Source organism: Pseudomonas sp. EA_65y_Pfl1_P113, assembly GCF_963970525.1.
Taxonomy (GTDB): Bacteria; Pseudomonadota; Gammaproteobacteria; order Pseudomonadales; family Pseudomonadaceae; genus Aquipseudomonas; species Aquipseudomonas tritici.
The window spans coordinates 1-55,772 of sequence record NZ_CAXAQM010000027.1; the positions used below are offsets into that span (position 1 = coordinate 1).

The 55,772-nt window shown below is 61.0% G+C and carries 53 protein-coding genes and 2 pseudogenes (1 of these 55 running past the window's edge); 25 read left to right on the forward strand and 30 right to left on the reverse strand.

Annotated elements, in window-relative coordinates:
• On the reverse strand, nucleotides 1–297 hold a 297-nt coding region (locus AACY52_RS21150; protein WP_339560756.1), incomplete at its 3' end, for a transposase.
• Nucleotides 298–513: 216 nt separating this feature from the next.
• Here AACY52_RS21150 and AACY52_RS21155 point away from each other — a divergent pair.
• The gene (locus AACY52_RS21155) at nucleotides 514–2,664 is read left to right on the forward strand and encodes a lipase family protein (protein WP_339436200.1); all 2,151 of its coding nucleotides are present in this window, start codon (nucleotides 514–516) and stop codon (nucleotides 2,662–2,664) included.
• Between the two features lie 9 nt (nucleotides 2,665–2,673).
• On the opposite strand, the gene codA is transcribed toward AACY52_RS21155, so the two are convergent.
• The 7 genes from codA to AACY52_RS21190 form a co-directional block, all read right to left on the reverse strand.
• Entirely contained in the window at nucleotides 2,674–3,909 is a 1,236-nt protein-coding gene (codA, locus tag AACY52_RS21160; RefSeq protein WP_339560757.1) for a cytosine deaminase, read from the reverse strand.
• 27 nt (nucleotides 3,910–3,936) lie between these two features.
• A complete protein-coding gene (locus AACY52_RS21165) occupies nucleotides 3,937–5,142 on the reverse strand; it encodes a PucR family transcriptional regulator (RefSeq protein WP_339436202.1) in 1,206 nt (401 codons plus the stop codon).
• Nucleotides 5,139–6,407, reverse strand: coding sequence for a cytosine permease (codB, locus tag AACY52_RS21170; protein ID WP_339420000.1), 1,269 nt, complete (start codon nucleotides 6,405–6,407; stop codon nucleotides 5,139–5,141). Before codB ends, AACY52_RS21165 begins: the two co-directional genes overlap by 4 nt.
• Before the next feature lie 191 nt (nucleotides 6,408–6,598).
• Nucleotides 6,599–7,222, reverse strand: coding sequence for an NUDIX hydrolase (locus AACY52_RS21175; protein ID WP_339420002.1), 624 nt, complete (start codon nucleotides 7,220–7,222; stop codon nucleotides 6,599–6,601).
• 3 nt (nucleotides 7,223–7,225) lie between these two features.
• A complete protein-coding gene (locus AACY52_RS21180; protein WP_339420004.1) occupies nucleotides 7,226–7,672 on the reverse strand; it encodes a GNAT family N-acetyltransferase in 447 nt (148 codons plus the stop codon).
• 92 nt (nucleotides 7,673–7,764) lie between these two features.
• The gene (gene queD / locus AACY52_RS21185) at nucleotides 7,765–8,121 is read right to left on the reverse strand and encodes a 6-carboxytetrahydropterin synthase QueD (protein WP_019692825.1); all 357 of its coding nucleotides are present in this window, start codon (nucleotides 8,119–8,121) and stop codon (nucleotides 7,765–7,767) included.
• Nucleotides 8,122–8,196: 75 nt separating this feature from the next.
• Nucleotides 8,197–9,276 carry a patatin-like phospholipase family protein gene (locus AACY52_RS21190; RefSeq protein ID WP_339420009.1) on the reverse strand — a complete coding sequence of 360 codons (1,080 nt, stop codon included), beginning with the start codon at nucleotides 9,274–9,276 and terminating at the stop codon, nucleotides 8,197–8,199.
• Between the two features lie 158 nt (nucleotides 9,277–9,434).
• Here AACY52_RS21190 and AACY52_RS21195 point away from each other — a divergent pair, with 158 nt between their 5' ends.
• Genes AACY52_RS21195 through AACY52_RS21210 form a run of 4 tightly spaced genes read left to right on the forward strand, consistent with a single transcriptional unit; the run spans nucleotide 9,435 to nucleotide 12,029 of the window.
• On the forward strand, nucleotides 9,435–9,737 hold the full coding sequence (locus tag AACY52_RS21195) for a PepSY domain-containing protein (protein WP_339436203.1): 303 nt from the start codon (nucleotides 9,435–9,437) through the stop codon (nucleotides 9,735–9,737).
• Entirely contained in the window at nucleotides 9,737–10,048 is a 312-nt protein-coding gene (locus AACY52_RS21200) for a PepSY domain-containing protein (protein WP_339420011.1), read from the forward strand. Before AACY52_RS21195 ends, AACY52_RS21200 begins: the two co-directional genes overlap by 1 nt.
• On the forward strand, nucleotides 10,048–10,716 hold the full coding sequence (locus AACY52_RS21205; RefSeq protein ID WP_049709086.1) for a response regulator transcription factor: 669 nt from the start codon (nucleotides 10,048–10,050) through the stop codon (nucleotides 10,714–10,716). Before AACY52_RS21200 ends, AACY52_RS21205 begins: the two co-directional genes overlap by 1 nt.
• Complete coding sequence (locus tag AACY52_RS21210; protein ID WP_339428147.1) at nucleotides 10,713–12,029, forward strand: sensor histidine kinase; 1,317 nt, start codon at nucleotides 10,713–10,715, stop codon at nucleotides 12,027–12,029. The genes AACY52_RS21205 and AACY52_RS21210 overlap by 4 nt, the downstream gene beginning before the upstream one ends.
• 139 nt (nucleotides 12,030–12,168) lie before the next feature.
• Here AACY52_RS21210 and AACY52_RS32305 read toward each other — a convergent pair whose 3' ends face one another.
• A complete protein-coding gene (locus tag AACY52_RS32305; RefSeq protein WP_370468043.1) occupies nucleotides 12,169–12,924 on the reverse strand; it encodes a methyl-accepting chemotaxis protein in 756 nt (251 codons plus the stop codon).
• A gap of 102 nt (nucleotides 12,925–13,026) precedes the next feature.
• Nucleotides 13,027–14,316, reverse strand: a pseudogene (locus AACY52_RS32310) (HAMP domain-containing protein); the annotation flags it as partial.
• Nucleotides 14,317–14,340: 24 nt separating this feature from the next.
• On the opposite strand from AACY52_RS32310, the gene AACY52_RS21220 reads away from it, so the two are divergent.
• The 4 genes and pseudogenes from AACY52_RS21220 (at nucleotide 14,341) to AACY52_RS32320 (ending at nucleotide 17,627) form a co-directional block, all read left to right on the forward strand.
• Nucleotides 14,341–14,544, forward strand: coding sequence for a hypothetical protein (locus AACY52_RS21220; RefSeq protein WP_339531096.1), 204 nt, complete (start codon nucleotides 14,341–14,343; stop codon nucleotides 14,542–14,544).
• Between the two features lie 10 nt (nucleotides 14,545–14,554).
• A complete protein-coding gene (locus AACY52_RS21225; RefSeq protein ID WP_339560767.1) occupies nucleotides 14,555–15,874 on the forward strand; it encodes a Na+/H+ antiporter NhaC family protein in 1,320 nt (439 codons plus the stop codon).
• A gap of 73 nt (nucleotides 15,875–15,947) precedes the next feature.
• Nucleotides 15,948–16,769 (forward strand): annotated as a pseudogene (locus AACY52_RS32315) (cache domain-containing protein); the annotation flags it as partial.
• A 102-nt stretch (nucleotides 16,770–16,871) separates the two neighbouring features.
• Nucleotides 16,872–17,627, forward strand: a complete 756-nt coding sequence (locus AACY52_RS32320; protein ID WP_370467857.1) for a methyl-accepting chemotaxis protein — start codon at nucleotides 16,872–16,874, stop codon at nucleotides 17,625–17,627.
• 59 nt (nucleotides 17,628–17,686) lie between these two features.
• On the opposite strand, the gene yegQ is transcribed toward AACY52_RS32320, so the two are convergent.
• Nucleotides 17,687–19,009 carry a tRNA 5-hydroxyuridine modification protein YegQ gene (gene yegQ / locus AACY52_RS21235; RefSeq protein WP_339420022.1) on the reverse strand — a complete coding sequence of 441 codons (1,323 nt, stop codon included), beginning with the start codon at nucleotides 19,007–19,009 and terminating at the stop codon, nucleotides 17,687–17,689.
• A gap of 236 nt (nucleotides 19,010–19,245) precedes the next feature.
• Between yegQ and AACY52_RS21240 the strand changes: the two genes are divergently transcribed.
• Complete coding sequence (locus AACY52_RS21240; protein ID WP_339420024.1) at nucleotides 19,246–20,313, forward strand: AI-2E family transporter; 1,068 nt, start codon at nucleotides 19,246–19,248, stop codon at nucleotides 20,311–20,313.
• A gap of 285 nt (nucleotides 20,314–20,598) precedes the next feature.
• On the opposite strand, the gene AACY52_RS21245 is transcribed toward AACY52_RS21240, so the two are convergent.
• Entirely contained in the window at nucleotides 20,599–20,793 is a 195-nt protein-coding gene (locus AACY52_RS21245) for a hypothetical protein (protein ID WP_010211349.1), read from the reverse strand.
• Between the two features lie 224 nt (nucleotides 20,794–21,017).
• Entirely contained in the window at nucleotides 21,018–21,392 is a 375-nt protein-coding gene (locus AACY52_RS21250; RefSeq protein WP_339560759.1) for a hypothetical protein, read from the reverse strand.
• A gap of 155 nt (nucleotides 21,393–21,547) precedes the next feature.
• Between AACY52_RS21250 and AACY52_RS21255 the strand changes: the two genes are divergently transcribed.
• From AACY52_RS21255 to AACY52_RS21265, 3 genes are all read left to right on the forward strand, one after another.
• Nucleotides 21,548–22,366, forward strand: coding sequence for a shikimate 5-dehydrogenase (locus AACY52_RS21255; protein ID WP_339420026.1), 819 nt, complete (start codon nucleotides 21,548–21,550; stop codon nucleotides 22,364–22,366).
• A 95-nt stretch (nucleotides 22,367–22,461) separates the two neighbouring features.
• Nucleotides 22,462–23,607 carry a nitric oxide-sensing protein NosP gene (nosP, locus tag AACY52_RS21260; protein WP_339420028.1) on the forward strand — a complete coding sequence of 382 codons (1,146 nt, stop codon included), beginning with the start codon at nucleotides 22,462–22,464 and terminating at the stop codon, nucleotides 23,605–23,607.
• Entirely contained in the window at nucleotides 23,549–25,492 is a 1,944-nt protein-coding gene (locus tag AACY52_RS21265) for a NahK/ErcS family hybrid sensor histidine kinase/response regulator (protein WP_370468040.1), read from the forward strand. Before nosP ends, AACY52_RS21265 begins: the two co-directional genes overlap by 59 nt.
• A gap of 44 nt (nucleotides 25,493–25,536) precedes the next feature.
• On the opposite strand, the gene AACY52_RS21270 is transcribed toward AACY52_RS21265, so the two are convergent.
• Complete coding sequence (locus tag AACY52_RS21270) at nucleotides 25,537–26,202, reverse strand: response regulator transcription factor (protein ID WP_049709073.1); 666 nt, start codon at nucleotides 26,200–26,202, stop codon at nucleotides 25,537–25,539.
• A 27-nt stretch (nucleotides 26,203–26,229) separates the two neighbouring features.
• Complete coding sequence (locus AACY52_RS21275) at nucleotides 26,230–26,769, reverse strand: PQQ-dependent catabolism-associated CXXCW motif protein (protein WP_339428152.1); 540 nt, start codon at nucleotides 26,767–26,769, stop codon at nucleotides 26,230–26,232.
• A gap of 155 nt (nucleotides 26,770–26,924) precedes the next feature.
• Here AACY52_RS21275 and AACY52_RS21280 point away from each other — a divergent pair, with 155 nt between their 5' ends.
• Nucleotides 26,925–27,551 carry a response regulator transcription factor gene (locus tag AACY52_RS21280; protein WP_339560760.1) on the forward strand — a complete coding sequence of 209 codons (627 nt, stop codon included), beginning with the start codon at nucleotides 26,925–26,927 and terminating at the stop codon, nucleotides 27,549–27,551.
• 110 nt (nucleotides 27,552–27,661) lie between these two features.
• Here AACY52_RS21280 and AACY52_RS21285 read toward each other — a convergent pair whose 3' ends face one another.
• Nucleotides 27,662–28,312 carry a pentapeptide repeat-containing protein gene (locus tag AACY52_RS21285; protein ID WP_339560761.1) on the reverse strand — a complete coding sequence of 217 codons (651 nt, stop codon included), beginning with the start codon at nucleotides 28,310–28,312 and terminating at the stop codon, nucleotides 27,662–27,664.
• A 166-nt stretch (nucleotides 28,313–28,478) separates the two neighbouring features.
• Entirely contained in the window at nucleotides 28,479–30,371 is a 1,893-nt protein-coding gene (exaA, locus tag AACY52_RS21290) for a quinoprotein ethanol dehydrogenase (protein WP_339560762.1), read from the reverse strand.
• Nucleotides 30,372–30,626: 255 nt separating this feature from the next.
• On the opposite strand from exaA, the gene pedF reads away from it, so the two are divergent.
• The 8 genes from pedF (at nucleotide 30,627) to AACY52_RS21330 (ending at nucleotide 38,706) form a co-directional block, all read left to right on the forward strand.
• The gene (pedF, locus tag AACY52_RS21295) at nucleotides 30,627–31,088 is read left to right on the forward strand and encodes a cytochrome c-550 PedF (RefSeq protein ID WP_339436208.1); all 462 of its coding nucleotides are present in this window, start codon (nucleotides 30,627–30,629) and stop codon (nucleotides 31,086–31,088) included.
• A gap of 3 nt (nucleotides 31,089–31,091) precedes the next feature.
• Nucleotides 31,092–31,835, forward strand: coding sequence for a quinoprotein dehydrogenase-associated SoxYZ-like carrier (locus AACY52_RS21300; protein WP_339560763.1), 744 nt, complete (start codon nucleotides 31,092–31,094; stop codon nucleotides 31,833–31,835).
• On the forward strand, nucleotides 31,832–32,764 hold the full coding sequence (locus AACY52_RS21305) for a quinoprotein relay system zinc metallohydrolase 1 (protein WP_339560764.1): 933 nt from the start codon (nucleotides 31,832–31,834) through the stop codon (nucleotides 32,762–32,764). The genes AACY52_RS21300 and AACY52_RS21305 overlap by 4 nt, the downstream gene beginning before the upstream one ends.
• 29 nt (nucleotides 32,765–32,793) lie before the next feature.
• The gene (locus AACY52_RS21310; RefSeq protein WP_339428158.1) at nucleotides 32,794–34,314 is read left to right on the forward strand and encodes an aldehyde dehydrogenase family protein; all 1,521 of its coding nucleotides are present in this window, start codon (nucleotides 32,794–32,796) and stop codon (nucleotides 34,312–34,314) included.
• 146 nt (nucleotides 34,315–34,460) lie between these two features.
• Nucleotides 34,461–34,532 (forward strand): pyrroloquinoline quinone precursor peptide PqqA, encoded by a 72-nt coding sequence (gene pqqA, locus AACY52_RS21315; RefSeq protein ID WP_010209364.1) that lies wholly within the window; start codon nucleotides 34,461–34,463, stop codon nucleotides 34,530–34,532.
• Between the two features lie 128 nt (nucleotides 34,533–34,660).
• Complete coding sequence (ercA, locus tag AACY52_RS21320; protein WP_339428159.1) at nucleotides 34,661–35,824, forward strand: alcohol dehydrogenase-like regulatory protein ErcA; 1,164 nt, start codon at nucleotides 34,661–34,663, stop codon at nucleotides 35,822–35,824.
• On the forward strand, nucleotides 35,808–37,178 hold the full coding sequence (locus AACY52_RS21325; RefSeq protein WP_339428160.1) for a hybrid sensor histidine kinase/response regulator: 1,371 nt from the start codon (nucleotides 35,808–35,810) through the stop codon (nucleotides 37,176–37,178). Before ercA ends, AACY52_RS21325 begins: the two co-directional genes overlap by 17 nt.
• 64 nt (nucleotides 37,179–37,242) lie before the next feature.
• Nucleotides 37,243–38,706, forward strand: a complete 1,464-nt coding sequence (locus tag AACY52_RS21330) for a DASS family sodium-coupled anion symporter (RefSeq protein ID WP_339420048.1) — start codon at nucleotides 37,243–37,245, stop codon at nucleotides 38,704–38,706.
• Nucleotides 38,707–38,792: 86 nt separating this feature from the next.
• Here the strand turns inward: AACY52_RS21330 and AACY52_RS21335 are convergent, their stop codons facing one another.
• From AACY52_RS21335 to copC, 9 genes are all read right to left on the reverse strand, one after another.
• Nucleotides 38,793–39,698: an aldose 1-epimerase gene (locus tag AACY52_RS21335; protein WP_339560765.1), complete on the reverse strand. Its 906-nt coding sequence runs from the start codon at nucleotides 39,696–39,698 to the stop codon at nucleotides 38,793–38,795.
• A 98-nt stretch (nucleotides 39,699–39,796) separates the two neighbouring features.
• Complete coding sequence (locus AACY52_RS21340; protein WP_339420052.1) at nucleotides 39,797–41,077, reverse strand: TRAP transporter large permease; 1,281 nt, start codon at nucleotides 41,075–41,077, stop codon at nucleotides 39,797–39,799.
• A gap of 1 nt (nucleotide 41,078) precedes the next feature.
• Complete coding sequence (locus AACY52_RS21345) at nucleotides 41,079–41,606, reverse strand: TRAP transporter small permease (RefSeq protein WP_339428163.1); 528 nt, start codon at nucleotides 41,604–41,606, stop codon at nucleotides 41,079–41,081.
• A gap of 63 nt (nucleotides 41,607–41,669) precedes the next feature.
• The gene (locus AACY52_RS21350; RefSeq protein ID WP_339428164.1) at nucleotides 41,670–42,632 is read right to left on the reverse strand and encodes a TRAP transporter substrate-binding protein; all 963 of its coding nucleotides are present in this window, start codon (nucleotides 42,630–42,632) and stop codon (nucleotides 41,670–41,672) included.
• A gap of 51 nt (nucleotides 42,633–42,683) precedes the next feature.
• Nucleotides 42,684–43,559, reverse strand: a complete 876-nt coding sequence (locus AACY52_RS21355) for an SMP-30/gluconolactonase/LRE family protein (protein WP_339428165.1) — start codon at nucleotides 43,557–43,559, stop codon at nucleotides 42,684–42,686.
• A gap of 29 nt (nucleotides 43,560–43,588) precedes the next feature.
• On the reverse strand, nucleotides 43,589–44,413 hold the full coding sequence (locus AACY52_RS21360; protein WP_339428166.1) for an NAD(P)-dependent oxidoreductase: 825 nt from the start codon (nucleotides 44,411–44,413) through the stop codon (nucleotides 43,589–43,591).
• Between the two features lie 141 nt (nucleotides 44,414–44,554).
• Entirely contained in the window at nucleotides 44,555–45,817 is a 1,263-nt protein-coding gene (locus tag AACY52_RS21365) for an OprD family porin (protein ID WP_339420059.1), read from the reverse strand.
• Between the two features lie 183 nt (nucleotides 45,818–46,000).
• Nucleotides 46,001–46,858, reverse strand: a complete 858-nt coding sequence (copD, locus tag AACY52_RS21370) for a copper homeostasis membrane protein CopD (RefSeq protein WP_339497300.1) — start codon at nucleotides 46,856–46,858, stop codon at nucleotides 46,001–46,003.
• Nucleotides 46,859–46,861: 3 nt separating this feature from the next.
• Nucleotides 46,862–47,227, reverse strand: a complete 366-nt coding sequence (gene copC, locus AACY52_RS21375) for a copper homeostasis periplasmic binding protein CopC (protein WP_339420062.1) — start codon at nucleotides 47,225–47,227, stop codon at nucleotides 46,862–46,864.
• A 116-nt stretch (nucleotides 47,228–47,343) separates the two neighbouring features.
• Between copC and AACY52_RS21380 the strand changes: the two genes are divergently transcribed.
• Nucleotides 47,344–47,964 carry a TetR/AcrR family transcriptional regulator gene (locus AACY52_RS21380; protein ID WP_049709047.1) on the forward strand — a complete coding sequence of 207 codons (621 nt, stop codon included), beginning with the start codon at nucleotides 47,344–47,346 and terminating at the stop codon, nucleotides 47,962–47,964.
• Nucleotides 47,965–48,085: 121 nt separating this feature from the next.
• On the opposite strand, the gene preA is transcribed toward AACY52_RS21380, so the two are convergent.
• From preA to hydA, 3 genes are all read right to left on the reverse strand, one after another.
• A complete protein-coding gene (preA, locus tag AACY52_RS21385) occupies nucleotides 48,086–49,360 on the reverse strand; it encodes an NAD-dependent dihydropyrimidine dehydrogenase subunit PreA (protein ID WP_339420064.1) in 1,275 nt (424 codons plus the stop codon).
• Nucleotides 49,360–50,727 (reverse strand): NAD(P)-dependent oxidoreductase, encoded by a 1,368-nt coding sequence (locus AACY52_RS21390; protein WP_339420066.1) that lies wholly within the window; start codon nucleotides 50,725–50,727, stop codon nucleotides 49,360–49,362. The genes preA and AACY52_RS21390 overlap by 1 nt, the downstream gene beginning before the upstream one ends.
• 78 nt (nucleotides 50,728–50,805) lie before the next feature.
• The gene (hydA, locus tag AACY52_RS21395) at nucleotides 50,806–52,245 is read right to left on the reverse strand and encodes a dihydropyrimidinase (RefSeq protein ID WP_339420068.1); all 1,440 of its coding nucleotides are present in this window, start codon (nucleotides 52,243–52,245) and stop codon (nucleotides 50,806–50,808) included.
• A 591-nt stretch (nucleotides 52,246–52,836) separates the two neighbouring features.
• Between hydA and AACY52_RS21400 the strand changes: the two genes are divergently transcribed.
• Both AACY52_RS21400 and AACY52_RS21405 read left to right on the forward strand, forming a co-directional pair.
• Complete coding sequence (locus tag AACY52_RS21400; protein WP_339420070.1) at nucleotides 52,837–54,324, forward strand: NCS1 family nucleobase:cation symporter-1; 1,488 nt, start codon at nucleotides 52,837–52,839, stop codon at nucleotides 54,322–54,324.
• 144 nt (nucleotides 54,325–54,468) lie between these two features.
• Nucleotides 54,469–55,752, forward strand: coding sequence for a Zn-dependent hydrolase (locus AACY52_RS21405; RefSeq protein ID WP_339420072.1), 1,284 nt, complete (start codon nucleotides 54,469–54,471; stop codon nucleotides 55,750–55,752).
• An 11-nt stretch (nucleotides 55,753–55,763) separates the two neighbouring features.
• Here the strand turns inward: AACY52_RS21405 and AACY52_RS21410 are convergent, their stop codons facing one another.
• On the reverse strand, nucleotides 55,764–55,772 hold the 3' portion of the coding sequence (locus tag AACY52_RS21410; RefSeq protein WP_339438929.1) for an Lrp/AsnC family transcriptional regulator. Its footprint extends 489 nt past the window's final position; the window shows 9 of its 498 coding nt (coding positions 490–498); its start codon lies beyond the right edge, outside the window; its stop codon occupies nucleotides 55,764–55,766.

Genomic DNA, 55,772 nt, shown 5'->3' on the forward strand with positions numbered 1-55,772 from the left:
CTCGAGATCTTCCGACATCAAGAGCGCGGTAGCCTTTTTTAAGATCGATTTTTCCCGCTCAAGGCGAGCAATTCGGGCTTCCAGCTCTTGGATTTTCTGCTGCTCCGGGGTCAGCGCTTTGCTCTGCGGGGTGACGCCCGTGCGTTCTTGCTGCACCTGGTCGACCCATCGGCGCAAAGCCGACTCGCCGACACCAAGCGAGCGGCTGGCCTCAATGAAGCTGTAATCCTGCTTGATAACGAGGTCGGCAGCCTCGCGTTTGAATTCAGGGGAAAAGGTACGGCGTTGTTTGGTCATCTGACACCTCGTTCTGGCGAGCATTCTCGCCTAAATGGGTGTCCGGTTTCATTAGACCACTACAGTTCCAGGCGGCTGGAAGCGTTGTAAAGGTGAGAGCTTTGAAGATTTGTTTGCGTTTTGTAATGGCAATATCACCGATTTTAAGCCTGTAAAAATTCCGGATGGTCGCGTATGTGACGTCTATCCATCGTGTAAGTAATAAGGGACAAGCTCATGAAGCTAGATGCACGGAAGCGATCTTTTTTCAGTGATAGCAAACCGGCCTGTTCATTGCGAGGGCATTGGGTGAGCTTTTGCCTGGTCGATGAACTGGGCGTTGGAGCGGCATACGGTGGTTTGCCTTACACCGTCCACGATAGTGCAGGGCAGCAGTACAAAGGCAGGCTGAATGGAGAAGGGTTTGCCAAATTACAAGATATTTACTGTGGACCTGTGGTGCTTGTTTTTGACGACCTGTATTCCGGAACAGAGCAGCCGTATAAATGGCTGATGTTACGCCCTACTTACAAGCTCCCTATCACCGAACTCCAAATTCGCGCTGAACAGACTCGATTTGCAGTCTCTGATGGTCGGCGTACGGAAGGTAACTCAGCTCGACAAAATGCCAACCGTTTCTATCAAGTTGAAGTCCGCGATTTGGTCAGCCATGTCGCTCACTTGCCACCGATTGCTCCGAGGACTCATCAGCCCCAACGACACGCACTGAAAATGATGGCGGATCTGGGGTTTGGGCCGTCTCAATCGACCTTGGCGGGAGTCGTATTATTTCCCAATAACCACACCGTTCTTGAGGTTCGACCACTGCGTGCATTCCGTCCGATGCTTTCAACCGATGACAGCTTCTGCGCCTTGAACCTGTATCAGTTAGCGTTGATGGCTACCTTGAGTTATTGCAAATTCGGCCAAGAGCCACCTCAAAAGCCTCAAGACGAAGTTCGCTTCCCTTTTGATCCCAGCGTCGGTCATTTTTTCGCTGAGAAACTCTCGGGTTGTCACGACGCCTGGCGCGTCGATGCAGAGCAGGACCAGCGTTTTTACCCGCTCTACGAAGAGGTCCCGTACTCTCGACGTTTCGAGATTCTACCCTTCGATCCTGTGTTGTATCCCCAGAACCGACCAGAACTGGAGGAGAAGCAAGAGCACCCTGCGAGTTTGCATTTTTTTGATGACGAAGAGTTAGGTACCGACACGCAAGCATTTATCAGCCACCACGAAGATGTGATCCTGATCGCGGTGCGTGGTACCGCCAGTGCTGCTGATGGGCTACGGGATGCAAACGCCCATCAGGTAGCTTTCGTTGACGGTGCTGGTAAGGCACACGAAGGTTTTTACCAGGCTTACCAGGCGATGCGCGATTTTGTATTGCGATACCTTGGTCGGTTCCACACCAACCAACGAATAATCATCTGCGGCCACAGCCTGGGCGGCGCGATCGCTTTGCTTTTGGCAGAAGGCCTGCGGCGAGCACCGGATGCCAACTACAACATCCTCCTCTACACCTACGGCGCCCCCCGCGCCGCCGATGCCGAATTCACCGCGGGCGCCTCCACCCTGGTCCACCACCGTATCGTCAACCACAACGACCCCGTCCCCAGTGTCCCAGCTCCGTGGATGAATACCACCGCCAAACTCTGGGTCCCTGGCGCCGTCACTCTCTTCAGTGCCCCTGCACCGGGCGGCCTGCTGTTCGCCGCCGGTCTGGTTCGTTTCGGTGGGAACCCTTATCAGCACCATGGCGAACAACAACACTTCATGCCGGTCATGCTCGCGGATGGCACGCGTTCTTCGGTGCTTTGGAAGCCCGGTTGTGAATCCATTCAAGAGGCGGGTTGCAACCGAGCATTGCAACTGCATGGCGACATGCCCGACCGCGATAACCTGCTGAAACAGCTGCTCCAAGCCAACCAACACTTCATGACCGCCAGCTATATCCCGGCTGCCTGGGCGACGTTGCGTCGCTGGCAACAAACCCAGGAAAGCGACGGCCCATTGGTCACGCCAAGAGAGTTTGAATTACTTGATCATGCACTCGAGGACATGCGCCAGCAGTTGCGAAACAAACGCAGGGAACTGGCCCGGCTAAGACCTGCCAACGACCGTGGCTATGAACACAACGAAGCCTTGAACGCCGAGATCGATCGCTTGCACACCAGCCGCGAGCGCCTTGCCACCCTGCGCTGGCGCCGTCTGGACGCCCGTGATGTCTACGGCAGTCAGGCCCACAGTGCCCATTTGCAACCCAGCCTCAAGCGCTGGTTCAGCCACCGTGAAAACCGTGAACCGGCCCAGGTCGCCAGTATCCCTCCCGCCACGCAAACCGAATGGGGGAGGACGCAAACGCTGGATATCGACTCGATCGTATGACCGAGACGTTTACATAAACTCCACCTGCGCTGGCTGACGCTTCATCAACACTTTGCCATTGCGGATCGAGTACAGCGGCAAGCCCTGGCTGCGGATGACCTCGTAGTCGCTGTCCGCCGAAAGGATTAACAGGTTGGCTGGCCGCCCAGGCTCCAGGCCGTAGCGGTCACCCAGGGCCATGGCCTTGGCGCTGTTGTCAGTGACCAGGTCGAGGGCGTTTTGCAGGTTGCGGTAGCCGAGCATGTGGCAGATGTGCAAACCGGCTTCGAGCACCCGCAGGATGTTGCCGTTGCCCAGGGGGTACCAGGGGTCGACGATGGAGTCCTGGCCGAAGCACACGTTCATGCCGGCTTCCAGCAGTTCGTTGACCCGGGTGACGCCGCGGCGTTTCGGGAAGGTGTCGAAGCGGCCTTGCAGGTGAATGCTTTCGGTGGGGCAGGAGACGAAACTGATACCCGAGTGCCCGAGCAAGCGAAAGAGTTTGGCGCAATAGGCATTGTCGTAGGAGCCCATGGCCGTGGTGTGGCTGGCGGTGACGCGGGCCCCCATGTCGCGGCTGCGGGCTTCTTCGGCCAGCACTTCGAGAAAGCGCGAGTGCGGGTCGTCGGTTTCGTCGCAGTGCACGTCCACCAGGCAGCCGGTACGTTCGGCCAGGTCCATCAGGAACTTCACCGAACTCACGCCTTGGTCGCGGGTGTATTCAAAGTGCGGGATACCTCCGATCACGTCGGCGCCCAGGCGAATGGCTTCTTCCATCAGCTCGCGGCCGTTGTGGTACGACTCGATGCCTTCCTGGGGGAACGCGACGATCTGCAGGTCGATCAGGTGCGTGCTTTCTTCACGCACTTGCAGCATGGCCTTGAGTGCTGTGAGGTCCGGGTCGGTGACGTCGACGTGGGTACGCACATGCTGGATACCGTGGGCGGCGAGGGTCTGGATGGTCTTTTTGGCGCGGGCCTTGGTGTCTTCCTCGGTGATGGTGGCTTTGCGTTCGCCCCAGCATTCGATGCCTTCGAACAGTGTGCCGCTCATGTTCCAACGCGGCTCGCCTGCGGTCAGGGTGGCGTCGAGATGGATATGCGGTTCGACAAAGGGTGGCGTCACCAGGTTGCCGGCGGCGTCCAGGGCGTCGGCCGCCGCACTCGGTGCCCCCGATTGTGGGGTGATGCTGGCGATCCGGCCATGTTCCAGGTGCAGATCATGCAGGCCTTCACGGTTGCGCAGGCGGGCGTTGATGATGTGCATGGGCAAGTTCCTCTTGGCTAAAAACAGTCAGGCAGACAGCCGCCAGATCATCAGCGCAATGCCGATGTCCAGGCGATCATAAGCATTATCCAGCGTCAGCCCGCACAGGGCTTCGATGCGCTGGACGCGGTGTGTCAGGGTGTTGCGGTGCACGGCCAGGCGCTGGGCAGCGGCCACAAGGTTACCATTCTCGTGAAACCAGGCTTCCAGAGTGGGCATGAGGCTGGGGCCATGGTGCAGGTCGTGGCGCAGCAAGGGGCCGAGGCGTTCATTCAGGAATTGGTCGAGCAGGGCGCGATCACGCACGCCGCTTAGCAGCTTGAGCACGCCCAACTCGTCGTACACGCACAGCCCGGCGCGTTCGCTGAAACGCCGCGCAGCCGCGAGTGCCTGGCGGGCTTCCTCCTGCGCCTGGGCCAGGCGTGCGGGTGGGTGAGCGGCGGCGCTGAGGCCAATAAACAATTTAAGCGGCGACAGGCGCAGATTCAGTGGGTTGAGCCAGTTGGTCAATTGTTGGCGGTTGGCCAACGCTGCGGCAGCGTCCTGTGCCGGCAGCAGCAACGTCCATTGCCCGGCTCGACCCTGAACCGGCAAACCGGCCGAGAACTGACGCAAGCGGCGGCTGATGGCGTCGTGTTGTCGGGCCAGTTGCGCCTCCACAGAAGCCGCATCACCCTGGACAAACAGCGATTCACTGCCTGCCAGTTGCAGTTGCACCACCTGCCAATGCCCGGCCAGCGGCATGCCCAACTGCGTGGCCCGGTGCAGCAAGAGATCCAGGGATTGGTAGTCGCCGGTCAGCAAGCGTTCCAGTACGTCATGCCGCGAGCGCCCCAACTGCTCGGACTGGATCAGCGCCGAACCGATGGCTTGGGTCACCAATACCATTTTCAGCGAGTAGGGCTGTTCGACCAGCGGCATGCCGGCGGCTTCGGCAGCGTCGAGTAAGCGCTGGGGGATCGCCTGGATATAGGACGGCCCGGTCAGAACCACCAACCCAGCCACTTGACGCTCGCAGGCTTCCTCCAGCAGTTGCAGCAGGTTGGCTTCGTCACGCGGGTGATTGATCCCAGTGACGAATACCAGTTCGCCGCCCAGCACCCATTCGGCGATCCCGCTGTTTTCCGCCACATAAGGCCAGCGCACGCCGTTATCCAGACCCGCCTCGCCCGCGCGCAGGCGCATGGATTCCAAACCTGGCAGGGCGAGCACATCGGCAAGGGTCAGGCTCATGCTTGAGCGTCAGCCACCGGCGCTCGCACCCGTAGTACGGCGGTGAGCGCGATGTAGGTCAACGACGCGGCGACGATGCCCACCAATGGCGCGACCCAGGGCGAGCTGAATGCCAGCACTGTGCCCACGGCATACGCGACCAGTCCTGGCCAGTTGAACGCCGGCAGGCGGGCGTCGGCCAGGCGTGGATAGTGGCCGCGATAGCGATAGAAAAAGTCCGCCATGATCACCCCACCAATCGGCGGGATCACCGTACCCAGCACAATCAAGTAGGGCACCAGCAGGTCGTACATGCCGAGTAACGCCAGCAGGGTGCCGATCACCGCACCGGCCAGGGTCACGGTCTTGCGCCGCTTGGTGCGCAGCAAGTTACAGCCGGCAACGGCGAAGTTGTAGATGGTGTTGTCCTGGGTACTCCAGATATTGAGTAGCAACATGACCATCGCCGCCATGGCAAAGCCTTGCAGCAATAACACTTCGACTACGTCTGGTTGCTGGTAGACGATGGCACCGTAGGCGCCGATCAGCACCATCAAGCCGTTGCCGATAAAGAAACCGATCAGGCTCGCCAGCACCGCCACCTTGGCCGAACGCGAAAACCGCGTCCAGTTGGTGGCCTGGGTCGCGCCGCTGACAAAGGTGCCGAACACCAGGGTAATCGCCGTGGACAAGTCCAGCTCAGCGGTCGGTACCACTGCCAGCAGTCCGTCCAGCCCACCGACTTTCACTGTGGCTACCCACATCGACATAAACAGCAGAATGCCCATGGCTGGCACCGCGATGTAGGACAGAATTTCCAGCCCACGATAACCAATGTAGGCCGTGGCGCAGAACACCAGACCAAACAACACCATCAACGCAAGCACACTGCCCTGGCTCAGTTCGAAATACTTGCCAAGCACTACGGCAGCAGTGGCAGTACCCCAGGCATACCAGCCGATTTGAGTGAAGCCGAGGATCAAGTCGCTGAGTTTGCTGCCCACTTCGCCAAAGCAGAAGCGCCCCATTAACACTGAATTCAGCCCGCTCTTGAAGGCGATGTAACCCAGGCCTGCGGCGTACATACCCAACAAAAGGTTACCCAGGGCCACCACGCCGAGCATGTCGACGAAACTGAACGCCACCCCCAGCTTGCCGCCGGCAAACATGGTCGCGGTAAAAAAGGTAAAGCCCAGCAGCACCATGGCGGTCGATGCCAGGCCCTTGCGCGCATGCATGGGGACTTCGCTGAGGGGGTAGTCGTTGCCCGGTTCTTGCTGCGTCATGTGCCTTGCTCCCTGAGTGAGTGACGCAGCGCTGTTGCACCGTGCGTGCCAATCCGGCAGCAGTGACGAGCGCACGGTGGGCGCTGTGCACTGTGCACAGTTTTTATAGCGAAAGAGGGCGCAAGCACAGCAATGAATGGTCGCAGTGCCCAGTCGGGCACGAAAGCGGTGCAGCAGTGATACAAAGTGGATCAGTCAAACAGCGTCTGGGTCGTCTCGCCGCGATGGAAGGCAAAGGCGGCCTCCAGATCACTTTCGATGGTGCGCCCACGGGACAGCGGCGGTAGTGCATCGAGGCGGAAAAAGCCCACGTCAGTGGTTTCGAATCCGGCCATCGGTGTCGACTGATCCAGCGATTCACACAGGAAGTACAGCTTGTAGAAGTCCCGCACATCCGGTCGATACAAGCCTTTGGCCTTGTGCGTCACGCTGTACAGCGCCCTGGCGGTTACCGTAAGCCCCGCTTCCTCGCGAATCTCTTTGACGATGTTTTCGGCTGCCGACAAGCCGATATCCGCATACCCACCCGGCAACGCCCAGCAACCATCGGTCAACTCCCGCACCAACAAAATCCGGTCGCCTTCGATAACCGCACCGCGCACGTCAATCATTGGCGTCGAATAACGCTGGGCAAAATCTGTGACCAGTCCGCAGATACGTTCCAACGGGACATTGCCCAATTGCGCCAGCATGCTGTGGGCAATCTCGGCAATTTCTTCCAGGCGCTCGCGCTCGAAATCATCAGTGCAAAAGTGCAGCCCCGTGGACGCCAGCGCCTGTAAGCGTTTGGCTTGGGCCAGCCAAATGTTTTCCATGGGTTACTCCTGGAGAGGCTTGGTCATGTATATGCGCCGCAGGCCGTGTTCCTCGGCGCGATGGGTTTCAAGATAGCCGCGGCGATGGTAGAGCGCGATGTTCTCGGTCATGGCTTCATTGGTATAGAGGCGGACCACAGCGAAACCTGCGTCGATCGCCTGCTGTTCGGCAAAGTCCAACAGCAACCGCCCGAAACCCAGGCCCTGTGCCTCAGGGGCGACGGCCAGGTTATCCAGCAACAGCGCGCCGTCGGCCTCCAGCAGGACAATAAAGCCCTGGACTCGCCGTGCGTTTTCCAGCACGTGCACGCCGCCGGCTTCCACCCGTTGGCGATAATCCTCGAGCATCGGCCCGGGTTTACGGCCGATTCGTGCGATATACGGCGAGTAAGCTGCCTGGACGATGGCCTCGATGGCTACAACATCATGGACAGTGGCGGGGCGCATCATAGCCGCGTGCTCCTAGTGGCAGCGAAGCCACGACTGTAAGGGAGGCAGGCACAAAAAAACCACCGCGTGGGTGGTTTTTTCATATCGCAGGCTTACTCGCCGTGATAAATGCAGCCGCTGGTGCAGGTCTCGTGGATGCGAATCGCACTGAGCTCAGGCAGCAAGGGTTTCAGCTCATTCCAGATCCACTTGGCGAGCACTTCGCTGGTCGGGTTTTCCAGGCCAGGGATGTCATTCAGGTAGTTGTGGTCGAGGCGTTCGTAGAGCGGCTTGAAAATCGCCTTGATCTCCGAGAAGTCGCGAATCCAGCCGGTATGGGGATCCAGGTCGCCGCTCAGGTGGATCGCCACCTTGAACGAATGCCCATGCAGGCGCCCGCATTTATGGCCTTCCGGTACGTGGGGCAGGCGGTGGGCGGATTCGAATGTAAATTCCTTGAAGATTTCCACAGTGTTTTCAGCTCGGTCGATGTCTGGCAGGCGGCGAGTTTAACAGCTTGATCCCTTGTCGCGCATACCGCTTGGTCATAGCGCCAGCAAGTGCTCGCCCAATTTGCCGTTATCCGCCAGCTCAAGAAACTCATCCCCCAACCGCCGGCTTTCGCTCATCGCGGTCTGCCAATATGTGTTGCGGCTCGGGTCGTCGCCCATAAAGCGCTTGAAGTCGCTGCGGTCCGGCAGTTTGCCGTGGGGCAGGTGGGCGAGGTAGTCCTTGGACGGCGCCAGAAGCAATACATCCTGCAAACCCTGCGGATTGCTGCGCCGCCATGGCAGGCCTTTGTCGAACCAGCCGGGAATGACCCGGTCAGTAAAGTGCGGGTACAGCACAATGTCATCGCCGTGATAAGGCAGGTCGAGGTGGTAGTCGAGCAGGCCGCCGTCGCGGTAGGTGCCGGCGCCCGCGCCGGGCAGGTCGCGTACGCCTTGCATCACCATGGGGATCGAGCCCGACGCCAGCAGCGCCTGGCGCAGGTTGCCCACTTCCAGGTCGAGGAAGCGTGACGGAAAATCCTTCAAAGGATGCACCGGCGGCGCCTGGCGCGGGTCGTGGATGATCAGCCGTTCGAAGTGGCGCGACAGCCGTGCGCGGCCACGCAAATTATCGGCAATCACCGACGACAAGCCCAGCCCGAGGCGCCCACGGTGATCATCGGCAAGCAGGCCGTGGCTCTTGACCACCATGATGTTGAGGCGATAGTGGGGTGTTTCCAACACCTGCGCATCGCGGCCGGCCAGCAGGTCGTCGAGCATGCGCTGGCAGCTCTGGCTGACCGCGGCCATGGTCACGCCTTTGGCAAAGCGTTGTTCGTTATATAGGCGCCCGAGGTCCAGCAGACCTTGCACCGGGTCCGGCAGGCACGCACTGGCAAACCGCCAGGAGCCGATGGAAGCGCCGATCAGCGCGCGTTCCCGTGGTGCACGCGGCAACCAATCGCCAAACAGCGCCAGGTCCAGGCCTTGGATACCCAGCGCCTTGGGGCCGCCGGCCGCGCCAGGCAGGATGCCGACGTCGGCAGGCGCCAGGCCTTGTTCGCGAATGCGCGCAAAGGCGCGTTTACCGGCCTTTAGGGTCAGGGCGGGAAACTTGATGTGAATCGCTGTCATACCGGTCTCTGTGGAAGCGAGCAGGGTTGTATAGGAAATCTCGCACAATAATTGGGGAAGAGGGATGTCGGAAATTGCCATGGTGGCAATTCAGTTTCAATTAAGTTGCTACAGGTACGGTGGCCGACGTAGGAAAAATCTTGAAACGGAGACTCCCAATGATGCGCCTTACAGTGCTGGTCGCCGCCGGTATCATTGCCTTCACGGCGATCCAGGCCCAAGCCGTGGACCCCGACAAACCACTGAAAGTGCCTGCCACTGTTACAATTATCGCCTTTGATCAGTTGGAAGCCACGGCCCTGGCCTTGCACCCGGGTTCAACACTGCTGGATACCGACCTGGACGAGGAATACGGCAAGTATCTTTACCAAGTTGAACTGGAGGATACCGATGGCATCGAGTGGGAGGTTGAATTGGACGCGCTCACCGGGCAGGTTCTCAAGAATCATCAGGAAACGTAATGAAGGTAAATTTATACGGCGGCAGTCGAATGGCGTTGCTGCTCCTGGCTTTTTGCTCAAGCCTGGCAGCCCGCGATCTTGATCAGGACGAGGCCTTGGTCCTGCGCCAGAACGGCGTGATCCTGTCGCTGGAGCAGTTGCTGGACCAGGCCATGGCGCGTCATCCGGGTTCGCGCCTGCTGGAGGCCGAGCTTGAGAAAAAGCACGGTAAATATGCCTATGAAGTGGAACTGGTCACCGCCGAAGGCGTGGTGCGTGAGATCAAGTTGGATGCATCCACGGGTGCGCTGATCAAAGACGAGGAAGACTGATGCGCCTGCTTTTGGTGGAAGACAACGTACCTCTGGCCGATGAACTGTTGGCCGGCTTGCAACGCCAGGGCTATGCCGTCGATTGGCTGGCTGATGGCCGCGATGCGGTGTACCAGGGACGCAGCGAACCCTATGACCTGATCATCCTCGACCTTGGCCTGCCCGGTTTGCCTGGGCTTGAAGTACTGGCGCAATGGCGGGCCGCCGCGCTGGCCATCCCGGTACTGATTCTCACGGCGCGTGATTCCTGGGCCGAGCGCATCGAAGGGCTCAAGGCTGGCGCCGACGACTACCTGAGTAAACCGTTCCATCCCGAGGAACTGCACCTTCGCATCCAGGCGCTGCTGCGCCGCTCCCATGGGCAGGCCAATCAGCCCACCCTGCAAGCGGCTGGCCTGCACTTGGATGAAGGGCGCCAGTGCGTGCTGCGCGATGGCGCAGAGATCCAGCTGACCGCCGCCGAATTCCGCCTGTTGCGCTACTTCATGCTGCATCCCGAGCAAATCCTGTCGAAAAGCCACTTGGCCGAGCATTTGTATGATGGCGAAACCGAGCGCGACTCCAATGTGCTGGAAGTCCACGTTAACCACCTACGGCGCAAGTTGGGGCGCAGCGTGATCGAAACCCGGCGCGGCCAGGGTTACCGGTTTGGCGCCAGCGCCGAATGAGGTCGATCCAGCGGCGCCTGAGCCTGGGCCTGGTCAGCGTGATGGTGATTGTCGGCGTTGCGTTGGCGCAAACCAGTCTTTGGTTGTTTGAAACGGGCTTGCAGCGCTACCTGGAAGCGGGGCTGCGCGACGACAGTGAGAGCCTGCTGGTCGCGCTGGTACGCGGCCCAGATGGCTTGCAACTGCATGAGAAACGCTTGTCGCCAGCGTACCAACGACCGTTTTCCGGGCACTATTTCCGGATTGATTTCGCCGATACGCACTGGCGCTCCCGCTCGTTGTGGGACCAGGAGCTGCCGCAACTGCCCGAGGCCGGCCTCAAGGGCAACCTGCAACTGGGGCCGGAAGGTCAGCAACTGTTGGTGTTGCGCGAGGACTACAAACGCTTCGGGCAGTCGATTTCCATCAGCGTGGCCCAGGACTACACGCCGGTGCGGGAAAGCTTTCGCCTGATGCGTCAGATCGGTCTGGTGCTGGGGCTGGCGGCGCTGCTGCTGGTGTTGGTCCTGCAACGGCTCACCGTGCGTCGCGCCTTGCGCCCCTTGGAAACCGCGCGTAACCAGATTGCTCAACTGCAACAGGGCCAGCGTTCGCAACTCGACACCCAGGTGCCGCTGGAGCTGGAGCCGCTGGTGGCGCAGATCAACCACTTGCTGGCCCACACCGAAGACAGCCTCAAGCGTTCGCGCAATGCCTTGGGCAACCTCGGACACGCCCTCAAGACCCCGCTGGCGGTACTCTTGAGCGCGGCGTCAAGCGAAGCGCTGATGAAGGATCACCCTGAACTGAGCAAGCTGCTGCGTGATCACTTGGAACAAGTGCAGCAACGCCTCAACCGTGAACTCAACCGTGCGCGCCTGGCCGGTGAAACCTTGCCGGGTGCGTTGTTCGACTGTGAAAAGGAATTGCCGGGCCTGCTCGCCACCTTGAACATGATCCACGGTGAGCACCTGGACCTGAGCTATCACGCCGCGCCCGGGCTGCAACTGCCCTGGGACCGTGAAGACCTGCTGGAGCTGCTGGGCAATCTGTTGGATAACGCCTGCAAATGGGCGGATGCCGAGGTGCGCCTGACCGTCACAGAGACTGCGCACAGCTACGTGCTGGCGGTGGAGGACGACGGCCCCGGCATACCCGAAACCCTGCGCGATCAGGTCTTCAGCCGCGGCGCACGGCTGGATGAGCAGACTGATGGGCATGGCCTGGGGTTGGGTATCGTGCGGGATATCGTCGAGGTGTGGGGAGGGGTGTTGCAGTTGCAGGAAAGTGCGTTGGGCGGTTTGAAAGTACTGATTGAGTTGCCCAAGCGTTAGTCCTGACACAGCACAATCAAAATGTGGGAGCGGCGGTGCGACGATTCGACTTGCTCGCGAATGCAGTGTGTCAGTCTCTGAATATGTCGACTGATGTACCGGATTCGCGAGCAAGCCCCACATTGGATCTATTACACCGTCAGACCCGGAACTGATCCATCAACCCCTGCTGCTGATTCGCCAGGCTATTCAACGCCTGGCTCACCCGCGCCGATTCATTCGCCTGTTCCGACAGCGATTCGGTCACATCGCGAATCGTCGCCACATTGCTGTTGATTTCCTCGGCCACCGCGCTTTGCTCTTCGGCAGCGCTGGCGATTTGCAGGTTCATGTCGCTGATCACCGTGACGGCCTCGCCGATCTGGCGAAGGGCGGTCACCGCCTCGCCAACTTGTTCGACGCTGCCCTGGGCCTGGCGATAGCTATTGTCCATGGCGCTGACGACCTCTTCGGTGCCGCCTTGCAACTGCTCGATGACCAGGCGGGTTTCCTCGACGGACTCCTGGGTGCGCCGCGCCAGGTTGCGCACTTCATCTGCCACCACCACAAAGCCACGTCCAGCCTCACCGGCGCGGGCCGCTTCGATGGCGGCGTTGAGCGCCAACAGGTTAGTCTGTTCGGCAATACCACGAATCACTTCCAGCACCGAACCGATTTTTTCGCTATTGGCAGCCAGGCCTTCGACCTGGTTCATGGCCGTGCTCATATCCGCCGCCAACTCCCCGATATTGCGGGTCGTGCGGTCGATTACTGTGAGGCCGTCGCGGGTCGCCTGGTCGGCATCGCGTGCAGCTTGGGCCGCCTGCGCAGCGCTGCGCGCCACATCCTGGGCGGTGGCGCTCATTTCGTGGGAAGCAGTGGCCACTTGGTCGACCTGACGATACTGCTGTTCCATGCCGGCGCTGGTTTGCGTGGCAATTGCGGCGGACTGGTCGGCGGTGCCACGGGCGTCCTGCACCGAACGCTTCACCTCGGCGATGATCGGTTGCAGCTTGTCCAGGAAACGGTTGAACCAGCCGGCCAGTTGGCCCAGCTCGTCCTGCTTGTCGTAGGCCAGGCGTCGGGTCAGGTCGCCTTCGCCGCTGGCAATGTCTTCGAGCATCTGCGCTACGCCGAGGATCGGCCGGGTCACGCTGCGTGCCATCAGCCACACCAGGATCAGGCCGACCACTGCCGCCAGCAGGCCCAGGCCCAGTTCCAGCAGGGTGCCGCGCGTGTTATCGGCGTCCAGTTGCGCCTTGAGCGCTTCGGCCGGGCCTACCAGGACTTTCTCCGGCACATCCAGCAACACGCCCCACGGCTTGCCATCCGGGATCGGCGCGAACGGCGCCAGCACCTTGAGTTGGTGGTCGCTACGCAGGCTGCGGATGTGGGTGCTGCCAGACAGGGCGCTGATCAATTGTGCGCCATTGGCGCTGTCGACCTGGTCCAGGCGCTGACTGAGCTTGCTGGCGTCCTGGCTGTGGCCGGCGAGCAAACCTGTAGGGCTGAGGATGCTGACGTGGGTCTGGCCGTCATACAGCTTGTGGCTGGCCTGTTGGCTCACGGCCTGCAGGCTGTTGAGGTTGATGTCGACCGATAACGAGGCGATGACTTTGCCATTGACCATCAACGGAAAAACGATGCTGGTCATCAGCACGTTTTGCCCGTCGATCACATAAAAGTAGGGTTCGATCACGCACGGCTTGAGGGTGGTGCGCGGGCAGGTGAACCAGGCGTTGGCCTTTTCACCGCTGGGGCCGACGCTGGCGTCGGACATGTCGCTTTCCGGCAAGGCCATTGAGGTCAGCTTGCCGGGTGTCGGCTGCGACCAGTACAGGGCGAAGCGGCCTTTGTCGTTACTGCCCAGTTCGGCTTGGCCTGCGAACAACTCATCCTTGCCATCCAGGGCATTGGCTTCGAACACCAGGGACAAACCGAGCAAGTCCGGGTTGGCCTGCAACGCGGCCCTGACCTGGCGGGTCAGGTCTTCGCGGGTGTCGAAGGCGTCGAGAAAGCGTTTTTCCGCCTGTTCGCGCAAGAACAGCACCTGACGAGAAAAACCATGGCCGTACTGATAGGCGTCCATGAACTGCTGCCGAATACCCAGCGCCTGCACTTCGCCTTGGGCTTCGATGCGCGCCTGGGCGGCTTCATCCAGCATCTGCATGCTGGACGCCTTGACCTGCTGCGAACTCTGCTCCATGCGATACAGCGACAGACCCACCAGCAGGGTCACGATTCCCAGCAGGCACAGGCCGGCGAGCAGGGTGATTTTCCATTGAATGGAGAGCTGCCTAAGCGACATCGGTACATCCTTACCTGAAAACACATGAGCCCGGTTATCGGCCGATTTCAAACTTTCTTAATTCAAACGATCAATTTAAACCTGAAAGCGGCGCCGCTTTTTGACATGCGCGCCCACCTGCGGCAAAGTGCGCGCCCTCTAATAAGACCTCCTTCAAGCCTGTACGTCGGCTGCCGCCCGATGGCCGCCCGGGCGCAGGCATGCCTGTTGTTTACGTTTTTTGCTTGAGGTAACCATGATTAACGCAGTTATTGCCGCGGTCGGCACCATGCTGGTGCTCAGCCTGTCCCGCGTGCATGTGGTCATCGCCATCATCGTTGGCGCACTGGTGGGCGGCCTTACCGGTGGGCTGGGCATCGACGCCACGCTCACGGCCTTCAATGGCGGTTTGGGCGGTGGTGCCACCGTGGCCTTGTCCTACGCCTTGCTCGGCGCTTTTGCGGTGGCGATTGCCAAGTCTGGCCTGGCTCATGCCCTGGCCGACAAGGCGCTGCTGCGGGTGGACCGCCAGGAAGCCAGCGGTGGCAGTCACGTCAAATGGCTATTGATCGGCCTGCTGTGGGGGGGGGCGATTGCCTCGCAGAACATCCTGCCGATCCACATTGCGTTTATCCCGTTGCTGGTGCCGCCGCTGTTGTATGTGCTGACCAAGCTGCAACTGGACCGCCGCCTGATCGCCTGCGTGATGACCTTCGGCCTGATCACGCCCTACATGTTCCTGCCGGTGGGCTTTGGCAATATCTTCCTCAACCAGATCTTGCTGGCCAACGTGGCCAAGAGCGGCGTGGACATCAGCCAGGTCAGCGTCACCCACGCCATGAGCTTGCCGGCCCTGGGCATGGTGGTCGGCCTGCTGGTGGCGGTGTTTATCAGCTACCGCAAAAAGCGTGTGTACAACCTGGAAAAAATCGAGCGCGTCGAGCAGGTGGCGGTGCAGTACAACCCGTTGACCCTGCTGGTGGCTGGGGTGGCGATTGCTTCGGCGTTCATCATTCAATTGTGGCTGGACTCGATGATCATCGGCGCGCTGGCCGGGTTCCTGATCTTCTCGGTGTCGGGCATCGTGCGCTGGCGCGATACCGATGACCTGTTCACCGAAGGCATGAAGATGATGGCGATGATCGGCTTCATCATGATTGCCGCGTCGGGGTTTGCCGAAGTGCTCAAAGCCACCGGCGATGTGCGCGCGCTGGTGGAAACGTCCGCGGCGTTCATCGGCCATAGCCGTGGCGTGGGGGCATTGCTGATGTTGCTGGTCGGGCTGCTGGTGACCATGGGCATCGGTTCGTCGTTCTCCACCGTGCCGATCCTGGCCGCGATCTTTGTGCCGCTGTGTGTGCAACTGGGCTTCAGCCCGGTCGCCATTGTGTGCATCGTCGGCACGGCGGGTGCCTTGGGTGACGCCGGCTCACCGGCCTCTGACTCCACCCTCGGCCCGACCTCCGGCCTGAATATCGACGGCCAGCACCACCATATCTGGGACACTGTGGTGCCGACGTTCCTGCACTACAACCTGCCATTGCTGGCGTTTGGCTGGCTGGCGGCGATGACCCTCTGACGGCGCGCTCACTACAGAATCCGCGCAATTGGCCGATAGCCTCTCAAGTCGTGACTAATAAGAGAGAAAAGCCATGCGTCTGAGCCTCAAGGCCAAAGTTCTGTCCCTCGCCGTAGTGCCGGTGTTGCTGTTTGCGGTGGTCATCAGCCTGACCACCGTGTGGATCCTGCAAGGACAGGCGCGCAACGAGGTGGATGAAACCCGCCAGCGCCTGCTCAACGACGCCAAGGCTACCCTGCAAAGTTATGTAGAAGTGGCCATGAGCACCGTCAAGCCGCTCTACGACGCCGCCGCCCCGGGCGATACCGCCGCGCGCGCAGAGGTGGTCAAGTTGCTGTCCAACACCAGCTACGGCAAGGACGGCTACTTCTTCGGCTATGACTCCGAGACCATCCGCCTGTTCAAGGGCAACAGCCCAGACGGCGTGGGCAAGAGCTTCAAGGACAACCGCGACCCCAACGGCGTCTACGTCAACCGCGACCTGGTCAAGGTCGGCAAGGACGGCACCCACTACCTGCAATACAGCTCGACCCAACCGGGGCAGACCGAACTCGTGCCCAAAATGGGCTACACCGAATACCTGCCTAAATGGGACATGGTCATCGGTACCTCCGTCAACCTGGACGGCATCGAAGCCCAGGTCGCGGTGGTCGAGGCCAAGGTGCAAAAACGCATGGAAGGCGTGTTGCTGAGCATCCTCGGCGTGGCTGTGGTGGTGCTGCTGGTGATCGCTGCCGTCGGCATGGTGCTGGCCAATACCATCCTGCGTCCGCTGACCTTGATGAAAGCCAACCTCGACGATATCGCTGCCGGCGAAGGCGACTTGACCCGCCGCCTGGCCATCACCAGCCAGGACGAGCTGGGCGATCTTGCCGGCGCGTTCAACCGCTTTGTCGACAAGATCCACGGCCTGGTGCGCCAGATCACCGAGATGACCACCCAACTCACTGGTCTGGTCAGCCAGGTCTCCGACCAGGCCCAGCGCTCCGAACAGGCCATGGAGCGCCAGCGCCACGAGACCGACCAGGTGGCGACTGCGATCAATCAGATGTCGTCCGCTGCGCAAGAAGTGGCGCGCAGTGCCCAGGGCGCCTCGGTGGCTGCCCAGCAAACCGACGCCGAAGGCCAGGCCGCCAAGCGCGTGGTGGACGGCAGCATCGCGCAGATCCATGCGCTGGTGAACGACATCCGTAGCAGCGGTGTGTCCCTCGACAGCTTGCAGCAAGACGTGTCCTCTATCGTCAGTGTCCTCAGCGTGATCCGCTCCATCGCCGAACAGACCAACCTGCTGGCGCTCAACGCGGCGATCGAAGCGGCACGGGCAGGGGAGGCCGGGCGTGGTTTTGCCGTGGTCGCCGATGAAGTGCGTGCCCTGGCCAGCCGCACCCAGACCAGCACCCAGGAAATCCAGGGCATGATCGACCGCCTGCAAAAAGGCACCGAAGCCGCCGTGGAGGCCATGCGCCGTTCCAGCGATGCCGGGGATGGCACCTCGGCCCAGGCCAACGAAGCTGGCGCGTCGCTGGACACCATTGCCCAGTTGATCGGCACCATCAATTCGATGAACGCCCAGATCGCCAGCGCCGCCGAAGAGCAGACCGCGGTCGCCGAAGAGATCAACCGCAGCGTGCATCAGATTGCCGTGGCGGTGGACAGCGTGGCCGACGAGACCCAGCTGGGCGCGCAGACCTCACGTAGCCTGGCGGAGCTGGGTCAACGGTTGGGGCAATTGGTCGGTCAGTTCAGGATCTGAAGCCGCCATAGCAAGCTGAAACCACCCATGCTCGGCGGTGTTAAGAAGCGATCCAGCGGCTACAAGACATCACGCATCAGCAAGCCAAAGCGCACATCCATCTCCGCCGGGACAGGTACATACACCGTGTGCCCATCTCCCGGCGCGACCTCAACAGCCTCGCCCCGGCTGTTGTGCATCCTCTCCAGATCAAAGTGAAAATTGCCGGCCGGTGTCATCAATTCCAGGTGATTGCCCACCGCAAAGCGGTTCTTCACCTTGACCTCGGCCAACTCGCCCCAACGCTCGCCGGTCAGCTCTCCGACGAATTGCTGACGCTGCGACACCGAGCTGCCGCTCTGGTAGTTCTGGTACTCATCGTGCACATGGCGGCGCAGGAAACCCTCGGTGTAGCCGCGCTGGGCCAGGGATTCGAGGTCGGTCATCAGGCTGCGGTCGAAGGCGCGACCGGCCACCGCATCATCGATTGCGCGGCGATACACCTGGGTGGTGCGCGCGCAGTAGAAATGGGATTTGGTGCGGCCTTCGATCTTCAGCGAATGCACGCCCATGTGCGTCAGGCGCTCCACGTGCTGCACCGCGCGCAGGTCCTTGGCGTTCATGATGTAGGTGCCGTGCTCGTCTTCGAAGGCGGGCATGTGCTCATCGGGGCGGTTGGCCTCTTGCAGCAGGAACACCTGGTCGGTCGGTGTGCCAATGCCCAGGGTCGGTTCCGGTTGAAACACTTGGACGATATCGCCCGTGGCGTTCTCCACTGCTGGCGTGGCCTGGTATTTCCAGCGGCACGCGTTGGTGCAGGTGCCCTGGTTAGCATCACGCTTGTTCATATAACCCGAGAGCAGGCAGCGTCCGGAATAGGCCATGCACAAGGCACCGTGCACGAACACTTCCAGTTCCATGGCCGGTACTTGCTGGCGGATCTCGCCGATCTCTTCCAGGGACAGCTCCCGCGACAGGATCACCCGGCAGATCCCTTGCTGCTGCCAGAACTCCACGCTGGCCCAGTTCACGGTGTTGGCCTGCACAGACAGATGGATCGGCATCGACGGGAAGTGCCGGCGCACCAGCATGATCAACCCGGGGTCGGACATGATCAGCGCATCCGGGCCCATGGCGATCACCGGGGCCAGGTCCTTGAGGAAGGTCTTCAACTTGGCGTTGTGCGGCGCGATGTTCACCACCACGTAGAAACGTTTGCCCAGCCCGTGGGCTTCCTTGATGCCGAGGGCCAGGTTGGCGTGGTCGAACTCGTTGTTGCGCACTCGCAGGCTGTAGCGCGGCTGGCCGGCGTAGACCGCATCGGCGCCGTAGGCGAAGGCGTAGCGCATGTTTTTCAGGGTGCCGGCAGGGGCGAGCAGTTCGGGGGCGAGGATGGGAGGCATGGGCACGGGTCGCAAAAGGTCGCGAAGGTAGCCGAGCGGCCACGACGGTTTATTGATCCAGGTCGTTGTTTGGGCTTTTTGTATCGCTGTGTATCGACAGGCGCTGTTGAAGGAGGCCAAAGCCGTTGAGTGAGGCGGTCTATGCTTGTTCGATAACCTAGGGCACTCCCAGGTTTCGCTGCGGACTAAGCAACAGGGCCTACACGAGGCCACTGCTTTTCTGACATGGACCGGACATGAATCAAACCAACCTGCAATTCAAAACCCTGCTGTTGTTGCTGGTCCTGGTGACCATTGCCTTTATCTGGATATTGCTGCCGTTTTACGGCGCGGTATTCTGGGCGGTGATCCTTGGCATTATCTTTGCCCCGATGCAGCGCCGCCTGCAGCAGCGCTTTGGCTGGAACCGCAACCTTACGTCCCTGGCCACCTTGAGTGCCTGCTTGATAGTTGCGATCCTGCCGGTGATCATCACCAGCTCCTTGCTGGTGCAAGAGGGCGCGACGCTCTATAAAAACGTTGAAAGCGGTAAGTTGGACGTGGCGGGGTATATCGAGCAGTTCAAAAACGTGCTGCCGCCGTATTTCCAGCACCTGCTCGACCGTTTTGGCATGGGCAACCTGGAAGGCTTGCGCGAGAAGATCGTCAAGAGCGCGATGCAGGGCAGCCAGTTCTTTGCGACCCAGGCGTTCAGCTTCGGCCAGGGCACGTTTGATTTCCTGGTGAGTTTTTTCACCATGCTGTATTTGCTGTATTTCCTGCTGCGCGACGGCCCGGACCTGGTGCGCAAGGTGCGCACGGCGGTGCCGCTGGCCGAACCGCAGAAGCGCCGGTTGCAGCTCAAGTTCAATCGGGTGGTGCGTGCCACGGTCAAGGGCAATGTGCTGGTGGCCGTGACCCAGGGTGCGCTGGGCGGGTTGATCTTCTGGTTCCTCGATATCCCGAGTGCGTTGCTCTGGGCGGTATTGATGGCGTTTCTGTCGTTGTTGCCGGCGGTGGGCGCGGGGATTGTGTGGGGGCCGGTGGCCGCTTACTTCCTGTTGAGCGGCTCGATCTGGCAGGGCGTGGTGCTGGCGCTGTTTGGCGTGTTTGTGATTGGTTTGGTGGACAACGTGCTGCGTCCGATCCTGGTGGGCAAGGACACCAAAATGCCGGACTACCTGATCCTGATCTCCACCCTGGGCGGTCTGTCGGTGTTTGGCTTGAACGGCTTTGTGATCGGGCCGCTGGTGGCGGCGCTGTTCATGTCCAGTTGGGCGTTGTTTGTGGAAAGCAAGCCGCGGGTCAAGTTGCCGTTGCCTTAGGGGCAGCTGTAAGTTTCAAGCTTTTAGCCTCAAGCTTGCAGCTTGAGGCTTGCAACTGCTTCTCCACTGCTCCTGAAAGGCCCCCTGATGGCTTCGCCATCGCGTACTAGGTACCAGCAGGCGAGCAAGCCCAGCTCCCGAAGAGGGGCGGGGACGGCGCTGCCGATGACGGACATGATCTGAACAGTGGGCATAAGGACCTCCAATCGCTATGGAGGTCACCTTACGGGGCTGGGCGGCGTAGGAAAAATCAACCGTCTCGATAGTCGACATCAACGCGAGGCGTCAGTCCACCACCTGATCAAGCATGTTCACCACTTCCTGCTCACTGAGCAAACCCTTGCGCACCAGGTTTTCTGCCAGCAGTGCGAGGAATTTGGCGCTGCGGTGGCCTTCCAGGTGCTTGAGCTCGGTGAGGGCGCTGTACACCTTGCTGGACGTGCAGAGGCCAGCGGTGCGGTGTGGGTTTTGCGTGGGCATGGTCAGTCGTCCTTGTTGTTATTGGGTGGACAGGCTCGATAGTGGGAGTGTGTCGTGACACAAACATGACAGCGTGAGGCCCGGTCGAGCAAGTAGACATTGGTGTTGATGATGTGCGAATACGCGACGGGCATTGTCCTCGGAACGACCTTTGCAGGATGAATCCGGACTTTTCAGACAAAAAAAGGCCTCGCAACCTGCGAGGCCCGTTTCAGCGTGATCGATTACCAGCCGCGGCCGTAGTAGCCGTGGGGGCGGCCGTAGCCGCCGCGCGGTGGGCCGTAATAACCACGCGGTGGACCGTAATACACCGGCGCCGGGCGGTAGTAGACCTGTTGTTGCACATACACCGGTGGCGGCGGTGCGTAATAGACCGGCGGCGGCGCGGCGTACACCGGTTGCGGTTGCACATACACCGGCTGCTGCACATAGACCTCACGTGGCTGGCTGGCAACCACGGAGCCCACGACTGCTGCGCTGACCAGGGCACCCAATACGGCCGGGCCACCCCAACCACCACCGTGGGCGGAGGCTTGGCCTGCCATCGCGAGTGCGCCAACAAGCAAGGCGATCTTGGGGATTGTACGAATCATGGTCATTCCTCGGTTAGCCCCTGCGCTTGTGGTCTGCAATCAATGGACTCAAGTAATGTCGCGGGGATACTTTTAAGACAACGTATTTCTGAAAAACAGCACAGCCGCTAGGTAAAGGTTGTGTAAGGTCTGTATCGAATCGCTTACTCAAGGAGTTACCCATGCAGATGCACCCCAACAAGGACACGCGGCTGTGCATGTCGCTGTCGGCGCGCCCCGGGAATTTTGGCCTGCGTTTTCATAACCACCTGTACGAACAGTTGGGTCTGAACTTCTACTATAAAGCCTTCAGTAGTCAGGATTTGCCCGGCGCGATCGTTGGTATCCGCGCGCTGAACGTCCGTGGTTGCGGGGTTTCCATGCCGTTCAAGGAGGCCGCCATTGCCTTAGTGGACGAACTCGACGATTCAGTTCAAGCCATCGACTCGCTAAACACCATCGTCAACACCGATGGGCATCTCAAGGCCTACAACACTGATTACATCGCCATTGAGCAACTGCTGAAAAAGCACGCCGTGCCGCAGTCATCGACATTCGCCCTGCGTGGCAGCGGCGGCATGGCCAAGGCCGTGGCCAGTGCCTTGCGCGATGGTGGCTACGCTAGTGGCGTAATAGTGGCGCGTAATCAAGCCGCAGGCCGCGCCTTGGCGCAGAACCTGGGCTATGAATGGTTGCCCGACTTGGGTGAATTGCGCCCACAGATGCTGATCAACGTGACACCTATCGGCATGACCGGCGGGCCTGAGGCGCACGCCCTGGCGTTTGATGCCGAAGCCGTGGAGGCTGCCGAAACGGTGTTCGATGTGGTGGCGATCCCCTCTGAAACCCCATTGATCGTGCGGGGCCGTGCCAAAGGCAAACGGGTGATTACTGGGTTGGAAGTGATCGCGATCCAGGCGTTGGAGCAATTTGTGCTCTATACCGGTGTGCGTCCGACCCCTGAGCAATTCGAGAAAGCCGTGGCATTTGCACGTGCCTGAAACCTCATCCCATCGCATCCCCCACCCAGTACCCAAGTAGCATAGGTCTCCCCCCTGGCCCTTCGTACACTTGTGCCTCAGAGGGGGAGCCAACGATGCACAACAGTGAAGGCGTAGTCAGTGCCATGTCCCAGGCCACCGATGCCGGGCAGGCCGCCGAAGAGCTGGCGCGGCAACTGTTGCATCCGTACCTGGGTTTCGTGCTGTTTTTCTGCTCGGCCTCCTATGATTTGCAGGCTCTGGGCCACGCGCTGCAACAATGCTTCGCCAGCGTGCGCGTGGTCGGCTGTACCAGCGCCGGCGAGATCACGTCCCACGGCTATGGCCGCAACTGCATCACGGCGGTGGGCTTCAACCACGCTCACTTTTCCATCGCCACTGAGCTGATCGACCAGGTGGAACACTTCAGCCTGATCAACGCCCAGGACATGGTCGAACGCCTGGTCGGCGGTTGCCGCAGCAATACGCTGGCGCCGATCAAGGGCAACACCTTCGCCCTGACCCTGCTCGATGGCCTGTCCAGCCGAGAAGAAATGGTGCTCGCGGCCCTCAGCGCCGCGTTGGGCGATATCCCGCACTTTGGCGGTTCGGCGGGTGACGACAATTTCCTCACGCACACCCACGTCTACTTCAACGGCGTGTTCCACAGCGGCGCAGCGGTGGTGGTACTGGTCAATACCTGGCTGGATTTCGAGGTGTTCACCACCCACCACATCCTGCCGCGCTCGGAAAAGCTGGTGGTCACCGGCGCAGACAGCCCGTCGCGACGGGTCTTCGAACTCAACGCCGAGCCAGCCGCCGAAGAATACGCGCGGCATATCGGTGTGGCCGTGGCCAACCTCGACCACCGCACCTTCGCCGCGCACCCGCTGGCGGTGCGCATCCACGACCAGTACTACGTGCGCGCGATCCAGCAGGTGCACGAAGACCTCAGCCTGAGTTTCTACTGCGCGGTGGAAAACGGCATCGTCCTGACCGCGATGAAGCCCGGCCCGATTCTGCCGAACCTGCAAACCCTGTTCGACGGCCTGCAGTCGCGCCTTGGCGACCTGCTGCTGACCATTGGCTGCGACTGTTTCCTGCGGCGCCTGGAACTGGAAGACAACGGCACCCTCGAGCAGATCGGCAGCTATCTGCGCGACCAGCGGGTGATGGGCTTCAACACCTATGGAGAACAGTTCAATGGCATGCACATCAACCAGACTTTCACCGGGGTCGCCATTGCCCGAGGCCGACGCTGACCTGCCCGCCCTGGTGGCGCGACTGCAACAGGACAACCACAAGCTGGCGCGGATCAATGCGGCGCTGATCGAGCGCATCGAGTCCGGCATGACCCAGGGCAACAACCCCTACACCACCTTCCAGCATTCGGTGGTATTGGCCGAGCAAGTACGCGAACGCACTGACGCGCTGAACCAGGCGATGGCTGAACTCAAGGCCAGCAACCACCTGCTGATCAACGCCCGGCTGCGCGCCGAAGCCCTGCGCGGCGAACAGGCAGCGGCGCAAAAGGCCCAGGAAAGCGAACGCTGGATCCGCCTGATCACCGACAACGTGCCGGCGCTGATCGGCTACCTGAATGCTGATCTGGTCTACGAATTCACCAATAAAGTCTATGAAGAATGGTACTGCTGGCCGCGCGGCATGATGCTCGGCCAGAGCCTGCGCGAAGTGCACAGCGAGCAGCATTGCCAACGCCTGGATGCCTACGTCGCACGCGCCCTGGCGGGGGAAAGCGTGACGTTTGAATTCGCCGAAACCAACATCAACAATCAGGAGCGCTACATGCTGCGTTCTTATGTGCCGAACCTGTTGGCCAGTGGCGAAGTGGTGGGGATCTTCGTATTGATCCGCGACATCACCGAACGCCGGCGCACCGCTGAGGCCTTGCACCAGGCCTACCAGCACCTGGAGCAACGCGTGGCCCAGCGCACGTCGGAACTCACCTCGCTCAACGACCAGTTGCTCAAGGAAATCGACGAGCGCCGGCGCATGGAAACCCGCCTGCGTGAAGCCAAGCGGGAGGCCGAACAGGCCAACCTGTCGAAAACCAAGTTCCTCGCCGCTGTCAGCCATGACCTGCTGCAACCGTTGAACGCCGCGCGCCTATTTACCAGCGCATTGCTCGAACGCCCCAGTGAAACCCTGGTGCGCAACGTCAGCAATTCCCTGGAAGACGTGGAAAACCTGCTCGGCACCCTGGTGGATATTTCCAAGCTGGATGCCGGGGTGATCAAGGCCGATATCGCGCCGTTTGCCCTCAGTGAGTTGCTGGACAACCTCGCCGTCGAATACACCGAACTGGCCCGCGCCGAGGGGCTGGCGCTGCACTTTATCGGCTGCTCGGCGCTGGTGCGCAGCGATATCCAGCTGCTGGCGCGGATCCTGCGCAACCTGCTGAGCAATGCGATCCGCTACACCTACAAGGGCCGCGTAGTACTGGGTTGCCGGCGCCAGCATCAACGCGTGTTGATTCAAGTATGGGACAGCGGCATGGGCATTGCCGAAGAGCGTCTGGAGGAGATTTTCCAGGAGTTCAAGCGCGGCGATGTGCAGCGCCCGGATCAGGATCGCGGGTTGGGCCTGGGCCTGGCCATCGTGGAAAAGATCGCCGGGATGCTAGGCCATCGCATCAGCGTCAAATCCTGGCCGGGTAAAGGCTCGATGTTTTCGGTAGAAGTGCCGTTGAGCGCCACCGCGCCCAAGTCCTCGCCGGCGCCGTGCATGAGCGAGCCGATGCTCGAACGCTTGCAGGGTGCGCGCGTGTGGGTGCTGGATAACGACGCGGCGATTTGTGCAGGCATGCGCACGTTGCTCGAAGGCTGGGGCTGCCGGGTGGTCACCGCGCTGTCGGAGCAGGACTTGGCGCGACAGGTGGACAACTACCATGCCGAGGCGGACTTGCTGATTGCCGATTACCACCTCGACAACGACCAGAACGGCATTGACGCAGTGGCCCGCATCAACGCGCGGCGGGGCCGTGCGATACAGGCGATGATGATTACTGCCAATTACAGCAATGAGTTGAAACAGCAGATTCGTGAGCTGGGGCATACGTTGATGCATAAGCCGGTGCGGCCGATGAAGCTGAAGACTGCGATGAGTCATCTGCTCAGTCGGCCCTGACAAAAGGCAATCAAAATGTGGGAACTTGTGTTCTGTCTGGCGGTTCAGCGCCGCAGGTAAGAGCCGAAATCAATATCCCCGGCACTGAGTATCGCCTGCACCCGATTATGCACATTCAACTTGCGCAAGATCGCCGACACATGCGCCTTCACCGTGGTCTCGGCAATCTCCAGGGTGTACGCAATCTGCTTGTTCGACTCGCCCTTGGTCATCCGTTCCAACACCAGCAATTGCTTGCGCGTCAGTGCCTGCAACAGCTCCGGGGCGAAACCGGGATTGTCGTTCATGCGCCGTTGCCCGGTGTTTTTCTGGGAGCGGATGATGTCCGGCGGCAGGTACACGTTGCCGTTGAGAATCTGCTGGATCGCCTCGGTCATTTGCAGGCGGGGCGAGGACTTGGTGATAAACCCCACGGCGCCATACGTGATGGCTTGCAGCACGATTTGCTTGTCCTGTTCGGCCGAGACAATCACCACCGGGATAGTCGGTGACTCGTTGCGCAGGTTGATCAAACCGTTGAGGCCGTGCATGCCGGGCATGTTCAGATCCAGCAGGATCAGGTCGAGGTCGTCGTGTTCCTGGGTCAGGGCGAGGGCACTGTCCAGGTCGGCGGTTTCCATCACCTCGCTGCCGGGAAAGCCGTCGCTGATAACGTTATGGATCGCCTCGCGAAACAGCGGGTGATCGTCGGCAATCAAAATTTTGTACATGGCCGTTCACCTTCTTGTTGTGGTTTTTTATTCAAAGGGTTCGGGTGTGGCAGTCATCACTGGCAGGTTTGCCGCTTCCCATGCATCCAAGCCATCGCGATACCAGTACACAGAGGTATAGCCCAGCTCGGCGGCTCGTTTTACCGCGTTCCAACTCAGCCAGCAATCGGAGCGGCAGTAGAACACCAGCGGGCGTGCCAGGTTGCCGCCGGTGAACGTGTACAGGTGTCGCACGAGATAGCCTTGCCATTCAGGTGAGAGGTCACCGTCGCCGGTGTTGGCCAGCCAGTGGCTTCCTGGCAGATTGGCGTGAGGCTGGTCTTCGATGAAACGGCCTTGCAGCCACTGGCGCCGGTACACGTCGATCAGGACCGGCGCGGGCGTCTGGTTGAGCAGGGCTCGCAGGGCCGGGGTGTCGACGATGGTCGCCCCGGGCAGTTGATCGGGCGTAGGGCTGCGGTACACGCTGATGCGGTAGCCGTCGGCGGAAAACAGGGGTGGGTCGGCGTGTACATGCGTGATGAACAGGCACAACAGGGCCGCTAGGGGCAGTCGAACGGGCAGCATGGCGGGTCCAGTCGTTATCGTTATGCACCTATTACACGCCAGTCCCGCTGCCTTGGGAATGCGACGATAGACAGCAAAACCAGTACCAAAGTAGTAGGTCGCGGCGCGGCGCGGGGTTCTAGCATGGGACGAGAGCCGCTGCCATTGGAGGCATTATGAATATCCTGTTGGTCGATGATCACGCCGTGGTCCGCCTGGGCTATGCCGGGCTGTTGCGCAGCGGCCTGCCGGGTGTGGTGGTGCGTGAAGCGGCCAGTGGCGAAGAAGCCCTGGCGCGCGTGCATGAGGCGGTGCCCAACCTTGTGATCATCGGCTTCGGCCTGCCGGGTATCAGCGGCCTGGAAACCACCCGCCGCCTGCGCCAGCGCTTGCCGCAGTTGCGCGTGCTGTTTTTCAGCCAGCACGCCGAGTTGTCCCTGGTGCGCCAGGCTCTGGAGGCGGGTGCATCGGGCTACCTGACCAAAAGCGCGTCGCCTGCGGTGATGCTGGACGCGGTGGAGCGCATCCTCGACGGTCACACCTATATCGAACAGGACCTGGCGACCCAGCTGGCCTATCACCCCACAGACCGCCGTTTGCAGAGCATGACCCAGCGCGAACTGGAGATTTTCCTGATGCTCGCCAGAGGTACCCCGGCCCGCTCGATTGCGGCCCAGCTGAGTATCAGCAGCAAGACCGTGTCCAATTACCTGACCTTGCTCAAGAGCAAGTTGCAGGTGAGTTCACATGCCGAGTTGGTGCATTTGGGGATTGATATGGGGGTGGTGCGGGTGGCGGGATGACAGTGGCGACGCAAATCCCCTGTGGGAGCGGGCTTGCTCGCGAATGCAGTGTGTCAGTCAACTGATCCACCGCATTCGCGAGCAAGCCCACACATTTGGATTGCGTTGTCTCAGCGATCCCACGTAGTGGGGCAATCTTTGCAACCTTCCATATTCGCATCCTGAAAGTTCGCATAATGCTGACGACTCCCCGTGAGCGTGGCTTTCTCCAGGTTGCTTTCACCAAACTTGGCTTCTTGCAGATTGGCATCACTGAGGTCCGCCCCTTGCAGGTCGGCCTTGCTCAACCACGTCATTTCCAAGTCAGCCGCACGCAGGTTGGCCTTGTGCATCTTCGCCCCTGACAACCGTGCAAATTGCAGGTAGGCCGCGCTGAGGTTGGCGTTTTCGAATTGCGCGCCTTGGGCAAACATCCCCCAGCCTTGCACCGCCATCAACGTGGCACCGGTAAAGTCGGCCAGGCGCAGATTGGCTTGCTGCAGGCTGGTGCGGGTCAGGTTGGCGCCTTGCAGTTGGGCTTTCTCCAGGTTGGCGAGGTTCAGGTTGGCGTGGCGCAGATCCGCATCGCGCAAGTCGGCACCGGCCAGGTTCATTTTGCTCAGGTTTTGGTTGCGCAGGTTGGCGCCCTTGAGGTTGGCGCCGGGGCACTGGCTGTGCTCGGCGATGGTGCAGCCGTTGATGATCAGGGGGGCGTCGTCGCCGTCGTCGGTGGCGTGAGCCAAGGGAAGTGACAGCAGCAGTAATAAAGGCAGGTAGTTCATCACGATACCTTGTAGTGAGCGGGCTTGCCCCGCGCTGGGCGGCGAAGCCGCCCCAACAGGGACGGCGCCGTGTTTCAGAGAGACCGAGACGCCGGGGTTTGGGGCCGCTTCGCAGCCCAGCGCGGGGCAAGCCCGCTGACTGCAAGGCGGTCCCGCATTTACAAGCTTATTTTTGCGCGGTTTTGTTATCCCAACTCGGGATCTTGAACACCCAGAATGACCCACCCTGTGCCACCGGCTTGGTCAGCTCGGCCATGTCGCCGCCCCACAGCGGCACCGCGCCGCCATAGCCGACTGTCACGCCGACGTACTGCTCGCCATCCTGTTCCCAGGTGATCGGCGGCGAGACGATGCCGCTGCCGGTCTGAAACTTCCACAGTTCCTTGCCGGTTCTCGCGTCGAAAGCCTTGAAGAAACCGTCGCCGGTCCCGGTGAACACCAGGTTGCCGTTGGTCGCCAGCACGCCGGCCCACAGCGGCATGGCTTCCTTGTGTTCCCACACCACCTTGCCGGTGGTCGGGTTCATCGCACGCAGAGTGCCAACGTGGTCGTCATACATACGCTTGATGCGAAAGCCCATCCCAAGGTAAGCCGAGCCTTTCTTGTAGTTGACCTCTTCGGTCCAGTATTCCTCTTTCCACTGATTGCCCGGGATGTAGAACAGGCCGGTGTCCTGGCTGTAGGCCATGGGATTCCAGTTTTTGCCACCGAGGAACGGCGGCGAGACTTCCACTGGCTTGCCCTTGGTTTCACCGGGCAATGGCTTGGCCGGACGCTGGCCTTCGTTCTCCACGGGGCGGCCGGTCTTCAGGTCGATGTGGCTGGCCCAGGTGATGTTGTCGACGAACGGGAAGGCGTTCTGCAGCTTGCCGTTGTTGCGGTCCACCACATAGAAGAAACCGTTGCGGTCAGCGTGGCCGGTGGCCTTGATGACCTTGCCGTCCTTGTCCTTGTAGTCGAACAGCACCAGTTCGTTGTTGCCGGAGAAGTCCCAGGCATCGTTCGGCGTGTGCTGGTAGAACCACTTCACTTCGCCGGTGCTTGGGTCGACGCCGACCTGGCCCGAGGTGTAGAGGCTGTCGAAGTCGTGGGGGTTGCCGTCTTTGGACGTGCGCGCCCAGGTGTTCCATGGGCCAGGGTTGCCGGCACCGACGATGATGGTGTTGGTCTCGGCATCGAAGCTCGCGCTCTGCCAAGGCGCGCCGCCGCCGTGGCTCCAGGCCTCGACTTTGCCGGTTTCGGTGGTTGGGTCATCTGGCCACGAAGGCGCCTTGACGTCGCCGGTCGGTGTGCTGTCCTTGCCGTTCAGGCGGCCCATATGGCCTTCCACGAACGGACGCATCCAGACCTCTTCGCCGGTGTCCGGATCGCGCGCAAACAGCTGGCCGACCACGCCGAATTCATCGCCGGAGCTGCCGTGGATCAGCAGCACCTTGCCGCTGACCTTGTCTTTGACCAGCACCGGGGCGCCGGTCATGGTGTAGCCGGCGGCGTGGTCACCGAATTTTTTGTTCCACACCACTTTGCCGGTGTTTTTGTCGAGGGCGATCAGGCGCGCGTCGAGGGTGCCGAAGTAGATCTTGTCGCCAAAGATCGCCGCGCCACGGTTGACCACGTCACAGCACGGGCGAATGTTGTCGGGCAGGCGGTGGTTGTAGGTCCACAGGCGCTTGCCGGTCTTTGCATCAAGGGCGAACACACGGGAATACGAGCCGGTGACGTAGACCACGCCGTCATTGACGATGGCCTGGGATTCCTGGCCGCGTTGCTTCTCGTCGCCGAACGAGTAGGACCAGGCCGGGGTGAGCTTGAACACGTTCTTGTCGTTGACCTGGGCCAGGGGGCTCCAGCGTTGGGCGTTGGTGCCCATGCCGTATTGCAGCACGTCCTTGGTCGTCAGGTGGTCGTTGGCGATGTCTTCCCAGGTGACGTTGTGGGTGGGCTTCGCAGGTTCGGCGGCAGCAGAGCTTGCAGCACTGAGGGACAGGCTGCCCACCAGCAGAAAGGCTTGCACGGCAAGGCTTAGGGGTGAGCGGGCGGGTAGCGATCTTATTGTCATGGTTGCAGTTCCCAGTGGAGGTTTTGGCCTGCACAGGTTGCTGCCTGGACGGGTTGGCGAATACGGAAAAAGTCCCGGTGTTGCCGGGACAATTTCCCGAACCACCTCTGATTTAGCAGTGCCCCACAAGGCCTGCTACCAACGGATGAGAACCCGCCCACCAAAGCAGCATACGGGTGCCGCCGGGCGCTTCCTAAGATGGTTGCCATAGCCTCTGCCAAGAGGTTTTGCGTGCACTCCTCAGGGGACAAAATAATGAAAACAAAACGCAACGCCTTGCTGACCGCCTGCCTCCTTACCGCTGCGATAGGTGCCGGTTCCGCCTGGGCCCACGGCAACGTGACCCCAACTGCCGTGGAAACCAAAGGCCTCACCCCGATCAAGGATGCCGGCGTGCCGCTGGACGCCGATGGCTGGGCCGCGACCAACCCGTATCGCACCTCCCCAGAGCATGACAAGGCCGTCGAAATCGGTGCCTCGGCGTACAACCAGAACTGCGCGGCGTGCCATGGCCTGGAAGCCAAGTCCGGCGGGATCGCCCCCGACCTGCGCATGCTGGATGCCGGCGACCCCGGGGATGAGTGGTTTGTCGAGCGGGTCCGCCACGGCGCCGTGCGCGATGGCCGGGTGTACATGCCGAAGATGGCTGACTACCTGAGCCAGGAAGCCCTGTGGGCGGTGCGCACTTACCTCGACAGCGTGCACGTCGAGGAGTAAGCCATGCGCCTGCGCGGGTGGTGGGTCTGCTGTTTGCCGGTGCTGGCCTGGGGCGCGCCCGTCGACCCGGTGCCCTCGGTGATGTGGGCCTACTACCACCAACGTTTTCTCGACAATGCGCCGTTCGTATTCGACGAGCGCGTGAAGCTCTTGGCGCCGCCGTTCGCCGAGGACGCGCGCCAGGTGCCGCTGGAGATTGATGCCCGTGCGTTCAAGGGCGAGGTGGTGAAGATCCTTGCCTGGGCCGAACTCAACCCGCTGCCACAGATTGTCGACTTCCAGCCGGTGGAGCGCGTGCTGGCGTGGCTGTCGATCCGGATTCGCATCGAACAGGCCACGCCGTTGCGCGCGGCGGTGTTGACCCGGGACGGGATGTGGCATGTCGGTTCGACACTGATCGATGCCGCCGGCGGCGGTTGCACGGCGCCCAGCGTGGTGCGCACGCAAGCGGGCTGGGAAGACCACCTCGGCGAAGTGCTCGGCGGGCGCTACCCGCGCGCGGAATTCAGCCGGGTGAAGCTGCAAGTTGCCCATCCGATGGATAACGGCATGGTCAGTGGTATTCCCGAGTTTTTCGTTAACAATGCCGAACTTCACGGTGCCAACGGTGAGCTGTTGGCACGCCTGGAATTGTTCCCCGCCGTCAGCGAAAACCCCAACCTGGCCTTCGATATCGAAGGCGCCGAGCCCACGCGTTTGACTTTGCGCGACACCAGCGGCAGTCAATTCGAGGCGCTCATCCCATGACCCGGCGCTGGATTCTGCTCTGGCTGATCATGCTCAGCCAGCCGGTGCTGGCCGAGCTGGATTACGGCCTGAAACCCCGCCTGATCGCCGATGACACCTGGCTGCTGGAAGGCAGCACCGATAACTTCGCCAAGGACAACGGCGGCGACATCGTCAATATCGGGTTCATCGTCACCGAACCCGGCGTGGTGGTGATCGACACCGGGCCGTCCAAGCGCTACGGCGAAGCCCTGCGACAGGCCATCGCCAGCGTCACTGATAAGCCGGTGATCCAGGTGTTGCTGACTCACCACCACCCCGACCATGCGCTCGGCAACCAAGCGTTCAAGGAGGTGACCATCGGCGCCCTGGCCGGCACCGCCGAGTTACTGCACGAGCAGGGCGACAGCATGGCCGAGAACCTGTACCGCAGGGTCGGCGACTGGATGCGCGGCACTGAAGTGGTGTTGCCGGGTGAAGTGTTGCAAGCGGGCGTAAAAACCTTCGGCAGCCACGACCTGCAACTGCTGCACCTGCGCGGCCATACCGGTGCCGACCTGGCGATATTCGACCGCAAGACCGGCGTGCTGTTTGCCGGTGACCTGGTGTTCTACCAGCGCGCGCTCACCACGCCCAATTCACCGGGCCTTGCACTGTGGCTGGCGGATATCGCCACCCTGCAAGGCTTGCCCTGGACGCTGATCGTGCCCGGCCACGGCCCGATCGCGGCGGATGCAAAACCCTTCGAACAGATGCGCGACTACCTCACCTGGCTCGACCAACTCCTGCGCGACGGCGCCGCCCAAGGTCGCGATATGCCTGAGCTGATCCGCAGCCCGATCCCCGAACGTTTCGCGGCGATCAACCTCAGCCGCTACGAACTGATCCGCAGCGTGACCCACCTGTACCCGCAGTACGAACGCAAGCAGATGCAACGCCTGCACCCCTGACAACACCCACAACAGACAGAGGCCTCACCATGATCTACGCACAACCTGGCACGCCCGGCGCCATCGTCAGCTTCAAGCCGCGCTACGGCAATTACATCGGTGGTGAGTTTGTCGCGCCGATCAACGGCGAGTACTTCACCAACACGTCGCCGGTCACCGGCGACGTCATCGCCGAATTCCCGCGCTCCAGCGCCGCCGATATCGACAAGGCCCTCGACGCCGCCCACGCCGCCGCTGATGCCTGGGGCAAGACGTCGGCCCAGGACCGCTCGCGGGTGTTGCTGAACATTGCCGACCGCATCGAGCAGCATCTCGAAGTGCTGGCCGTGGCCGAGACCTGGGACAACGGCAAGGCCGTGCGCGAAACCCTCAACGCCGACGTGCCGCTGGCTGCTGACCATTTCCGCTACTTCGCCGGTTGCATCCGCGCCCAGGAAGGCGGTGCCGCCGAGATCAACGAACTGACCACCGCCTATCACTTCCACGAGCCGCTGGGTGTGGTCGGGCAGATTATCCCGTGGAACTTCCCACTGCTGATGGCTGCGTGGAAACTTGCGCCGGCGTTGGCCGCCGGTAACTGCATCGTGCTTAAGCCGGCTGAGCAGACGCCGCTGTCGATCATGGTATTTGCCGAGCTGATCAATGACCTGCTGCCGCCGGGCGTGCTCAACATCGTGCAAGGCTTTGGCCGCGAAGCGGGGGAGGCGTTGGCCACCAGCAAGCGCATCGCCAAGATCGCCTTCACCGGCTCCACCCCGGTGGGCGCGCACATCATGCACGCGGCGGCCGAGAACATTATTCCGTCCACCGTGGAGCTGGGCGGCAAGTCGCCGAATATCTTCTTTGAAGACATCATGCAGGCCGAGCCGCAATTTATCGAAAAAGCCGCTGAAGGCCTGGTGCTGGCGTTCTTCAACCAGGGCGAAGTGTGCACCTGCCCATCGCGGGCGCTGGTGCAGGAGTCGATCTACGATGCATTCATGGCCGAGGTGATGAAGAAGATCGTCAAGATCAAGCGCGGCAACCCGCTGGACACCGAAACCATGGTCGGCGCCCAGGCGTCCGAGCAGCAATACGACAAGATCCTCTCCTACCTGAAGATCGCTCAGGAAGAGGGTGCGGTACTGCTGGCTGGCGGCGCGGCCGAACGTTTGGAAGGCGACCTGTCCAGTGGCTATTACATCCAGCCGACCTTGCTCAAGGGGCACAACAAGATGCGCGTGTTCCAGGAGGAAATCTTCGGGCCGGTAGTCGGTGTGACTACCTTCAAGGACGAGGCCGAAGCGTTGGCGATAGCCAATGACAGCGAGTTCGGCCTGGGCGCCGGTTTGTGGACCCGCGACATCAACCGCGCGTACCGCATGGGCCGAGCGATCAAAGCCGGTCGTGTGTGGACCAACTGTTATCACCTGTACCCGGCGCATGCGGCGTTTGGTGGGTACAAGAAGTCGGGCGTGGGGCGTGAGAACCACAAGATGATGTTGGATCATTACCAGCAGACCAAGAATTTGCTGGTGAGCTACGACATCAATCCACTGGGCTTCTTCTGATTCAACGCGCTCCCACCGTTTGATTGATGTACACCTGAGACTAATGCAGTGCGGCTGCTACTTCGAAAGTAGCATTCGCCCCCGTTGATCTGCGTGCATTAATGAAATCACCGGAACCCCCCGGTACAACAAGAGGACTATTCCCCATGTGGACCAAACCTGCCTTTACCGACCTGCGTATCGGCTTCGAAGTGACAATGTACTTCGCCAGCCGTTGACCTCCACCCGGCCAGCCCAGCGCTGGCCGGTGCTGGCCGCAAGCATGCCCCTTTGGTCTGATTGCAATCGCAGCCGGATGGGTTAGTGTGGAGCGCATTCTTCCAAAATAATAAAAACAGGCTTTCCAATGAGCCCAAATCTGAGCCTTCTGCGCAAATTCGTCTCGCCTGAAATCATCTTTGGTGCCGGCTGCCGGCACAACGTCGGCAACTATGCCAAGACCTTTGGCGCGCGCAAGGTGCTGGTGGTCAGCGACCCCGGGGTGCTCGCCGCCGGATGGGTGGCTGATGTGGAAGCCAGCCTGCAAGCCATTGGTGTCGACTACTGCCTGTACACCGCCGTGTCGCCCAACCCCCGCGTCGAAGAAGTGATGCTCGGCGCCGAGGTGTACCGTGAAAACCACTGTGATGTGATCGTGGCCATTGGCGGCGGTAGCCCGATGGATTGCGCCAAGGCCATCGGCATTGCGGTGGCCCACGGGCGCAGCATCCTTGAGTTCGAGGGCGTGGATACCATTCGTGTGCCCAGCCCGCCGCTGATCCTCATCCCAACCACCGCCGGCACCTCGGCGGATGTCTCGCAGTTCGTAATCATCTCCAACCAGCAGGAACGCATGAAGTTCTCCATCGTCAGCAAGGCGGTGGTCCCGGACGTGGCGCTGATCGACCCGGAAACCACCGCCAGCATGGACCCGTTCCTGTCCGCCTGTACCGGTATTGACGCACTGGTGCATGCCATCGAAGCATTCGTCTCCACCGGCCATGGTCCGCTGACCGACCCGCATGCGCTGGAGGCGATGCGCCTGATCAACGGCAATCTGGTGCAGATGATCGCCAATCCCGGCGACATTGCCCTGCGCGAGAAAATCATGCTCGGCAGCATGCAGGCCGGGCTGGCGTTTTCCAATGCGATCCTTGGCGCGGTGCATGCTATGTCCCACAGCCTTGGCGGCTTCCTCGACTTGCCCCATGGGTTGTGCAACGCGGTGCTGGTGGAGCATGTGGTGGCGTTCAACTACAACTCGGCGCCGGAGCGTTTCCAGGTGATTGCCGAGACGTTCGGCATCGACTGCCGCGGCCTCAATCATCGGCAGATCTGCGGGCGGCTGGTGGAGCATCTGATCGCACTGAAGCATGCGATTGGCTTCCATGAAACCCTCGGCCTGCATGGCGTGCGCGTGGCGGATATTCCCTTCCTGTCCCAGCATGCGATGCATGACCCGTGCATCCTCACGAATCCCAGGGAGTCGAGCCAGCGCGACGTCGAGGTTGTCTATGGCGAAGCGCTCTGAGGACCAGCAACTCGCCCTCGCCGGGTTGCTGGGGCTGGGCAATCACTCCGCGCGCAAGAGCCATTACCCGGAACTCGCCGCGCGACTGGACGAGCTTGAGGCCGAGCGCAACCGCTATATCCGCCTCAACGATGAGCTGGAACAGCGCGTCGCCGCGCGCACCGATGAACTGCTCGAAGCCAACCTCAACCTGCAACAGCAGATCGCCCACCGCGAACAGATCGAACAGGACCTGCGCGATGCCCGTGACGCCGCCCAGGCCGCCAACCGCAGCAAGGACAAATACCTCGCCGCCGCCAGCCATGACTTGCTGCAGCCTTTGAATGCCGCGCGATTGCTGATCGCCACCTTGCGCGAGCGACAGTTGCCCAGCGTCGAGCAGGTGCTGGTGGAGCGCACGCACCAAGCACTGGAAGGCGCCGAGGATTTGCTCACCGATTTGCTCGATATCTCGCGGCTGGACCAGGCGGCCGTCAAGCCGGACGTGGCGTTGTATCGGCTGGATGAGCTGTTCGCGCCGCTGGTCTCGGAGTTCCAATCGGTGGCCCTGGCGGCCGGGTTGAACCTGCGGGTGCGCACCGGCTGTTATGCGATCAATACCGACCTGCGGTTGCTGACGCGGATTCTGCGTAATTTCCTCAGCAATGCCTGTCGTTATACCGACGAAGGTTGCATCTTGCTCGGTGCTCGACGCCGAGGGGGTCGCCTGCGCCTGGAAGTGTGGGATACCGGTCGCGGGATTGCGGCCGACCGGCTGCAGACGATCTTCCTCGAGTTCAACCAGCTCGACGTCGGCCGCGCCTCGGACCGCAAGGGCGTAGGGCTGGGGTTGGCGATTGTCGAGCGTATCGCCGAGATTCTGGGGTATCCGATTGCCGTGCGTTCCTGGCCGGGGCGGGGTTCGATGTTCAGCATCGAGGTGCCGTTGAGTGACGAAATGCCCCTGCCGATCAGCCAGTTGCCGGTGCAACCGAGCACGGGCAACCCGCTGCCTGGGCGGCGTTTGCTGGTGATCGATAACGAAGTGAGCATCCTCGAAAGCATGCGCGCGCTGCTCGGGCAGTGGGGCTGCGAAGTGGTCACCGCCACCGACCAGGCGGGTGCGTTGCTGGCTTTGCAGGGCAGGGCGCCGGAGCTGATCCTGGCGGACTATCACTTGGACCATGGGGTGGTGGGCTGTGCGGTGGTCAAGCACCTGCGCGAGCATTTCGAGCAGAACATTCCTGCGGTGATCATCACGGCTGACCGCACTGACCAATGCCGACGTGCCTTGCGTCGCCTCGAAGCACCGCTGTTGAACAAACCGGTCAAGCCCGGCAAGTTACGCGCGGTGTTGAGTCAGCTATTGGCCTAGGTCAACACGCCGCAGGTGGTTTTGCCCCATGCTCAAGCCTTGATTTAGAGCCTTGGAGCACCCGATGAGCGCGGCATCCTTTAAATTACCCCTGGGCCTGGTTGTCGCGGTGTTGGTAATGACCGGCGTGCTGCTGTTGCCGCTGCCCGCCGACTTGCCCGTGGCCGGGCACCGCATGCTGGCGATCCTTGCGTTTGCCGTGGTGGTGTGGATCACCGAAGCGGTGTCCTATGAAGCCAGCGCGATCATGATCACTTCGCTGATAGCGTTTTTGCTGGGGACCGCGCCGTCGCTGCAAGACCCGACGCACTTGATCGGCACCAGCCCGGCGATCAGCATGGCCCTTACCGGGTTCTCCAACCCGGCGTTGGCGCTGGTGGCCGGCGCGCTGTTTATCGCCGCCGCCATGACCCACACCGGCCTGGATCGGCGTATCGCCCTGGTGACCTTGAGTCGGGTCGGCACCAGCACCCGGCGCATCCTGCTGGGGGCGATTGCGGTGACCATCCTGCTCAGCCTCGTGGTGCCCAGTGCCACGGCGCGCAGTGCCTGCGTAGTGCCGATCATGATGGGCGTGATCGCGGCCTTTGGTGTCGACAAACGCTCGAATATCGCCGCTGGCATCATGATCGTCGTCGCCCAGGGCACTAGCATCTGGAACGTCGGCATCCAGACCGCCGCCGCGCAGAACCTGCTGACCGTCGGCTTCATGGACAAGATGCTGGGTCAGCGCGTGTCATGGATCGACTGGCTGATCGCCGGCGCGCCGTGGGCGTTGATCATGTCGGCGGTGTTGCTGTTCCTGGTGCTCAAATTGCTGCCGCCGGAAACCGACAGCATCCCGGGCGGTAAAGAGGCGGTGGCGCAGTCGCTGGTGGAGATCGGGCCCATGACCGGGCCGCAGAAGCGCCTGTTGAGCGTTTCGGTATTGCTGCTGCTGGCCTGGGCCACGGAAGGGCGCCTGCACAGTTTCGACACCGCCTCCACGACCTACGCCGGGCTGGTGTTCCTGCTATTGCCGGGCATCGGTGTGATGACCTGGAAGGATGTGCAGTCACGCATTCCGTGGGGCACGGTGATTGTGTTCGGGGTTGGCATCAGCCTCGGCACTGCGCTGCTGACCACCCAGGCCGGGCAATGGCTGGGTTCTGCTGTTGTGGCCCACACGGGGTTGGATCAAGTTGGGCCGTTGGGGATGTTTGCGATTCTTGGCGCATTCCTGATCCTGATTCACCTGGGGTTCGCCAGCGCCACGGCATTGACCTCGGCGTTGCTGCCGATCCTGATCGCGGTGCTGCAGACCTTGCCGGGGGATTTCAGCCGGTTGGGCATGACCATGCTGTTGGGGTTTGTGATGAGCTATGGGTTTATCCTGCCGATCAATGCGCCGCAGAACATGGTGTGCATGGGGACTGGGACGTTTACGGCGCGGCAGTTTGCCAAGGTGGGGATCCTGGTGACGCTGATTGGCTATCTGTTGATGCTGGTGTTTGCGGCGACTTACTGGAGTTGGCTTGGTTGGATCTGACATTTGGAATGTGGTCTTCAGTACGCATGAGATCCGACTGTAGGAGCGGGCTTGCTCGCGAAGCAGGGTGTCAGGCGACGTGTTTGTTACTGATCCAGCGCATTCGCAAGCAAGTCCCCTCCCACATTTGGGCCGTATTTCATACTGAGATTGAGGTGGATCGACTGGCTCTGTTCCAGCAGTCTCAGCCCAGGCCTGCCCGGCAGATGATGGGCGTTCACCGGATGGCTCACCGGCTCGATGCAAAAGAACCCCAGCCCCGGCGGGCAGTACAGCAGGAAGTAATCGGCGCCGCTGGCCTGGCATTCCAGCGTATAGCCCAGCTCTGGTTGCTCGATCAGGCAATGCCCATCCCACTGGCAAAAGCCGTTGTCCACCAGGCCTTCGGGTAGGGTTTTCAGTTCCCGGAAGTCCCAGGCATCCGGCACGGGCGCCAAGAGCGTAGGCAACTTGGACGCATCACTCATCCACACCTGTGACGCCTCGGCCTGTAAGCGTGTGCCCGGCCGACGTGGCAAGTAGGGATGCAACCCCAGGCCATGCCACGCGGGTGTTTCTGCCAGATGGGTCACGCTCAGCGTAATACTCAGCTCACCCTTGCTCAATCGAAAGCGCTGCTCGGCGCGATAGGCGAACGGCGTGTCGCACTCCACGGCCAGTACCACTTCACTCGCTGACTGGCTCACCACCTGCCACGCCTGCTGCCAGGCGGAACCATGAATCGGCAAGGGGTCCGTGAGGCTATTGGGCGCCAGGGCCAGCCAGCCGTCGGGGTTGTCGAAACCGCCTCGGGAAACTCGGTTGGACCAGGGGGCCAAGGGATAGCAGCCCAGTTTGCCCGGCAAACCGGTGTTCAGCGCTTGTTGGTCACTATGGCGCAGCAAAGGCTGCCCGGTTGCTCGTACCGTCCAATTGACGATGCTGGCGCCGGTGGCCGGCGCGAGGGTGAGGTGGGTGAGTTGATCGCTGAGTTCGATGAGGTGTGACGACATGGTGTCTCGCCGTATGAAATAGGCCCAACGCAGAGGTTCAGTGTGGGAGCAGGCAAGCCCGCTCCCACATTTGAATCTGTTGTGTTTTTGATAGAGGTTTACAGCACCACGCTTGGCAGCCACAGCGACAGCGCCGGGATGTAGGTCACGGCGATCAGGATCAGGAACAGCACGGCATAAAACGGCAGCAGCGCCTTCGCGGTCTTCTCGATGGTGGTCTTGCCCACCGCCGCGCCCACGAACAGCACCGCGCCCACGGGCGGGGTGATCAAACCAATGCCGAGGTTCACCAGCATGATCATGCCGAAGTGCACCGGGTCGACGCCAATACCCAGCACCACCGGCAGCAGAATCGGCGTAAGGATCAAGATCAGCGGCGCCATGTCCATCACTGTGCCGAGCAACAGCAACATGGCGTTGATGCACATCAGGATGACGTAGCGGTTGTCCGACAGGGTCAGGAACATCGTGGTGATCTTCGCCGGGATCTGCATCAGGGTCATGATGTAGCCGAAGCTGGCGGCGAAGGCGATCAGGATCATCACGATGGAAATGGTGCGCACCGTGCGGTGCATCAGCTTGGGCAGCTCGTTCCATTTGTAGTCGCGGTAAATGAACATGGTCACGAAGAACGCCCACAGCACGGCTATCGCGGCGGATTCGGTGGCGGTGAAAACCCCCGAGAGGATGCCGCCGAGGATGATCACCATTGCCATCAGGCCCCACAGCGCGTCGGCGGCGATCTTCAGCGCCTGTTTCAAGGGGATGACTTCGCCCTTCGGGTAATTGCGCTTTTTCGCGAAGATCAGGCACAGCGCCATCAAGCACGCGCTCATCAACAGGCCGGGGACCACGCCGGCCATGAACAGCGAGGCGATGGAGACGGTGCCGCCGGCTGCGAGGGAGTAGAGCACCGAGTTATGGCTAGGCGGAGTCAGCAAGGCCTGCACCGAACCGCTGACGGTCACCGCCGTGGCGAATTCGCGGGGGTAACCACGGCGTTCCATTTCCGGGATCAGCACCGAGCCGACCGAGGCGGTGTCCGCCACCGACGAGCCGGAAATTGCCCCAAAAAACGTCGAAGCCATGATGTTCACCAAGGACAGGCCGCCGCGCACAAAGCCCACCAGCACCCCGGCAAACGCCACCAGCCGCCGCGACATGCCGCCCTCGGCCATGATCGCCCCGGCCAGCACAAAGAACGGAATCGCCATCAGCGAAAACTTGTTCACCCCGCCGGCCACCTGAATCATCAGGGCCTGGAACGGGATGTCGATCCACCACGCGCCGATCAGCGCCGACAGCCCGAGCGCGTAGGCCACCGGCATGCCGATCAGGATCAAGGCGACAAAACTGCCCAACAGAATCAATGCGTCCATATCAGGCGGCCCCTTCGCTTTCTTCAACCAGGTCGAAGCGCACGACCCGACGGTTGCTCTGGTCACCGAGCAGGAGTTTTTCCACGACAAAAATCAGCGTCAGCAGCCCGCCAATCGGGATCGGCATGTAGGTAATGCCCACGCGCAGAGTAGGGATGGCGCTCATGAACTGGTTCCACGTGGACATGCACAGCTTGGTGCCCCAGATCGTCATGAACAGGCAGACCGTCGCCATCAGCAATTGGGAAAAAATGCTGACGAGGCGGCGTTGTTGCGCCGGCAAGCGGTCAGTAACCATGGCCACCGACATATGCGCCCCGGCGCGGTAACTCGCGGCGGCGCCGATAAAGGTGAAGACCAGCATCAGCAGGATGGCGGTAGGCTCCGGCCAGCTTGCGCCGGTGCCGAGGATATAGCGGGCGAAGATGCCCCAGGGGATAATCAGTGCGACGCCGAGAACCGAAAGGCCGGCGACCCAGATGCAGGTCATGTAGATGCGGTCGTTGATGCGCAGCAGTAAATTATTCATGGCGTTCACCGTAACCGGGCGCGTCAGTGTGGACCGCGCCAGGCCTTGCTTAGGGGAGGGGCGTTATTGAACGGCGTCGATACGCTTGATGATGTCGGCGTAAGGCGCGCCGTACTTCGCACGCACCGCTGCGGTGGCGTCATAGAAGGGTTTTTTGTCGACGGTGATGAACTCGACGCCGGCGGCCTTGAGCTTGGCTTCGCTGCTGGCGGACTTGGCGTCCCACAGCACGCGCTCGTCAGCCTGGGCGGCCTTGGCGGCTTTCTTGACCATGTCCTGTTGCGCAGGGGTGAGTTTGTTCCAGGTGATTTTCGACATCACGATGGGTTCAGGCAGGATCAGGTGCTCGGTGAGGGTGTAGAACTTGGCGTTCTGGAAGTGGTTGTGTTCCAGCATCGTGGGCGGGTTGTTTTCTGCGCCGTCGATAACGCCGGTCTGCAGGGCGCTGAAGATTTCGCCGGTGTCCATGGCAATGCCGTTGGCGCCCATGGCATTGAAGGCGTCGATGAACAGCGGGTTGCCTTGCACGCGAATCTTCATGCCCTTGAGGTCTTCGATCTTGCGCACCGGCTTTTTCGTGTAGAGGTTGCGCGTGCCGCCGTCCATCCAGGCCAGGGCCACCAGGCCGAACTCGGAGTCGGTGATCTTGGCGAGGATTTCATCGCCGATTTCACCGTCGATGACCTTGCGCATATGCGCCTGGTCGCGGAACACGAACGGCAGGTTGAACACGTTCACGTCCGGCACCACCGGGCCGACGATGCCGAGGCTGACACGGGTCATCTGGATGGCGCCGACCTGAGCCTGTTCGACCACTTCTTTCTCGGAGCCGAGGACCCCGCCAGGGAAATACTTGAAGGTCAGTTCGCCGTTGCTTTCTTTGGTCAGGGCCTTGCCCATGTTCTCTTCTGCAACGACGGTGGGGTAGCCGGCGGGGTGGATGTCGGCGAATTTGATTTCCAGCGCGTTAGCGGCGCTGCTGAGGGTAAAGAATGCAGCGGCGAGCAAGGTGCGTTTGAAGTCCATGGGGGTTCATTCCTGTCTTGTTATTGTTGTATTCAAGGCATAGCGATGCAGCTAAAGGGTGAACGTAGGCTCCGGCAAACCGGTGATGCCGGGGTTGAGGGCAAACACGCCGCCGGACAGCGACTGCTCACTCGGGTCATCACGGATCGAGGTGACGAACAGGGTGTCCAGGCGGCTGCCGCCAAAGGCGCACATGGTGGGTTTTTTCACCGGTACGGTGAGGGAACGGTCGAGGCGACCCTCGGGGGTGAAGCGGTGGATGAGCCCGGCGTCATTGGCGCAGATCCAGTAGCAGCCGTCGGCGTCCACCGCCGCGCCGTCGGGTCGGCCGAGGTGGTTGTGCATATCCACGAACACGCGGCGATTGGATGGGGTGCCGCTGTCGATGTCGTAATCGAACGCCCAGATCTGCTGCACCAGCGGGTGAGAGTCCGAGGCGTACATCGTGCGGCCGTCGGGGCTGAAGGCCAGGCCGTTCAGGGTGATGAAACCGTCCAGCTGAGCGTGGGGCACCAGGCCTGACGCGTAGCGGTAGAGGACGCCCTCGGCCGCGTTCAACCCCATATTCAGCACCATGCTGCCGGCCCAGAAACGACCCTGGCGATCACAGCGGCCATCGTTCAGACGCATGTCCGCGCGTGGGTGCTCGACACTCGCCAGTGGCGTGGTGTCGAGGCTGCCATCGTTGTGCGGGGTGAGCTGGAAGAAGCCGGTTGCCATCCCGGCAACCCAGTTGCCCGCATCCGTGCGGGCGATGCAGGCGAGCATCTGCGGGGCTGTCCACGCAGCGATATGCCCAGTGGCGGCGCTCCAGCGTTGCAGGCCGCCGTTGGGGATATCCACCCAGTACAGGGCGTTTTCCTCGGGCACCCACACCGGGCATTCGCCCACGGCATTGCGTGCATCGACAATCAGTTCAGCGGTCATGGCAACTCATTCCCTTGGTTGGTGTGCGCTCAGTCACCGAACGGCCCAGCAGCGCAGAATGCGCCACCCTGGTAGACCTTGGCCGGGTCGTCGGCGGCGACCGGTGGCTGGGTTTCGACCTGGGCGCGGAACACTTCGGAGCTGTCTTTGGGGACGAAGCCCAGGTGCGCGGCGTAGCGGTTGTCCCACCAGGTGTCGAGGTTATCCGACATGCCGTAGACCACGGTGTGGCCGACGTTGGGTGTGTACAGCGCGCGTTCGAGGAGTTGGGTCAGGTCGTCGAAGCTCAGCCAGGTGTGCATCATCCGGCGGTTCTGCGGTTCCGGGAACGAGGAGCCGATGCGGATGCTGACGGTCTCGATGCCGTAGCGATCGAAGTAGAAACTGGCCATGTCTTCGCCGTAGGACTTGGACAATCCGTAGTAGCTGTCTGGACGGCGAGGGGAGTGGGCGTCGAGTTTTTCGCCCTGCTTGTAGAAGCCGATCACGTGGTTGGAGCTGGCGAAAATCACACGCTTGACGCCATGGCGGCGCGCGGCTTCGTAGAGATGGAAAGTACCGCAGATATTCGCGCCGAGCACTTCTTCGAACGAGCGCTCAACCGATACGCCGCCGAAGTGCAGGATCGCGTCGACGCCTTCCACTAAATGGTGCACGGCTTGTTTGTCGCAGAGGTCGCACGTTTGCACTTCTTCGCACGCGTCGGCAGCCGGGGCCATGTTGGCGATGTCCGACAGACGCAGTACCTGGGCGTAAGGGCGCAGGCGTTCACGCAGGACTTTGCCCAGGCCGCCCGCGGCGCCGGTGAGCAGCAGGCGGTTGAATGGAACGGGCGTAGATGTGGTGGTGGTCATGAGGGGTCCATTATTGTTGTAGGTTGTCGTATGACTTTTCAGAAGTATCGTTAGGGATTCCCCAGGTTGTCAACGCGCCATTGGTCGAAGTCACTCTCGCGTAGCCGCTGCCGAGCGCCAGCGGCTACGTAAATATGTGAATTACAGGAGTGAAATCGGATAGCTGACAAAAATCCGGTTCTCATCAAATTCGTTATTGCTGAAATCCCGACGCATGGTCGAGTTGCGCCATTTGACGTTGAGGTTCTTCAGCGCGCCGCTCTGCACCGTGTACGCCAGCTCCGATTCCCGACCCCATTCCTTGCCATCGGTGATCACCCCGGTGTGCACGTTACTGCCGCTGATATAGCGGTTCATCAGGGTCAGCCCCGGAAGGCCGAGCACCACGAAGTTGAAGTCATGGCGCACCTGCCAGGATTTTTCCTTTGCGTTGTCGTAGCTGGCGTTGTAACTGTCGTTGGCCAGGGCGCCGCCGCTGGTGCCGTTGATCCGCATCCACGCGCTGTCGCCAGTGAGTTTCTGCAGGCCCACATAGAAGGTGTTGCCGTTGTATTTGGCCGAGAGCAGGGCGAAGGCGGTCTTGTTGTCGAGGTCGCCAGCCAGGGCGCTGCCGTCTTCCTTGCCATTGAAAAAGCCAAGGTTGGCGCCCAGGGTCCAGTCGCCCACGGGTTGGCTGTGGGTCAGGTTGAAATAGTGTTGCTGGTAGATATCGCTGAGTTCGGCGTACCACACGCCGACCTGGGTGCGTTTGTCGTTGAACGTGTACTCGCCACCGCCGAAGTTGAAACGGTCCGAGGTAAACGCGGCTCTGCCGTTCATGAACATGTCTTCCATGCTCGCGTCGTTTCGCGGGCTGTTGCCGCGGAACTGGCCACCGTAGAGGGTCAGGCCGGCAATTTCGTTGGAGGTCACCTGGCCGCCGCGAAACGTCTGGGGCAGGGAGCGACCATCATCGGAGCGCAGGATTGGCAGCACGGGCATCCATTCGCCCACCTTCAATTCCGTCTTCGACAGCCTGGTTTTCAGCGCCACGCCCAGACGCCCAAAATTATCGGCGGGGCGGCCGTCATCGTGGATCGGCAGCAACTGGGTACCGCCGGTGCCTTTGCCGCCATCGAGCTTTTGCGAGTACAGGCCGAGCACGTCAATCCCGAAGCCGACCGTGCCTTGGGTAAAGCCGGATTTGGCATCGAGAATGAAGCTCTGCGTCCACTCTTCGGCCTTGCCCTGCGGGTTGGTCGGGTTGGTGAAGTTGCGGTTGAAATAGGCGTTGCGCAGGTTGAGCGTGGCTTTGGCATCGTCGATGAAACCTTCGGCCTGGGCATTGAGGGGCAGGGTGAACGCCAGGCTGCTGAGGCCGAGAAGGCCGATACGCGCGGAGGAATTGCGGGCGAATTGACTCACGGTGAAGCTCCCTTCGATTGTTGTTTTTATTGTTTGTCATACGTTGTCGTACAACATTAGACGGGATATTTGCGGGGATTTCGGGATGTGTCAAGCAGAAGTTGTACGATGATCTGCGCCACGGTGATGGCGTGTGGCCAGGGTCAAATAATATGGGAGCGTTCCACTTGAGGTGCAGTGGATTTAGCCGGCTATGACCATTGGCGGCAAGGTCCCTAGCAAGGAAACGGCCGCCACCGCTGAAACGCCTAGTAACCATTCAAGCATCACGCTGGTTTTCAAAGCGCCCAGCCGCTGTTCGCAATGCTCAATACGCAATCGATTCAGCACCGCCAGGGCCAGCATACCGAACACCAACATCACCTTGATCAACAGAATCAGTGCAAACCCGCTGAACAGCGGCGTCGGCCACAGCTGCCCGGTCAACACGCGCACATTGATCAATCCGGTCACCAGCAAACCGACGACCAGGGCATAACCCACGCCGCTGAAACGCCTGAGGATCGGTTCCAGCGTGAATGGCTGCGGCTGTTTGAGGATCAGCACCAGCAACAGCAACCCCCCAAGCCACGCGCCCACGCAGACCAGATGCCCCACCTGATTAAGGATCAGCAATTGCCCGCTGAGCCCATCCAGCATGGCGCCATGGCCCACAGGAGCGAGGGTCGCCAGCAGCGATGCGGTCAACGGCAGGCGCAATAGCGGCCAGGGTTTGATCAGCACAATCACCAGCAACAGGTTCAGCAGCAAATGCCAGGCCCACACCTGGCCAAAAAAGGTTTTGCCCAGCACCAGTTGGAGGGTGGCCGGTTGCAACGCCGCGTCCCAGCTGCCCGCCATACTGGCGGTGATCAACAGCAGCCAGGCGACGCCGGAGAACAGGCCCAACCCAGCGAGGCTGCGGGTGATACGCTCGAGTTGCCGATCCAGCACCGGCTGCGGTTCAGCGCCCAGCAGCCAGGGCCTGAATGCACAGGCCCCGAACATCAGCAACACGACGATGAAATGCGCAAAGCGGCACAGCACCAGCAGGGTTGCCATGGGTTATTGGCCGACCTTGAAGCTGTATTCGCCATTGCTCTTGTGGGTATCGACCGAGACGGCGTTCCACACCACTTTGTAGTTACCAGCAGCCAGTGGGGCGGCAGGCGTCACTACCAGGGTTTTCTTATCGGCGTCCGGGGTTTCCAGGCCCTTGATGGCGATTTCGGTGCCGTCCTTGCTCAGGGACACTTTGGTGAAGGTGGCCTCGACGCCTTCACTGAAGGTCAGGCGCAGATCAGCGGGCGTGGCGACGGTGCTGTCGGCGGCGGGTGTGGCGCTTTTCAGGTGAGCATGGGCAAACGCCGCCGAAGCCCCCAGCAAGGACGCGAGCAGGGCGACGGTGGTCACGGTTTTCTTGATCAACATTGTTCAATACCAATCAATGGGCAGGAGCAGGCAGTGTACGAAGTTTCGTTTCAGCCTGTCGCCCCGATCTAGAGCGAATGGTAGTCTTTGGGCTCTCTCGTTGTCAGGGAGCCCTCATGGGCAATCACAAGATCGGAATTCGTCGGGTCAACGTCGAAAAAATCCTGCTGGCGGCGGAGAAAATCTTCGCCGAAAAAGGCTACGGCAGCACCGCCATGGCCGATATCGCCGAAGAGGTGCAACTGCCGCGCTCAAACCTGCACTACTACTTCACCACCAAAAGTGAGTTGTACAGCGCGGTGCTGTTCGACCTGTTGGAAGTGTGGAAGCAGGACGCCCTGAGCTTCGAGACCTTTGATGATCCGCGGGTGGTACTCAGCAGTTACATCCGCGCCAAGATGCAGCGCTCGCGCACCCGGCCGTATGGCTCGAAAGTCTGGGCCAACGAAATCATCCACGGCGCGCCGACACTCGGGGAGGCGCTGGATGAAAGCCTGTACGACTGGGCCAAGATGAAGGAAGCGAAAATTCGCCAGTGGGTGGAGGACAAACGCATCCTGCCGGTTGAGCCGTCGAGCTTGCTGTACATGATCTGGGCCTCGACCCAGCACTATGCCGACTTTGATCATCAGGTGAAGATCCTGAATGATCACCAGCCTTTGTCGGATATGCAATTCGAGAAGGCGATACAGACGGTGACAGGGGTGATTTTGCGGGGGATTGGGTTGGAACCTTGATGTCACGGTGCGGCTGAAGGCCCCATCGCAGGCAAGCCAGCTCCCACCGTTGAGTGCATTGTTCCTGAAGGAATGCACTCGAATGTGGGAGCTGGCTTGCCTGCGATAGCGATCTAGAGCGCTACACAGCCTCTCGATAGGGATTCCTCGGATCTTGCGTCCAGTTCAAATACGGCTTGCCCGAGTCGATCGGCACCATCTCGATGCAGTCGGCCACCGGGCAGGTGATCTGGCACAAATTGCAGCCCACACATTCATCATCGATCACTTCGTACTTATGCGTGCCATCCGCCAATTTCAAACTGGCAATCGCCTGGTGCGACGTGTCCTCACAGGCAATATGGCAACGCCCGCAGCCAATACAGGCTTGCTGATCGATCTTCGCAATCACCTGGTAGTTGATGTCCAGGTACTTCCAATCCGTCGTATTACCCACCGCGCGCCCGGAAAATTCCTGCAGGCTGGCGTAACCCTGACTGTCCATCCACCGCGACAGCCCGTCCTTCATCTCTTCCACAATCCGAAACCCGTGCAGCATCGCCGCCGTGCACACCTGCACCGCGCCACAGCCAAGGGCAACGAATTCCGCCGCGTCGCGCCAGTTGCCGATGCCGCCAATGCCACAGATCGGCAGGCCCTGTGTCTGCGGGTCACGGGCGATTTCGGCGACCATGTTCAGCGCAATTGGCTTAACCGCCGAACCGCAGTAACCGCCGTGGGTGCTTTGTGTGCCAACCACCGGCAGCGCGACCATGCGTTCCAGGTCGACGCTGGTGATGGAATTGATGGTATTGATCAGCGACACCGCATCCGCACCACCGCGATACGCCGCGCGCGCCGCCACGCGAATGTCGGTGATATTCGGCGTGAGCTTGACGATCACCGGCAGCGAGCAATACGTCTTGCACCAACGCGTGACCTGCTCCACATACTCCGGCACTTGGCCGACCGCCGCACCCATGCCGCGCTCGGGCATGCCATGGGGGCAGCCGAAGTTCAGCTCGATACCGTCGCAACCGGTGGCTTCCACCCGCGGCAGGATGTTTTTCCAGGATTCCTCAACGCACGGCACCATCAGCGACACGATCAACGCGCGGTCGGGCCAGTCCTTTTTCACCTGGGTGATTTCCCGCAGGTTGATCTCCAGCGAGCGGTCAGTGATCAGCTCGATGTTATTGATGCCCAGCACTTCACGGTTGGCACCGTAGTGCGCCGAGTAGCGTGACGACACGTTGACCGCCGCCGGGTCTTCGCCCAGGGTTTTCCACACCACGCCGCCCCAGCCGGCTTCAAACGCACGGACCACGTTGTAGGCCTTGTCGGTGGGCGGCGCGGAGGCCAGCCAGAACGGGTTGGGGGCTTTGATACCGGCGAACACAATCGAGAGATCGGCCATTACGCTGCCTCCACATTCAGCATGAGTTGGGCGTGCATGGCTTCAGCGGCCAGCTTGCCGTGTTGCACTGCCTGCACGGTGAGGTCCTGGCCAAGGCTGACGCAATCGCCGCCGGCGTATACGCCGGGAATGCTGGTGCGCAGCTGTTCATCGACGAAGATTCTTTCACCGACACGTTGCAGTTGCTGGGCCAGCGGATCGTGCAGCGCCTCGCTGTCAAACCCTTGGCCGATGGCCTTGAAGATTGCATCGGCGGCCAGCTCGAAGGTTTCGCCGGTGGGGTGCAGGCGCCCGTTTTCCAGGCGCGTGCGCTGGAAGCGCATGCCGCGCACGTGGCCCTGCTCATCCAGCAGCACTTCTTCAGGCTGGGCCCAGGTCAGCAGGCGGACCTGGTTGGCTTTGGCGATGTCCTGTTCGTGGTGGGTGGCGCCCATATCTGCCAACCCTCGACGGTAAACGAGGTTCACATCACGAGCACCGAGGCGGGCCATTTGCACGGCCATGTCGATGGCGGTGTTGCCGGCACCGAGCACGATGCAGCGGTCGGCCAGGGGCAGCTGGGTCAGGTCGTCGGCTTGGCGCAGCTCGCGGATGTAGTCGGTGGCGGCGAGCAGGCCGGGAGCGTCCTCGTGGGCTAAACCGAGCTGTTTACTGGCGGCCAACCCGAGGCCGAGGAAGACTGAGTCGAATTGCGGGTGCAGGTCGCTCAAGGTCAGGTTGTCGCCCAGGCGCTGGCCGTGGCGGATCTCGATGCCGCCAATCTGCAGGAGGAAATCCAGTTCCTTCTGCGCGAAGTCATCCACCAGTTTGTACTTGGCGATCCCGTATTCATTCAGGCCACCGGCTTTTTCCCGTGCTTCGAAAATCACCACGTCATGGCCGTGCAAGGCGCTGCGGTGGGCACAGGCCAAGCCTGCCGGCCCGGCGCCGACCACGGCGATGCGCTTGCCGGTAGGCGCGGCGCGGTGGAAGGGGTGTTCGCTGAAGTGTGCATTGTCGATTGCATAACGTTGCAGCAAGCCGATCAGCACCGGGGCGCATTCTTCGGCGTTGTTACGCACGCAAGCCTGCTGGCAGAGGATCTCGGTGGGACACACCCGAGCGCAACTGCCGCCAAGGATATTGGCCGAGAGGATCTTCTGCGCGGCGCCTTGTACGTTTTCGGTGTGGATGTTGCGGATGAACGACGGAATGTCGATTTCGCTGGGGCATGCGTTCACGCACGGTGCGTCGTAGCAATACAGGCAGCGCGAGGCTTCCAGTTGGGCCTGGCGGGCGTTGAGCGGCGGCGCCAGGTCGGTGAAATGGCTGGCGAGCGTGGGTCCATCCTCAGCGGGATGGGGGAGGTGGGTCAGGGTCTGGATCACGGTGTTGGCCTCACGGTTATTGAGGTGCTGCCTCTGATGGGCATTGATTTTTTGGTGCCTGTGCTCGCGAATGCGATATCAGCGGTTCACAGCGACTGGCTTGGAATACGCCGCCCGCTTGCTCAACTGCTCAAACACCGCCGGATACGCCGGCCGCTCCACATACCGCCCGGCACCGCGTTCGGCACGCAGGTCGCCATCGGCCCAGACCAGCTTGCCCTGGCTGATGGTATGGCTCGGCACGCCGCGCACGGTTTTGCCTTCGAAGATGTTGAAGTCGACTTTCTGGTGGTGAGTCTTGGCGGAAATGGTCCGTGTACCCTCGGGGTCCCACAGCACCAGATCAGCATCGGCCCCCACGCGGATCGCGCCTTTGCGCGGATAAAGGTTGAAGATCTTCGCGGTATTGGTGGAGGTCAGCGCAACGAACTCCTGCATCGACAGGCGCCCGGTGTTGACCCCTTCATCCCACAGCAGCGCCATGCGGTCTTCGATCCCGGCAGTGCCATTGGGGATCTTGCTGAAGTCGTCACGGCCAGCGGCTTTTTGCTCGGCGCAGAAGCAGCAGTGGTCGGTCGCGGTGGTGTGCAGGTTGCCGGACTGCAAACCATGCCACAGCGCTTCCTGATGCCCGTGCGGGCGGAAGGGTGGGCTCATCACGTAGCCGGCGGCGGTCTGCCAGTCAGGGTGCTGGTAGACGCTGTCATCCAGCAGCAAGTGGCCGGCGAGTACTTCGCCATAGACCGGTTGGCCTTTGCTGCGGGCGTAGGTGATTTCATCCAGCGCTTCCTTGGTGGACACGTGCACCAGGTATAACGGCGTGCCGATGGTTTCGGCGATGCGAATGGCGCGGCTGGCCGCTTCGCCCTCTACCTGCGACGGGCGCGACAGCGGGTGCGCTTCCGGGCCGGTGATGCCCTGGGCCATCAGCTTGCGTTGCAGGTGATACACCAACTCGCCGTTCTCAGCATGCACCGTGGGCACCGCGCCCAGTTCCAGGCAGCGTTCGAAGCTGGCGACCAGGGTGTCATCTGCCGCCATGATCGCGTTCTTGTAGGCCATGAAGTGCTTGAAGCTGTTGATGCCGTGGTGGCTGACCAGTTCGGCCATTTCCTCGCGCACCTGCTCGCTCCACCAGGTGATCGCCACGTGGAAACCGTAGTCGGACGCGGATTTTTCCGCCCAGCCCCGCCACAGGTGAAACGCCTCCATCAAGGGTTGCTGCGGGTTGGGAATCACAAAGTCGATGATCGACGTGGTGCCCCCCGCCAGGCCTGCTGCCGTGCCACTGAAAAAGTCTTCACTGGCCACGGTCCCCATGAAGGGCAATTGCATATGGGTATGGGGGTCGATGCCGCCGGGCATCAAGAATTGGCCGCTGCCGTCGAGTGTTCCAGTGCCGGCGGGAATATCCAGATTCGTGCCAATGGCCCGAATGAGACCGCCTGCGCATAAAACATCGGCGCGGTAACTTTCATCATGGGTAATAACGGTGGCGCCACGGATCAACAGCGACATGTCGAGTTCCTCACAGGCTTGACCGGCTTGTGCCAGTTCTAAGTGTTGTAATGCTGCTTACCGATGGCGGGTTAATTCCTGTCATCAGTGACAGGAATAGAAACTAGCCCGAGTTTTTCGATTGAGCAAGAAGATTTTTTATAAGCTTATTCAAGCGTTAACTTATTGATTTATATATATAAAATATAAAAATCACCAAAATGTAGCGTTCACTCACCATTTTGACGCACTTGACAGGTTCCTAAATTGAGCAACATTTCTTATTGCAAATCAGGCGCTTGAGACATGCCTCTTGACGGGGGAGGGAAATAAAAATAATTGTGTTGCACCAGATTGAGTCCTGAGGGTTCTGACAACTTTCGTATTGTTTAGCCTGAGCAGTGCGGCATGTACCGAGGGATAAATCGGAAAGCTGATAAACATCAGCACGTTATATAAGCGGTGCGGGTTCAAGGTGGGGTGTCGGCACGGATATTGAGTGCAGTGGCGGCTGGCCGGGCCCGTGATGTCATGTTGTTTACGAGGTACTCCGGCCATCCAGCGCACAGCGTTGGATGAGCAAAAATAATTCGAAAAAACCGTGGAGCGGCCATGCAACAGAACAGATCGCAAGTCATTGAACGCAACGGCCTGTACGAATTAGACGCCGGCCCCGACGTCCTCGACAGCCCTCGCTACAACCACGACATGGCACCGTCCAAGGTGCACGAACGCACTTGGAACAAGTGGCACATCACCGCGTTGTGGGTCGGCATGTCGATCTGCGTGCCCACCTATACGCTGGGTGGGGTGCTCACCGCGTATTTCGGGTTGTCGGTGGGTGAAGCGCTGGTGGCGATCCTGCTGGCCAATATCGTGGTGCTGATCCCGTTGACCCTCAACGCCTTCCCTGGCACCAAGTACGGCATACCGTTTCCGGTGTTGTTGCGTTCGTCGTTTGGCATTCTTGGTTCGAACGTGCCGTGCCTGATCCGGGCGCTGGTGGCGTGTGGCTGGTTTGGTATCCAGACGATGTTTGGCGGGCTGGCGATTCACCTGTTCCTGGGCTCGATTTTCGAGGGCTGGAAGTCCCTTGGCGGCACCGGCGAGGTGATCGGGTTCATGATTTTCTGGACGCTGAATCTATGGGTGGTACTGCGCGGCGCCGAGTCGATCAAACGCTTGGAAACCCTGTCGGCACCGCTGCTGGTGGCAGTGGGGATTGGTCTGCTGGTGTGGGCGATGCCTAATGTGTCGATCAGCGAGTTGATGGCGATTCCACCCAAGCGCCCCGAAGGTGCGAGCCTCACCGGTTACTTCATGGCCGGCCTCACGGCGATGGTGGGTTTCTGGGCGACATTGTCGCTGAATATTCCGGACTTCAGCCGTTACGCCAAAAGCCAGAAAGACCAGATTCTCGGGCAGATCTTCGGCCTGCCGCTGACCATGTTCCTGTTCGCCTCTCTTGGTGTGATCATGACCGCCGCGTCGGTAAAACTGGTGGGTGTGAGCGTGTCCGACCCGGTGACCCTGATCGGCCATATCCAGAGCCCGGTGTGGGTCGCCGTGGCGATGGCGCTGATCATCGTCGCGACGTTGTCCACCAACACCGCCGCGAATATTGTTTCGCCCACCAATGACTTTCAGAACATCGCGCCCAAGCTGATCAACCGCACCACCGCCGTGATGCTCACCGGTCTGGTCGGGTTGGCGTTGATGGGGCATGAACTGCTGAAGAAGCTCGGGCTGATCGTTTCCGATGTAAGCCTGGAAACCGTCTACTCCAATTGGTTGCTGGGTTATTCAAGCCTGCTGGGACCGATCGCCGGGATCATGGTGGTGGACTACTTCATCACCCGCAAACAACAGCTTGATCTCGCAGGTCTGTACCGCGACGACGTGTACCCGGCGTGGAACTGGAGCGGGTTTATCGCGTTTGGCGTGCCGGTGGTGATGACCCTGCTGTCGCTGGGCAGTGATGCATTCAGCTGGTTCTACAGCTACGGCTGGTTTACCGGATCGGCGCTGGGTGGCGTGTTGTATTACGGCCTGAATGCCCGGCGTGGTGTCAGCCCGGCCACCGCCAAATTGCCTTTATAAACACGGTCAATGTGGGAGCTGGCTTGCCTGCGATAACGGTGTGTCAGCCACGGAAAATGTTGGATGTGCCGCCGTCATCGCAGGCAAGCCAGCTCCCACAGTTGACCGAGTCAGTTCATAAGAATATAGCCTGAGGAGATCCCCATGAACGCTGCCCTCGACGTTCTGCAATCCACCCATCAGCACATCAACCGCGACCGCCTGTGGCAGTCGTTGATGGACTTGGCCAGACTCGGCGCCACCCCCAAGGGCGGTGTGTGTCGCCTGGCTCTCACCGACCTTGATCGCAAGGCCCGCGACTTGTTTGTGCAGTGGTGTGAAGAGGCGGGTTGCACGGTGACCGTCGACGGCATCGGCAACATCTTCGCCCGTCGCCCGGGGCGCAACCCCAACCTGCCGCCAGTGATGACTGGTAGCCATATCGACACCCAGCCCACCGGCGGTAAGTTCGACGGTTGCTTCGGTGTGCTGGCGGGTGTGGAGGTGCTGCGTACGCTCAATGACCTCAAAGTGGAAACCGAGGCGCCGTTGGAAGTGGTGGTGTGGACCAACGAAGAGGGCTCGCGCTTTGCGCCCTGCATGATGGGCTCGGGCGTGTTTGCCGAGAAATTCACCCTGGCGGACACCCTGGCCAAGGTGGACGTGGACGGCGTCAGCGTGGGCGACGCGCTGAACGCAATTGGCTATGCGGGTTCGCGGCCGGTCAGTGGGCACAAGGTAGGCGCCTATTTCGAGGCGCATATCGAACAGGGGCCGATTCTTGAAGACGAGAAAAAGACCATTGGCGTGGTGCTGGGCGCCCTTGGGCAGAAGTGGTTTGACCTGAAACTGCGCGGCGTTGAAGCGCACGCGGGACCGACGCCGATGCACCTGCGCAAGGATGCCCTGGTGGGCGCGGCGGCGGTGGTGGCGGCGGTCAATGCGGCGGCGCTTGGGCATCAACCGCATGCGTGCGGCACCGTTGGCTGCCTGCAGGCTTACCCCGGTTCGCGCAACGTCATTCCGGGGGAAGTGCGCATGACCCTGGACTTCCGTCACCTGGAGCCGGTGCGGCTGGACTCGATGATTGCCGAAGTACGCAAGGTGATCGATGAAACTTGCGCCAAGCACGGTTTGAGTTTCGAGATGGCACCTACGGCAGATTTTCCACCCCTGTATTTCGACAAGGGCTGCGTGGACGCTGTGCGTGATGCCGCGAATGGGCTGGGGTTGTCGAACATGGACATCGTCAGCGGGGCAGGGCATGACGCGATCTTTGTTGCCGAACTGGGCCCGGCGGGGATGATTTTTGTGCCCTGTGAAGGCGGCATCAGCCATAACGAAATCGAAAACGCCGCACCGGATGACTTGGCGGCGGGGTGTGCGGTGCTGCTAAGGGCGATGGTGGCCGCGTCGGCGGCCATCGCCAGCGGCAAACTGGCGGCCTGAATGGCGCCCGCTCAGGCCAA

What these genes read in the sequence shown, in the direction of transcription:
- AACY52_RS21155 (WP_339436200.1), top strand. Translation starts at nt 514, where the DNA reads ATGAAGCTAGATGCACGGAAGCGATCTTTTTTCAGTGATAGCAAACCG.
- codA (WP_339560757.1), bottom strand. Translation starts at nt 3,909, where the DNA reads ATGCACATCATCAACGCCCGCCTGCGCAACCGTGAAGGCCTGCATGAT.
- AACY52_RS21165 (WP_339436202.1), bottom strand. Translation starts at nt 5,142, where the DNA reads ATGAGCCTGACCCTTGCCGATGTGCTCGCCCTGCCAGGTTTGGAATCC.
- codB (WP_339420000.1), bottom strand. Translation starts at nt 6,407, where the DNA reads ATGACGCAGCAAGAACCGGGCAACGACTACCCCCTCAGCGAAGTCCCC.
- AACY52_RS21175 (WP_339420002.1), bottom strand. Translation starts at nt 7,222, where the DNA reads ATGGAAAACATTTGGCTGGCCCAAGCCAAACGCTTACAGGCGCTGGCG.
- AACY52_RS21180 (WP_339420004.1), bottom strand. Translation starts at nt 7,672, where the DNA reads ATGATGCGCCCCGCCACTGTCCATGATGTTGTAGCCATCGAGGCCATC.
- AACY52_RS21190 (WP_339420009.1), bottom strand. Translation starts at nt 9,276, where the DNA reads ATGACAGCGATTCACATCAAGTTTCCCGCCCTGACCCTAAAGGCCGGT.
- AACY52_RS21195 (WP_339436203.1), top strand. Translation starts at nt 9,435, where the DNA reads ATGATGCGCCTTACAGTGCTGGTCGCCGCCGGTATCATTGCCTTCACG.
- AACY52_RS21200 (WP_339420011.1), top strand. Translation starts at nt 9,737, where the DNA reads ATGAAGGTAAATTTATACGGCGGCAGTCGAATGGCGTTGCTGCTCCTG.
- AACY52_RS21205 (WP_049709086.1), top strand. Translation starts at nt 10,048, where the DNA reads ATGCGCCTGCTTTTGGTGGAAGACAACGTACCTCTGGCCGATGAACTG.
- AACY52_RS21210 (WP_339428147.1), top strand. Translation starts at nt 10,713, where the DNA reads ATGAGGTCGATCCAGCGGCGCCTGAGCCTGGGCCTGGTCAGCGTGATG.
- AACY52_RS32305 (WP_370468043.1), bottom strand. Translation starts at nt 12,924, where the DNA reads ATGGAACAGCAGTATCGTCAGGTCGACCAAGTGGCCACTGCTTCCCAC.
- AACY52_RS21220 (WP_339531096.1), top strand. Translation starts at nt 14,341, where the DNA reads ATGAGCCCGGTTATCGGCCGATTTCAAACTTTCTTAATTCAAACGATC.
- AACY52_RS32320 (WP_370467857.1), top strand. Translation starts at nt 16,872, where the DNA reads ATGGAGCGCCAGCGCCACGAGACCGACCAGGTGGCGACTGCGATCAAT.
- yegQ (WP_339420022.1), bottom strand. Translation starts at nt 19,009, where the DNA reads ATGCCTCCCATCCTCGCCCCCGAACTGCTCGCCCCTGCCGGCACCCTG.
- AACY52_RS21240 (WP_339420024.1), top strand. Translation starts at nt 19,246, where the DNA reads ATGAATCAAACCAACCTGCAATTCAAAACCCTGCTGTTGTTGCTGGTC.
- AACY52_RS21245 (WP_010211349.1), bottom strand. Translation starts at nt 20,793, where the DNA reads ATGCCCACGCAAAACCCACACCGCACCGCTGGCCTCTGCACGTCCAGC.
- AACY52_RS21250 (WP_339560759.1), bottom strand. Translation starts at nt 21,392, where the DNA reads ATGACCATGATTCGTACAATCCCCAAGATCGCCTTGCTTGTTGGCGCA.
- AACY52_RS21255 (WP_339420026.1), top strand. Translation starts at nt 21,548, where the DNA reads ATGCAGATGCACCCCAACAAGGACACGCGGCTGTGCATGTCGCTGTCG.
- nosP (WP_339420028.1), top strand. Translation starts at nt 22,462, where the DNA reads ATGCACAACAGTGAAGGCGTAGTCAGTGCCATGTCCCAGGCCACCGAT.
- AACY52_RS21265 (WP_370468040.1), top strand. Translation starts at nt 23,549, where the DNA reads ATGGCATGCACATCAACCAGACTTTCACCGGGGTCGCCATTGCCCGAG.
- AACY52_RS21270 (WP_049709073.1), bottom strand. Translation starts at nt 26,202, where the DNA reads ATGTACAAAATTTTGATTGCCGACGATCACCCGCTGTTTCGCGAGGCG.
- AACY52_RS21275 (WP_339428152.1), bottom strand. Translation starts at nt 26,769, where the DNA reads ATGCTGCCCGTTCGACTGCCCCTAGCGGCCCTGTTGTGCCTGTTCATC.
- AACY52_RS21280 (WP_339560760.1), top strand. Translation starts at nt 26,925, where the DNA reads ATGAATATCCTGTTGGTCGATGATCACGCCGTGGTCCGCCTGGGCTAT.
- AACY52_RS21285 (WP_339560761.1), bottom strand. Translation starts at nt 28,312, where the DNA reads ATGAACTACCTGCCTTTATTACTGCTGCTGTCACTTCCCTTGGCTCAC.
- exaA (WP_339560762.1), bottom strand. Translation starts at nt 30,371, where the DNA reads ATGACAATAAGATCGCTACCCGCCCGCTCACCCCTAAGCCTTGCCGTG.
- pedF (WP_339436208.1), top strand. Translation starts at nt 30,627, where the DNA reads ATGAAAACAAAACGCAACGCCTTGCTGACCGCCTGCCTCCTTACCGCT.
- AACY52_RS21300 (WP_339560763.1), top strand. Translation starts at nt 31,092, where the DNA reads ATGCGCCTGCGCGGGTGGTGGGTCTGCTGTTTGCCGGTGCTGGCCTGG.
- AACY52_RS21305 (WP_339560764.1), top strand. Translation starts at nt 31,832, where the DNA reads ATGACCCGGCGCTGGATTCTGCTCTGGCTGATCATGCTCAGCCAGCCG.
- AACY52_RS21310 (WP_339428158.1), top strand. Translation starts at nt 32,794, where the DNA reads ATGATCTACGCACAACCTGGCACGCCCGGCGCCATCGTCAGCTTCAAG.
- ercA (WP_339428159.1), top strand. Translation starts at nt 34,661, where the DNA reads ATGAGCCCAAATCTGAGCCTTCTGCGCAAATTCGTCTCGCCTGAAATC.
- AACY52_RS21325 (WP_339428160.1), top strand. Translation starts at nt 35,808, where the DNA reads ATGGCGAAGCGCTCTGAGGACCAGCAACTCGCCCTCGCCGGGTTGCTG.
- AACY52_RS21330 (WP_339420048.1), top strand. Translation starts at nt 37,243, where the DNA reads ATGAGCGCGGCATCCTTTAAATTACCCCTGGGCCTGGTTGTCGCGGTG.
- AACY52_RS21335 (WP_339560765.1), bottom strand. Translation starts at nt 39,698, where the DNA reads ATGTCGTCACACCTCATCGAACTCAGCGATCAACTCACCCACCTCACC.
- AACY52_RS21340 (WP_339420052.1), bottom strand. Translation starts at nt 41,077, where the DNA reads ATGGACGCATTGATTCTGTTGGGCAGTTTTGTCGCCTTGATCCTGATC.
- AACY52_RS21345 (WP_339428163.1), bottom strand. Translation starts at nt 41,606, where the DNA reads ATGAATAATTTACTGCTGCGCATCAACGACCGCATCTACATGACCTGC.
- AACY52_RS21350 (WP_339428164.1), bottom strand. Translation starts at nt 42,632, where the DNA reads ATGGACTTCAAACGCACCTTGCTCGCCGCTGCATTCTTTACCCTCAGC.
- AACY52_RS21355 (WP_339428165.1), bottom strand. Translation starts at nt 43,559, where the DNA reads ATGACCGCTGAACTGATTGTCGATGCACGCAATGCCGTGGGCGAATGC.
- AACY52_RS21360 (WP_339428166.1), bottom strand. Translation starts at nt 44,413, where the DNA reads ATGACCACCACCACATCTACGCCCGTTCCATTCAACCGCCTGCTGCTC.
- copD (WP_339497300.1), bottom strand. Translation starts at nt 46,858, where the DNA reads ATGGCAACCCTGCTGGTGCTGTGCCGCTTTGCGCATTTCATCGTCGTG.
- copC (WP_339420062.1), bottom strand. Translation starts at nt 47,227, where the DNA reads ATGTTGATCAAGAAAACCGTGACCACCGTCGCCCTGCTCGCGTCCTTG.
- AACY52_RS21380 (WP_049709047.1), top strand. Translation starts at nt 47,344, where the DNA reads ATGGGCAATCACAAGATCGGAATTCGTCGGGTCAACGTCGAAAAAATC.
- preA (WP_339420064.1), bottom strand. Translation starts at nt 49,360, where the DNA reads ATGGCCGATCTCTCGATTGTGTTCGCCGGTATCAAAGCCCCCAACCCG.
- hydA (WP_339420068.1), bottom strand. Translation starts at nt 52,245, where the DNA reads ATGTCGCTGTTGATCCGTGGCGCCACCGTTATTACCCATGATGAAAGT.
- AACY52_RS21400 (WP_339420070.1), top strand. Translation starts at nt 52,837, where the DNA reads ATGCAACAGAACAGATCGCAAGTCATTGAACGCAACGGCCTGTACGAA.
- AACY52_RS21405 (WP_339420072.1), top strand. Translation starts at nt 54,469, where the DNA reads ATGAACGCTGCCCTCGACGTTCTGCAATCCACCCATCAGCACATCAAC.